50 protein-coding genes, 1 tRNA gene and 2 pseudogenes (1 of these 53 running past the window's edge) are annotated in these 56807 nt (G+C 68.6%); 14 read left to right on the top strand and 39 right to left on the bottom strand.

The annotated features are described in order from the left end of the window. The 13 genes from ACIO3R_RS37785 to ACIO3R_RS37725 all read right to left on the bottom strand — a co-directional run. On the bottom strand, window positions 1-39 hold the 5' portion of the coding sequence (locus tag ACIO3R_RS37785) for a histidine phosphatase family protein (RefSeq protein ID WP_402111568.1). 618 nt of this gene lie to the left of the window's left edge; 39 of the gene's 657 nt are visible here — the first part of the coding sequence; its start codon is at window positions 37-39; the stop codon falls past the left edge of the window. Further along, window positions 36-794 (bottom strand): phosphotransferase, encoded by a 759-nt coding sequence (locus tag ACIO3R_RS37780; protein WP_402111566.1) that lies wholly within the window; start codon window positions 792-794, stop codon window positions 36-38. Before ACIO3R_RS37780 ends, ACIO3R_RS37785 begins: the two co-directional genes overlap by 4 nt. Further along, entirely contained in the window at window positions 791-1639 is an 849-nt protein-coding gene (locus tag ACIO3R_RS37775; RefSeq protein WP_356439122.1) for a class I SAM-dependent methyltransferase, read from the bottom strand. The genes ACIO3R_RS37780 and ACIO3R_RS37775 overlap by 4 nt, the downstream gene beginning before the upstream one ends. 31 nt (window positions 1640-1670) lie before the next feature. Next, window positions 1671-2180: a topology modulation protein gene (locus ACIO3R_RS37770; protein ID WP_027737775.1), complete on the bottom strand. Its 510-nt coding sequence runs from the start codon at window positions 2178-2180 to the stop codon at window positions 1671-1673. Window positions 2181-2276: 96 nt separating this feature from the next. Continuing rightward, window positions 2277-3329 (bottom strand): hypothetical protein, encoded by a 1053-nt coding sequence (locus tag ACIO3R_RS37765; RefSeq protein ID WP_402111564.1) that lies wholly within the window; start codon window positions 3327-3329, stop codon window positions 2277-2279. Continuing rightward, window positions 3326-5044, bottom strand: a complete 1719-nt coding sequence (locus ACIO3R_RS37760; protein WP_402111562.1) for a carbamoyltransferase — start codon at window positions 5042-5044, stop codon at window positions 3326-3328. The genes ACIO3R_RS37765 and ACIO3R_RS37760 overlap by 4 nt, the downstream gene beginning before the upstream one ends. A gap of 8 nt (window positions 5045-5052) precedes the next feature. Beyond that, window positions 5053-6003, bottom strand: coding sequence for a thymidylate synthase (locus ACIO3R_RS37755; RefSeq protein ID WP_402111561.1), 951 nt, complete (start codon window positions 6001-6003; stop codon window positions 5053-5055). Continuing rightward, window positions 6000-7847: a hypothetical protein gene (locus ACIO3R_RS37750; protein WP_402111559.1), complete on the bottom strand. Its 1848-nt coding sequence runs from the start codon at window positions 7845-7847 to the stop codon at window positions 6000-6002. Before ACIO3R_RS37750 ends, ACIO3R_RS37755 begins: the two co-directional genes overlap by 4 nt. Continuing rightward, on the bottom strand, window positions 7844-8536 hold the full coding sequence (locus ACIO3R_RS37745) for an HAD family hydrolase (RefSeq protein ID WP_402111557.1): 693 nt from the start codon (window positions 8534-8536) through the stop codon (window positions 7844-7846). The genes ACIO3R_RS37750 and ACIO3R_RS37745 overlap by 4 nt, the downstream gene beginning before the upstream one ends. A gap of 31 nt (window positions 8537-8567) precedes the next feature. Further along, window positions 8568-9050: a DUF6082 family protein gene (locus ACIO3R_RS37740; protein WP_033949326.1), complete on the bottom strand. Its 483-nt coding sequence runs from the start codon at window positions 9048-9050 to the stop codon at window positions 8568-8570. Window positions 9051-9144: 94 nt separating this feature from the next. Continuing rightward, window positions 9145-9399: a hypothetical protein gene (locus ACIO3R_RS37735; protein ID WP_033949325.1), complete on the bottom strand. Its 255-nt coding sequence runs from the start codon at window positions 9397-9399 to the stop codon at window positions 9145-9147. Between the two features lie 130 nt (window positions 9400-9529). Next, window positions 9530-9961: a hypothetical protein gene (locus ACIO3R_RS37730; RefSeq protein ID WP_224354190.1), complete on the bottom strand. Its 432-nt coding sequence runs from the start codon at window positions 9959-9961 to the stop codon at window positions 9530-9532. A 134-nt stretch (window positions 9962-10095) separates the two neighbouring features. Then, on the bottom strand, window positions 10096-10497 hold the full coding sequence (locus ACIO3R_RS37725; protein ID WP_402111625.1) for an ATP-binding protein: 402 nt from the start codon (window positions 10495-10497) through the stop codon (window positions 10096-10098). A gap of 248 nt (window positions 10498-10745) precedes the next feature. Between ACIO3R_RS37725 and ACIO3R_RS37720 the strand changes: the two genes are divergently transcribed. Continuing rightward, window positions 10746-11993, top strand: coding sequence for a helix-turn-helix domain-containing protein (locus tag ACIO3R_RS37720; RefSeq protein ID WP_402111555.1), 1248 nt, complete (start codon window positions 10746-10748; stop codon window positions 11991-11993). Between the two features lie 51 nt (window positions 11994-12044). On the opposite strand, the gene cutA is transcribed toward ACIO3R_RS37720, so the two are convergent. Both cutA and ACIO3R_RS37710 read right to left on the bottom strand, forming a co-directional pair. Continuing rightward, on the bottom strand, window positions 12045-12371 hold the full coding sequence (gene cutA, locus ACIO3R_RS37715) for a divalent-cation tolerance protein CutA (protein WP_004921029.1): 327 nt from the start codon (window positions 12369-12371) through the stop codon (window positions 12045-12047). A gap of 154 nt (window positions 12372-12525) precedes the next feature. Then, a complete protein-coding gene (locus tag ACIO3R_RS37710; RefSeq protein WP_402111553.1) occupies window positions 12526-12711 on the bottom strand; it encodes a hypothetical protein in 186 nt (61 codons plus the stop codon). Between the two features lie 193 nt (window positions 12712-12904). On the opposite strand from ACIO3R_RS37710, the gene ACIO3R_RS37705 reads away from it, so the two are divergent. Both ACIO3R_RS37705 and ACIO3R_RS37700 read left to right on the top strand, forming a co-directional pair. Further along, window positions 12905-13564 (top strand): helix-turn-helix domain-containing protein, encoded by a 660-nt coding sequence (locus ACIO3R_RS37705; protein WP_402111552.1) that lies wholly within the window; start codon window positions 12905-12907, stop codon window positions 13562-13564. Further along, window positions 13561-15177 carry a tyrosine-type recombinase/integrase gene (locus tag ACIO3R_RS37700; protein WP_402111550.1) on the top strand — a complete coding sequence of 539 codons (1617 nt, stop codon included), beginning with the start codon at window positions 13561-13563 and terminating at the stop codon, window positions 15175-15177. Before ACIO3R_RS37705 ends, ACIO3R_RS37700 begins: the two co-directional genes overlap by 4 nt. 62 nt (window positions 15178-15239) lie before the next feature. Here the strand turns inward: ACIO3R_RS37700 and ACIO3R_RS37695 are convergent, their stop codons facing one another. The 17 genes from ACIO3R_RS37695 to ACIO3R_RS37615 all read right to left on the bottom strand — a co-directional run bounded on the left by ACIO3R_RS37695 (window position 15240) and on the right by ACIO3R_RS37615 (window position 43679). Further along, window positions 15240-16610 carry a helix-turn-helix domain-containing protein gene (locus tag ACIO3R_RS37695; RefSeq protein ID WP_402111547.1) on the bottom strand — a complete coding sequence of 457 codons (1371 nt, stop codon included), beginning with the start codon at window positions 16608-16610 and terminating at the stop codon, window positions 15240-15242. 34 nt (window positions 16611-16644) lie between these two features. Further along, entirely contained in the window at window positions 16645-17472 is an 828-nt protein-coding gene (locus ACIO3R_RS37690; RefSeq protein ID WP_402111546.1) for a hypothetical protein, read from the bottom strand. A gap of 107 nt (window positions 17473-17579) precedes the next feature. Then, window positions 17580-18302: a M48 family metallopeptidase gene (locus ACIO3R_RS37685; protein WP_402111545.1), complete on the bottom strand. Its 723-nt coding sequence runs from the start codon at window positions 18300-18302 to the stop codon at window positions 17580-17582. 6 nt (window positions 18303-18308) lie between these two features. Then, the gene (locus ACIO3R_RS37680; RefSeq protein ID WP_402111544.1) at window positions 18309-21665 is read right to left on the bottom strand and encodes a type I restriction endonuclease subunit R; all 3357 of its coding nucleotides are present in this window, start codon (window positions 21663-21665) and stop codon (window positions 18309-18311) included. A gap of 67 nt (window positions 21666-21732) precedes the next feature. Then, entirely contained in the window at window positions 21733-22917 is a 1185-nt protein-coding gene (locus ACIO3R_RS37675; RefSeq protein WP_402111541.1) for a restriction endonuclease subunit S, read from the bottom strand. Further along, the gene (locus tag ACIO3R_RS37670; protein ID WP_402111539.1) at window positions 22910-25390 is read right to left on the bottom strand and encodes an N-6 DNA methylase; all 2481 of its coding nucleotides are present in this window, start codon (window positions 25388-25390) and stop codon (window positions 22910-22912) included. The genes ACIO3R_RS37675 and ACIO3R_RS37670 overlap by 8 nt, the downstream gene beginning before the upstream one ends. Window positions 25391-25824: 434 nt before the next feature. Further along, window positions 25825-25898: transfer RNA gene (locus tag ACIO3R_RS37665), tRNA-Thr, on the bottom strand. A 119-nt stretch (window positions 25899-26017) separates the two neighbouring features. Further along, on the bottom strand, window positions 26018-27562 hold the full coding sequence (locus tag ACIO3R_RS37660) for an alpha/beta hydrolase (protein ID WP_385030061.1): 1545 nt from the start codon (window positions 27560-27562) through the stop codon (window positions 26018-26020). A gap of 101 nt (window positions 27563-27663) precedes the next feature. Further along, a complete protein-coding gene (locus tag ACIO3R_RS37655; RefSeq protein ID WP_363031012.1) occupies window positions 27664-28869 on the bottom strand; it encodes a DNA polymerase III subunit delta' in 1206 nt (401 codons plus the stop codon). A gap of 321 nt (window positions 28870-29190) precedes the next feature. Next, window positions 29191-32451 (bottom strand): dTMP kinase, encoded by a 3261-nt coding sequence (gene tmk, locus ACIO3R_RS37650; RefSeq protein WP_402111537.1) that lies wholly within the window; start codon window positions 32449-32451, stop codon window positions 29191-29193. A 435-nt stretch (window positions 32452-32886) separates the two neighbouring features. Then, window positions 32887-35775: a type I DNA topoisomerase gene (gene topA, locus ACIO3R_RS37645; RefSeq protein ID WP_385040590.1), complete on the bottom strand. Its 2889-nt coding sequence runs from the start codon at window positions 35773-35775 to the stop codon at window positions 32887-32889. 468 nt (window positions 35776-36243) lie between these two features. Next, window positions 36244-36441: a hypothetical protein gene (locus ACIO3R_RS37640; RefSeq protein ID WP_385349978.1), complete on the bottom strand. Its 198-nt coding sequence runs from the start codon at window positions 36439-36441 to the stop codon at window positions 36244-36246. A gap of 541 nt (window positions 36442-36982) precedes the next feature. Then, the gene (locus ACIO3R_RS37635) at window positions 36983-38518 is read right to left on the bottom strand and encodes a methyltransferase (protein ID WP_385040596.1); all 1536 of its coding nucleotides are present in this window, start codon (window positions 38516-38518) and stop codon (window positions 36983-36985) included. 143 nt (window positions 38519-38661) lie between these two features. Beyond that, the gene (locus tag ACIO3R_RS37630) at window positions 38662-39330 is read right to left on the bottom strand and encodes a small secreted protein (protein WP_385349973.1); all 669 of its coding nucleotides are present in this window, start codon (window positions 39328-39330) and stop codon (window positions 38662-38664) included. A 364-nt stretch (window positions 39331-39694) separates the two neighbouring features. Beyond that, window positions 39695-42130 carry a sodium-translocating pyrophosphatase gene (locus ACIO3R_RS37625; protein WP_385040602.1) on the bottom strand — a complete coding sequence of 812 codons (2436 nt, stop codon included), beginning with the start codon at window positions 42128-42130 and terminating at the stop codon, window positions 39695-39697. A 281-nt stretch (window positions 42131-42411) separates the two neighbouring features. After that, entirely contained in the window at window positions 42412-42885 is a 474-nt protein-coding gene (locus ACIO3R_RS37620) for an ATP-binding protein (protein WP_385040605.1), read from the bottom strand. A gap of 440 nt (window positions 42886-43325) precedes the next feature. Continuing rightward, entirely contained in the window at window positions 43326-43679 is a 354-nt protein-coding gene (locus tag ACIO3R_RS37615) for an STAS domain-containing protein (protein ID WP_003967428.1), read from the bottom strand. A 78-nt stretch (window positions 43680-43757) separates the two neighbouring features. Here ACIO3R_RS37615 and ACIO3R_RS37610 point away from each other — a divergent pair, with 78 nt between their 5' ends. After that, complete coding sequence (locus ACIO3R_RS37610; RefSeq protein ID WP_402111534.1) at window positions 43758-46328, top strand: DEAD/DEAH box helicase; 2571 nt, start codon at window positions 43758-43760, stop codon at window positions 46326-46328. 79 nt (window positions 46329-46407) lie between these two features. On the opposite strand, the pseudogene ACIO3R_RS37605 reads toward ACIO3R_RS37610, so the two are convergent. From ACIO3R_RS37605 to ACIO3R_RS37580, 6 genes and pseudogenes are all read right to left on the bottom strand, one after another. Beyond that, window positions 46408-46752, bottom strand: a pseudogene (locus ACIO3R_RS37605) (Rv3654c family TadE-like protein); the annotation flags it as partial. After that, entirely contained in the window at window positions 46752-47081 is a 330-nt protein-coding gene (locus ACIO3R_RS37600) for a TadE family type IV pilus minor pilin (protein WP_385349964.1), read from the bottom strand. The pseudogene ACIO3R_RS37605 and the gene ACIO3R_RS37600, both read right to left, overlap by 1 nt. Before the next feature lie 97 nt (window positions 47082-47178). Beyond that, the gene (locus ACIO3R_RS37595; protein ID WP_385034639.1) at window positions 47179-47379 is read right to left on the bottom strand and encodes a DUF4244 domain-containing protein; all 201 of its coding nucleotides are present in this window, start codon (window positions 47377-47379) and stop codon (window positions 47179-47181) included. A gap of 66 nt (window positions 47380-47445) precedes the next feature. After that, window positions 47446-48291 (bottom strand): type II secretion system F family protein, encoded by an 846-nt coding sequence (locus tag ACIO3R_RS37590; RefSeq protein WP_402111532.1) that lies wholly within the window; start codon window positions 48289-48291, stop codon window positions 47446-47448. Then, window positions 48288-49172 carry a type II secretion system F family protein gene (locus ACIO3R_RS37585; protein WP_402111531.1) on the bottom strand — a complete coding sequence of 295 codons (885 nt, stop codon included), beginning with the start codon at window positions 49170-49172 and terminating at the stop codon, window positions 48288-48290. Before ACIO3R_RS37585 ends, ACIO3R_RS37590 begins: the two co-directional genes overlap by 4 nt. Continuing rightward, a pseudogene (locus ACIO3R_RS37580) lies at window positions 49169-49741 on the bottom strand (ATPase, T2SS/T4P/T4SS family); the annotation flags it as partial. The gene ACIO3R_RS37585 and the pseudogene ACIO3R_RS37580, both read right to left, overlap by 4 nt. Before the next feature lie 93 nt (window positions 49742-49834). On the opposite strand from ACIO3R_RS37580, the gene ACIO3R_RS37575 reads away from it, so the two are divergent. Beyond that, window positions 49835-51268, top strand: coding sequence for a recombinase family protein (locus ACIO3R_RS37575; protein ID WP_402111530.1), 1434 nt, complete (start codon window positions 49835-49837; stop codon window positions 51266-51268). Between the two features lie 52 nt (window positions 51269-51320). On the opposite strand, the gene ACIO3R_RS37570 is transcribed toward ACIO3R_RS37575, so the two are convergent. Beyond that, the gene (locus tag ACIO3R_RS37570) at window positions 51321-52175 is read right to left on the bottom strand and encodes a helix-turn-helix domain-containing protein (protein ID WP_402111528.1); all 855 of its coding nucleotides are present in this window, start codon (window positions 52173-52175) and stop codon (window positions 51321-51323) included. A 120-nt stretch (window positions 52176-52295) separates the two neighbouring features. Here ACIO3R_RS37570 and ACIO3R_RS37565 point away from each other — a divergent pair, with 120 nt between their 5' ends. The 9 genes from ACIO3R_RS37565 (at window position 52296) to ACIO3R_RS37525 (ending at window position 56718) form a co-directional block, all read left to right on the top strand. After that, window positions 52296-52556, top strand: a complete 261-nt coding sequence (locus tag ACIO3R_RS37565) for a DNA-binding protein (RefSeq protein WP_402111526.1) — start codon at window positions 52296-52298, stop codon at window positions 52554-52556. A gap of 23 nt (window positions 52557-52579) precedes the next feature. After that, entirely contained in the window at window positions 52580-52912 is a 333-nt protein-coding gene (locus tag ACIO3R_RS37560) for a hypothetical protein (RefSeq protein ID WP_402111525.1), read from the top strand. Next, a complete protein-coding gene (locus tag ACIO3R_RS37555) occupies window positions 52909-53082 on the top strand; it encodes a hypothetical protein (protein ID WP_402111523.1) in 174 nt (57 codons plus the stop codon). The genes ACIO3R_RS37560 and ACIO3R_RS37555 overlap by 4 nt, the downstream gene beginning before the upstream one ends. After that, window positions 53079-53330 carry a hypothetical protein gene (locus tag ACIO3R_RS37550; protein WP_402111522.1) on the top strand — a complete coding sequence of 84 codons (252 nt, stop codon included), beginning with the start codon at window positions 53079-53081 and terminating at the stop codon, window positions 53328-53330. Before ACIO3R_RS37555 ends, ACIO3R_RS37550 begins: the two co-directional genes overlap by 4 nt. A 77-nt stretch (window positions 53331-53407) precedes the next feature. Next, on the top strand, window positions 53408-54319 hold the full coding sequence (locus tag ACIO3R_RS37545) for a bifunctional DNA primase/polymerase (protein ID WP_402111520.1): 912 nt from the start codon (window positions 53408-53410) through the stop codon (window positions 54317-54319). Next, window positions 54316-55527 carry an AAA family ATPase gene (locus tag ACIO3R_RS37540; RefSeq protein WP_207318412.1) on the top strand — a complete coding sequence of 404 codons (1212 nt, stop codon included), beginning with the start codon at window positions 54316-54318 and terminating at the stop codon, window positions 55525-55527. The genes ACIO3R_RS37545 and ACIO3R_RS37540 overlap by 4 nt, the downstream gene beginning before the upstream one ends. 220 nt (window positions 55528-55747) lie before the next feature. After that, complete coding sequence (locus ACIO3R_RS37535; protein ID WP_402111517.1) at window positions 55748-55957, top strand: hypothetical protein; 210 nt, start codon at window positions 55748-55750, stop codon at window positions 55955-55957. Next, window positions 55957-56484 carry a single-stranded DNA-binding protein gene (locus tag ACIO3R_RS37530; RefSeq protein ID WP_402111515.1) on the top strand — a complete coding sequence of 176 codons (528 nt, stop codon included), beginning with the start codon at window positions 55957-55959 and terminating at the stop codon, window positions 56482-56484. The genes ACIO3R_RS37535 and ACIO3R_RS37530 overlap by 1 nt, the downstream gene beginning before the upstream one ends. A gap of 15 nt (window positions 56485-56499) precedes the next feature. Continuing rightward, window positions 56500-56718 (top strand): hypothetical protein, encoded by a 219-nt coding sequence (locus ACIO3R_RS37525; protein WP_402111513.1) that lies wholly within the window; start codon window positions 56500-56502, stop codon window positions 56716-56718. Window positions 56719-56807 lie beyond the last annotated feature (89 nt).

The raw sequence follows: 56807 nt of genomic DNA, 5'->3' as shown, positions 1-56807 counted from the left end.
CTGGCCGTGCCGGACGAAGACGAGTTCGGTGGTGATCATGAGGCTCCTCGGTGGCTGAAACGGAGGGGCAGGCTGTAGTGGTAGCCGTTGCGACCGATGTACGGGGCGGTGAGCACGGCGTGCAGGGCCAGAGAGCTGTCGAGCTGGTTTCGGTCCGTCGTTCCCAGCCGGGCGTCGTGTCGTAGAGCTGCCTCGTTGTACGCGAGCAGGGCGTTGGTGACGGCTTGGTCCGGGAGCGGCCCGTAGGTCAGGTGGAGCGTCGCGATGAGCTTGGCGAGGTCGTAGCCCATCGGGGCCAGGGACAGGTCGTCGGTGTCGACGGCGACGATGTCCCTGCTCGTAACGATGAAGTTCCGGGGGTTGCTGTCCTTGTAGAAGGCACAGGGCCCTTGGGCCGTCGTTTCCAGCAGGCCGAACATCGCGTGCAGCGCGGCCTTGTTCGGCAGGTAGCCCTGTTCGTGGCGTCGCCGCAGGGCGCGATTCCGGGGGCCGAGGTAGTCGTCGAACCTGGTCCCGTCTCGGAAGTGGTGCGGGGTGTCCAGCGACGCGGACCGCAGATCGCTGGCCCAGGCGGCACCGTGGGCGTGACCCAGCAGTGCCGCGACGCGCGGGAGGTCGTCCGGGCGCACCGCGCGACCTTCGATCCGTTCGAACGTCAGGCTGTTCGCTCGGACGGTGAGGAGCGCCGGCTGCCGCAGTGGCTTGGCGTGCTCGGTGAGCCACTGGTAGTGGCGCACCGCCCCCGCCGCACGCTCCGGTTCCGTGTAGGGCTTGGTGAAGGGCGCGAGGGTCATGCCATCCGCCCATCGTTCGGCTGGGCGACGACGAAGGTGATCCGGGACCGGGTGGTCAGCGGCTCGTCGGGAAGGAACTCGTGCAGGGTCGCCGCCAGGGCACCGGGGTTGCCGTACAAGCCGGGTGCCAGGTCGTACTTGGGGTTGGTGGCCAGGTACTGCGCCGAGTGGTCGTGGCCGTCGAAGGTGAAGACGTGCTCCTCGTCCAGGACGGCGATCACGTCGAGCGAGGAGGCGGCGATGTCGGCCAGGTTGTCGCTGTGAGCTGCGGTGTACAGGCTTTCGTGCTGGGCGGCACGCGGATCGAGACCCGCGCAGGCGACCAGCTGGTCCATCTCCCGGTAGCTGTCGAGGCCCTTGGTGACAAGTACGGCCACACCGCCGGGGGCGAGGACCCTGGCGATCTGTCCGACGACGTCCTGGGGGCGCGGCGAGTGGTAGAGGCAGAACGCGGCGACGACGACATCGCTCGACCTGTCGGGCAGAGGGAGGTCGTGGAAGTCGCCTTCGACGAACTCCACCGTGCTCTCGGGCAGGTTCTTGACGCGCTCGCGCGCCTGTGCGAGCAGGGCGGGGGCGGCGTCCAGGCCCACGACGCGCTCGGGCCGGAGCTGCTCGGCGAGGATGAGGCTGCTCGTGCCGCGACCGCATCCGATGTCGAGCACCGCGCCGAGCCGGTCCGGCCGGGCGTGATGGGTCTGCACCAGGCTGACGATGGTCTCGGGCACCGGGTGTCCGGCGGTCTTGGCCCGCATTAGGGCGCTGGTCCGCCCGGCCAGCCGTGAGGCGTGTCCGTACAGCTCCGGCTGCCGGACGGGGTCCAGGAACGGGTTGGACTCGTTCATGCCGCACCCCCTGACCGGGGGCGCTGGCGGGTCAGGACTGCTCGGCGGCGACCCTCCGCAGCCAGCGGCGCGTCTGGCGCCGGTTGGCCAGCAGCACCACATCGGCGCGGGAGCCGAACTCCTCGATCTTCGCCATCACGCGGGGCCGCATCTTGCGCCGGTACGTGGCGACGTACTTGATCACGCCCCAGTGGATGCGGTTGTGCACCCCGTTGCCCTTGTGCCCCGCGCCGTGCCGGATCTGCCGGGAGAAGATCCCGTACAGCGCCGCCACGGTCGACACGTCCATCAGGACCACGGTGTCGCAGGCTTCGAGCCGCACCTGCAGCGTCGAGTTGTAGTTGCCGTCGATCACCCACCGCGGCTGCGCGACCAGCTCGCGCTGCACGTCGGTGAACTTGTCCATCGGCAACGCGTTCCACTCGTCGTCGTAGAACGCGGCGTCCAGGTGTGTCACCGGGGCGTCGAGGATCCTGCCCAGTTCGCGGGCCACGTGGGATTTGCCGCTGCCTCCGCAGCCGACGATGGCGACCTTCTTCATGGTGCTCCAGCGTAGAGAGGTTCGGGTGTCCGGCGGACCCATCCTCCGGGACGCGCCCGGAGGATCCGCGCGCCGTGGTCGATCGAGCGGTCTGCATCAGGCAGCTCCCCGCTCGGTCGCGGTGGCCTGGAGGAGGCCGTGCAGGACGGACTCCAGGGTGTTGACCTGCTTGCACAGGCCGAACAGGCGCAGCCGGTCCACACATGCGGCGATCAGGGCAACGTGCTGTTCGGTGCCGGCGATCTCGCGCAGGTAGGAGAGGCGTTCGAGCACGTCGTCGCCTGAGCGCACGACCAGCTCCTTCGGGACGAACCGGTCGGCGAAACGGATGTCCGCCGGGACCAGCGGCAGGCATCCGGCGAGCACGGCCTCGAAGATGCGCTGGGTCATCTGCCCAACCGCGGCGTACCGCTCGGGCAGCATGAGCACCGTGGCCAGGGACCGGCCGTAGACGTCGGCGGCATCCTCGAACGGGATCCGGCCCGCGAAGCGGACGTGCGGCCAGCGGCCGGTTTTCGTCCACTTCCCGGCGACCAGGTGCTCGACGCGGGCGGCGGCCGGGGCGAAGAAGCGGTCGAAGGGCTCGTCCCGGTCGTACTGGTTGCCCACATAGCCGAGCGCGAGATCCCGAGGCCGCGCCGCGAGGGAGAGGGGATCGGTCTGGGCGAGGAGGCCCTCGGCGACGGGGAAGAGTAGCGAGTGCGCGCCGGGGGTCGGGGTGAGCGCGGCCTCGCAGACACGGGTGTGGGCCGTGCGGCGCCACACGCTCTCGGCGCGCAGGGTGCGGTCCTTGTCCCAGATGACGGTGGGTGTCCGGTGCCGGGCCGTGTAGTGGTTGATGAGCCGGGCCTGCCGATGGAGGTCGCAGGTGTGCCCCTCGCTGCCGCACGCGGTGGTGTTGCGGCCGGGGATCGCCCAGCGCCACTCCAGGAACAGGGCGTCGATGCCGGGCAGGCCGTCGTCGAAGGTGTACGCATCGCCGAGGTCGTCACCGGCTTCGAGGCGGTCGCGGTCGGGTTGGAGGAAGACGATCTCGTGACCGCGGGCAAGCAGGGCGTCGATGAAGGGGCGGCGGTGGCTGCGGCCTCCGTCGGGGGTGTCGGTGATGCCGTTGCCGAGGAAGCCCCAGAAGCTGTATCCGATCTTCATTTGGTGATCCACCGCCCTTCGAGGAGCAGGGCGTCGAGGCCGGAGTTGGCCAGGCAGTCCAGGGCCATCTCGGGTGTACCGCAGATCGGCTTGCCCTTGACGTTGAGGGAGGTGTTGATCAGCACGGGGATGCCGGTCCGGCGGCCGAAGGCGGTCAGCACCGCGTGCATGAACGGGTTCTGCGACCGGGTGACGGTCTGCAGGCGGGAGGTGTCGTTGGCGTGCACGATGGCCGGCACCCGCTCGCGCGTCAGGTCAGTCACCCCGGAGGCCATGGACATGTACGGGGCCGGCTGGCCGAGGGTGAAGAACTCGGCGGCGCGCTCGGCGGGAACCATGGGGGCGAAGGGCCGGAACGGCTCGCGGAACTTCACGGTGGCGTTGAGCCGCTCGACGACGCCGGGCTCCAGCGGGGAGGCGAGGATCGAGCGGTTGCCCAGGGCGCGCGGCCCGGCTTCGACACCACCCTGGAAGAGTCCGGCGATCATGCCGTGAGCGAGCTGGTCGGCGAGAAACTCGGCGGTCTCGATGCCGAGGGTCTTCTGGTGGAGGCCGGGCCAGGGGGTCAGGTCGAGCGGCTGGTCCTCGTAAGAGGGGCCGAGGTAACAGTGGCGGGCGATGCCGGCGACCGGGCGAGGGCTGCGTCCATCGACGTGCACGGCGAGGGCGGCCCCGATGGCAGTTCCGGCGTCTCCGGGTGCCGGCGGGACGAACACCTCGTCGAAGATGCCAGCCTCGATGATCTTTCCGATGCTGACGCAGTTCGTGGCGACGCCGCCGCCTACGCACAGACGCCGGGAGCCGGTGAGCGCACGGGCACGGCGGGCAAGGTGGACCATCACCTGCTCGGTCCGCTCCTGGAGGGCAGCCGCCAGGTCTCGATGGACGTCGGTGAGCGGCTCGCTCGGGTGCCGCTCGGGGCAGGTCTCGGCGACGAACCGCCGGGACGTCCTCGGATATCCCGAGGTGAGGGTGCGCGTCGGGAAGTAGCCGGGGTGGATGCGGAAGCCCGTGGTCGTTGTGCGGACCGCCGTAGTGAACAGGTGCCGGAAGCGGGCGGGGTCGCCGAGAGCGGCCAGCGCCATGACGGTGCCTTCCTCGTCGCCACGCCTCCAGCCCAGGTGCTCGGTGACGGCGCCGTACACGTATCCGAGGGAGGCCGGGTCGTTGATCGCTTCCATGGGCTGGAGGCGAGGGCGCTGGATGCCGTGGCCGTGGGCGATAGTGGTGGTCTGCCGCTCGCCGAGGCTGTCGACCACGAGGACGGCGGCTTCCTCCCAGCCGGAGGCGGCGAAGGCCGTGAGCTGGTGGGCTCGGTGGTGCAGGATCGGTGTGACGCGGGCCGAGGGGAACTGGCTGCCTAGGACGCGCAGCCGACGCCGGGTTCGCAGGGCGACCTTGGCGAACCCGTGGGCGCGGGCCAGGCTCCGGTCGCGTGTCATCGGCGAGAGCGCCATGCGCAGGGCGGCGGGCGACTCGGCGAGGTAGCGGACCGGCTGGAAGTTGTAGGCGACGGCGTTCACGTCGCCGACGCTCAGCTTGGCCTGGTCGAGGAGCCATCCCACGGCGCGGTCCGGGTAGAGCTTGGTGTGCTTCTGCTCGGAGAGGCGTTCCTCCTCAACGAAGCCGACGAGTTCACCGTCTACGAGAAGGGCGGCCGACGAATCGTGGGTGTACGAGCACAGGCCGAGGATCACGGAGGGGGTGCGCTTCATGGCGGCGGTCACCTTGCCCCGGCCGTGGCGGCGCGATTGGTCGAGCGCCGTTCCAGCTCTCCGTACCAGGCGGTGAGGGCTTGGCCGAGGGGCCCGTCGATCGTCTCGGCCGCCCGCCACGCCTGCTCGCGCTTGCCGTCCTTCCACAGCCGGTAGCTGCGCAGGGTCTCGGCCATCGCGCCCCAGCCGGGGTGACCGGTCACGTCACGGGCCTCGACCTGGTCGAGCAGGCCGTCGAAGCCGTTCCAGGGTGTTCGCAGGTCGGGCATGGTCGCGCTCGCCGGGAGCAAGGTGAGCGTGTCGGCCTGCTCGATGTGCTCGTCGTAGATGTGCAGCGAGCCGATATGCAGGTGGAACTCGCCGAGTTCCGCGTCGAGCCATCCGGCGACCAGCTCGTGCAGCACGGTGTAGAAGAACACGTCGTACGGCATGCCGATCCATACGTCCTGGCCGCGCATCGTGGTCGCCATGTGCAGGCGGCCGGCACGCAGGTGGAACCGGAATCCGAGGGTGCAGGGCACGTCCTTGTGCCCTGCGGCGTCCTGGGCCGGGTCGTAGAGCTGGATCAGGGCTCGCCGGGAGTCGGGGTCGGCCTGGAGGATTTCGACGACGCGGGAGAGCTGGTCGACCTTGCCGGCCCAGTTCCGCATCCTGGGGCCGTACGCCCCCAGGAGGACGCCTTCGTCGGCGAACTGCCGCAGTCGGTTGTTGTAGTCGAAGATCCACGGCGCGTCGGATCCGGAGAGGTGCCAGACCGTCTCGGCGACGGCGAAGGCTGGATTCACGATGCGGGCGGGCGGGGCGTAGAGCAGGCGGGCGCGCGGCTGGGTGAGCAGCAGGTGCACGTCGCGGACTTCGTGGGTGGCCATGCCCCGGGGGCTGATCTTCTCGCCGGACTTGGCCAGCGTGACGGCTCCGGAGAACAGCTCGGCGATGCTGTCGGCCGTGAGGGATGTCATCGGGCGGATGCTCCTTCGTCCTTGGGCGACGCAGCGGCGCCCGGGTGGTGGTGGGTAGAGCTGTTGGCCCTCGGGCCGGAGGTGGCGCGGTCGGTAATGAGCCGGGCGATCCGAGCGGCGCTGTCTCCGCGCCACCGGCAGACGGCGTCCAGGGCCGCCCGCGGGATCGGCGCGGGGCCCCCGCTCACGCCGGAGAGCGCTTCGGCGATGTCCCCGGTGGCCTCGCACCGGGTCGCGAGTCCGTGACCGGCCAGGCCCAGGGTGCGTTCGCCCGGCGGGCCGATTTCGAGGACCGGGATGCCGAGCAGCGCGGCTTCAATTCCGCACGTCGAGTACGCGCTCGCTACTGCGTCAGCACCAGCAAGGGAGCCCCGCGCTCCGACCCGGAGGTCGGCCACCGCGACGGGCGGCCCGCCGTCCCGCTTCACCAGAGCGGTGAAGGCGTCGGTGCCCTGTGCCGGGTGTGGAGCGATGACGAGCCCCCAGTCACCGTCCGCCTCGGCAAGCCCGTCCAGGAGGAGGTCCGCGTGGGACTTGAGGTGACCGGGGTTGAAGGGCTGGCATGCCCACACCGCGATCCGGGTCGGCCCACGTCGGCCCCCCGAAGCGAGCAGCTTCTCCAGGTACCGCCGCTGTGCCTGGCGGCTCAGACCGGCGAGGACGTCGAAGCGGGGCTGCCCGAGTACGTGCACCTCGGCCTCGGGATGGCGTGCCCACCCTCGGCCCAGGGCGAGGTCCCGCTCGCCCATGACGATGATGTCGCGGCTGTGCAGGGCCGGCCAGGCGACCGATTCCGCCGTCCACGCCCCGTGCTGGACGTGCACCGAGTGCGCTCCGTGCCGCTCGGCGGCGTGCGCGGCCAGCACCCCCAGGGGGCTGGTGTCGTTGCTCAGCAGGACGGTGTGCGGCCGAGTGGTCGACAGGATGTCGTCGAGCCAGCTCTCCGCCCGCACCACCGTCCGCCACGACGGCTGGGTGCAGCCCCCGCTGGTCTCCAAGAGCACGGACAAGAGCCTTACGAGCCGGGCAAGTTGGACGCCATGGCCTCCCACCTGGACGACGTGCTCGTCGTCAGGACGGTGGAGGCCCTCGGCGGTGCCGGAGACGGTGAAGAGGTCGCTCGGAACCGAGCGCAGTTCGATACCCGTTGCCGGTCCCACGCTGCACCGCTCGGCGGCATCAGTGGCGAGATCGAGCAGGAGGCTCCTCTGCCCGTCGCGCGTCAGTTCGGCGAGAACCGGGATCAGCGTGGCGGCGTGGCGGGAGGTCCACGACAGCGCCAGAACGTCCTGCCGTCCGAGGTCCGAGGGGAGCGGACTCGGCTCCGTGTTCGCCGTGCTCGTCCGGGTCCGGTTCCGGAGCTGGGCGGAGCGGGTCGGGTTGTGCGGTGCCGCAGCACCGAGCACATACGCGACGCCGGACCACGTCACGGTGTAGGCCAGGTACTCCCGCGAGCTGCTCGAACGCAGGCCCACGAGTCCCTCGTAGGGGGCCAGGGTCAGGGGCCCTGGGGCGGAGGCGAACGGTGCCCAGGAGTTCAGGGCCAGGAGCTTGCGCACGATCTCGCCGACGAAGCGTCGCACGGGGACGTGCTGGACGTGGAGCCAGTCGGCTCCGCCTGGGGTGGTGGCCAACTTGGTGCTGTAGCGGTCGACGGCCTCCACGACGTCCTCGACGCCGGAGCGCAGTAACTGCTTGTCAACGGTCGTCGCTTCCAGGTCCGTGGTGTGGATGTGGTCGGTCCGCGCGTGCGCCAGGGCGCCGGTTCCGACGAGAGTCCACATCGGCTTTCCGGCGTTGGAGGAGCGGACCAGGCCGAGGCCACCAGTCGTGTGGGGGCTCACACCGTGCTCCCCTCGACGAGCTGCTTGGCGGGAAGCAGGCTCAGCAGTTCCTTGGGGGACGTGACCGTCTCGGGGTCGGGGGCCGTCGGCTGCCCGTAGCCCCATCCGGCGTGTATGTACGGGACGCCGGCGCGGGCGGCCGACTCCTGGTCGACCGCCATGTCACCCACGTAGACAGCGGAGGCGGGGTCGACCCCCAGGTCGACCAGTGCCAGGAGGAGCGGGTCCGGGGCCGGCTTCGTTCGGCCCGCGCCGGCGGGCGTGCGGATGGTCGCGAAGGGACACCCGAGGCGCGCGAGGAGCGGGGCCGCCCGGTCGACGTGCTTGGACGTCACGACGCCCAGCCGCCAGTCGGCGGCCACGAAGGCGTGGAGCGTCTCGACGATGCCGGCGAACTCCTCCGCGAGGTGCGCGGTGGCCACGGACTCCGCCTCGTACGTCCTACGGACCGCCTCGGCATCGGTCACGCCCAGGCGCTCCATGATGTCCCCGAACTCGCGACCCAGGTGGCGCTCGTAGTCACGGAACGGGAGCGCGACGCCATGGACCTCCTGGACCCTCTGCCACGCCCTCCGCATCACGGGACGCGTGTCGAGGAGGACCCCGTCGAGGTCGAGGAGAAGAGCGCGCGACCCGTGGTCGCTCGGCGCGGCCGGGGCGGGTGGCGATCCGCAAGCGGGAACGGTCATGATCATCCTCTCGTCAGGGTGTCGTCGTGCCTCAGAGGGCCGAAGCCGGGGCAAGTTCCAACTCGGGGTACTGGGACGGACCGCCGGCCTCCTCGAACGCCGCGTCGAGCAGCGCCACGTGCAAGCGGTCCCATCGCCCTCGGGACTGCAGAGCACGCCCGTGGCGGGTCAAGGCCCACGCCTTGAGGGCCGTCGGGTCCTGCATGAAGTTCCGCGCGTTCTGCCGCAGGATGGCGGGGGTGAACACCCTGAGATTGAGGCCGGTGCGCCAGAACTCAAGCCACCACTGGCACATCAGGAGCGGACCCGATTCGTCGTCCTTGACGTGGTCGGGGTGGTTGCGCACCCAGATCGGGTCCAAGTCCGGGTGTGTGGTGGCGACTTCGAGCATGCGGCCGTGGGCCTGGTGCACTGCCAACTCCAGGGACTGGCGGTGCTGCTGGCGACGCTGGGCGATGTGCACCGCGGACGCGAGGGCGATGGTGGTGGCCAGAGCGAGAACGGGACGGTTCATCTGCGACCTTTACTCGGGGATGGATGGGGCGGTGCGGCAACCGGCGGCGGCATCCGGGGCAGTGGTGGTCGCCGTCGTGCTCGCTTGAGGAGAGTCAGGCCGCGTCCGGCGGGCCCTCAGCCGACGGCGAGGTCAATCCGTCCGGCACGGCCGGCAGGCGCGCGAGCCGGTGAAAGCGCGAGAGGTCGAAGCCACGCCCCTGAACCTCACCAGCGGGCACGGCGAAAAGGTCGATCCCCTCTTCGCTGGGTGCCGAAGGGGCGGCCTCCCTGATGGCGAGGAGCGCTTCGCCCTGCTCGCGGTGCGGCAGGAGGCGCGGCGCACGATCGATGTGTCCCTCGAAAGTCATGGTCAGCCCTCGGTCAGGTGTATTTGAAGGTGAAGACGAGCACGACGCTCACGGTGACGATCAGGGCGATCTGGGCGCTGATCTGCCGCCAGCCCCAGCCCTTCCTGTCCATCCAGCGCAGCGGACGCCTTCAAGTCGGCGCGACGGGCTCCTCGGAGATCACGAGGTGGAGAAACGCCCGGCAGTGCTCGCCCAGGTGTTTGATCACGGCGTGGTACTCGTCGTCATCGGAGCTGATGTTGTGCCGGTCGAGGACGAGCACGCCGTCGGCCAAGCCCTCTCGGAGCTGTCGCTCGGCTTCCCGCCAACCAGGTCGATCCCAAGGCGGCGTGTAGACGCCCTGGCTCGCACTGGATGCCGGGAGGTACGTCGTGGTCACCGGGACCGCCACATCGTGGAGCCGGGCGGTGATCGCGTAACCGAGCTGGTCGGCCTCAGCCTGTAGCGTCCCCCAGTCCTCGTCAGGTCGGGCCCTCGGACTCGGTACCAGGCTGTACGCCAGCACGCGCAGCGGCTGATCGGCCTGCGCGCCGACGGTCTGACGGTAGAAGTGCTGGCGCAAGTCTCGGAGTTGGCCAGCTCGGGACCGGCGCTTCACCTGGGCAGAGGTGCGAGGCCAGCTCGGGTAGTCACGGCCAGCGGTCGGCGCCCCACCGCCCGTGTGCTTCTCTCGCCCCCGATCAAAGGCGACGAGGCTCAACACGTCGGCTCCGTGCTTGACTGTGTTGTGCGGCGACATGGGGGTGCCTCCGTGAGAGTGGGGATGACCGCGTACGTCGTCCGGCCGCCGTCCGCGACGCCCCACCGAAGCGACAAGCAGGCGACGAGGTGCAGCCCTCGACCGCCGAGGCCGGCGGCACTCGCACGTCGCCGCCTCGCCGGTGCCGTGCTGTCGTCGGTGACTCGGATTCGAAGCTGGTGCTCGTCGTGTCGCAGTCGCAGTCGGACGTCCCCGGAACCGTGAATGATCGCGTTGGACACCAACTCCGAGACGACGAGCCGGGCGTCCTCTGCCGGCGTCTCCGGCAACGACCAGTGCTTCAACACGGTGGCCGTCGTTCTTCGCGCTTGAGCGACGTGCGCATCTACCGGCTCCATGGCCATCTCGAAGACGTGAGAGGCCAGCGGACACCGAGCGGTCGAGGCGCCGACGGCGTGGGCGCCACCGTCGTCGCCCCGAGGTCGGGGCGGCGTTGCTGTCCGGTGCGTGGTCATGAGCACATCGCACCGTGGCTGCGCGATCCGGGACAGGGGAAACCGGAGGGGGGAAATCTTTGTCAAGGGGGGAAAATCAGGGGGGAGTTAAGGGGAGTATTGGCTTTCTCCCACGGATAGGGGTCAGACTCATGGCGGTGGATCCATTTGCCGAGTTGCTCCGTCACCTGCGGCGTAACGCGAATCGGACGCAGGACGAGCAGGCCGGTGCGATCAACGCCGCCTCCGGCCGGGCAACGGTGACCCGCCGGGAGGTGAACCGGTACGAGAACGGTGCGAACGTTCCGACGGACCACACCCTGGGGAACATCGCTTTGGCCTGTGGCGTCCCGCTGGAGCCGCTACTGCGCGAGGCGAAAGCCGCCCGCGCCAGGCGGCGAGAGAAGAACAAGGCCGAGGCGGAGGACCTGGACGACGTGAAACGCCGAACGCTGCTGGGAGGCGCAGTCATCAGTGCGGCTGCGGCTGCCGAGCCGTGGGGTCGGCTGGCCTACGCACTCAGCAAGGGTTCCAAGATCGACCCTGAGTCAGCCGGGGTGCTTATTGATCATGCCGCCCGGTTGCACGTGGACGAGCTGAACGAGAGCGCACTCAGTCTGCAGGCTCGGGTCGAGGCGCACCTGGACGCGATCACCGCAGCCCTCCCCCGCGCCGGAACCCACGAGCGAGCCCTGACCATCGCGGCGGGAGAGACCGCTGCTCTTGCCGGATGGGTTGCCTGGGATCTCGGCGAGCACGACAAGGCCACTTCCTATTACGGAGTGACCTCGGAGTGCGCGAAGAAGGCTGGACACCCCCCGCTGCGCGCTCTCGCTCTGGGCTACGCGAGCTACGGTGCCCCCAGCCCCGCGAAGGCCCTGGAGATGCTTTCGCAGGCAGCTCAAGACGTACGCGGACGTGGCAATGCAACCGCCGCAGCGTGGGCCCTGGGCCGGTACGCAGAGGAGGCCGCTCAATCCGGCGATGACGCCGGCGCCCTTCGTGCTCTCGACCAGGCCAAGTTCGCCTATGACTTCGCCGACCATACGAGCGAGCAGGCGTGGGTCCGCTTCGTGACGCCGTACCGGATGGACTCCTTGGCCCTCTCGGTCTACGGCGAACTCAAGCGTCAGGAGCTGACGGCCACCGCCGACTCCGCAGTCGAGCGCCTCGGCGGTGAACTACCCGAGTCCGGTGTGGTCGTCCTGGGTGACCTGGCGTCCGCCCTTCTGCGCGGCGGCGACGTAGATCGCGGGGCCTACGTCGCGCACCAGTTCGCCGCAGCGGCGGAGTCGAAGCCCAACACCATGGGCCGGCAGCGGGCCCAGGCCATCGCTGCCGGGCTCCCCGACACTGAGCATGACCTGGCCAGCCACCTGCTGACGTTCGCGACGCTGTGAAGCGTCGAAGCGCACAGGCTCGGTGAGAGCGAGGCGCTGTAGTGGAGACCTCTACCCCGGGCGCGTCTCGTCGACGACCCAGGACAGGTACGCCTCCGACCCTCCGGTCACAGGCAGCGTGACCCACTGGGGGACGTCGTACGGGTGCCTCTCGTGCAGCCATGCTTCTAGCGCGGGGAGGCGATCCGACGACGTCATGTAGGAGATCCGCCACTCCTGAGCCGCCTCGACCTTCCCCTGCCACCAGTAGAAGGCGGTAATGGGCGCATCAATGTGGACGCCCGCCGCCAGTTTGCTCTCAACAGCGCCTCTGGCGAGGGTCTTCGCCTGCTCCTCGTCGTCACTCGTCGTCTGCGCGATCACGATCTCGGGGTCCATGCGGCTACCTCTCCAGCTCGGGTACCGCGACCCTACCCAGAGGGTTGACGCAGCCGACAAGCGCTGGTCGCCAGGATTCGGGCCGAACGCACCCTCCGGACTCTTCGGCTCATTGGACTACGCAGCTCGTTCCCGAGGGGTTTGCAGAGCACCCCTAGGCGGCAAGGTCGTGCCGCTCGCTGCCGTCAGACTCCCGACCGCGGGCAGACTGCTGGCGCTCAAGGCCCAGCAACTTCAGCAGGTCTGCCGTGACCACCCGGTAGGCGTTCCCGAGGCGCAGCACCTTGACCGGGTACTCCCCCTGCTTGGCGAGTCCGTACCCGGTAGACCGTCCGATCATCAGCGCCTTATTCGAGGTGTCTAGATCGATCACCGCCGGAAGAGCGAGCAGCTCGTCGCCCCTCAAGCCCCGCGCCGCCCCTGACACCCTCGGTGCCGCCATGATGCTCTCCTAACGCTTACACGTGCCGTAGTGACGCGAAAGATGTATCACGGAGTTGCGGCAGCACCTTTCCGCTTCTTAGGGTGTCACCATGACACCTGATCAATGGTCGACAGCGTTCACCGGTCGGATCGCTCAGCGCCTACGGGACTCGCGCCGGGCCGTCGGCCTCACGATGGCCGAGGTCGCGCAGGGGTGCGCGGCCCGCGGCATGCCGGAACTCACCGAGCACTCCATCAAGAACCTGGAGTCCGGACGCAAGACGAGCGTCAGCGTGGCGGACGTCGTCATGCTTGCCGACGTACTGGGCGTCCCGCCGGTCACCCTGCTGTTCCCGCTCGGTTCTTCGGCCGCGGTCGAAGTTCTGCCGGGCCGCGAGCTGTCTACCTGGGATGCGGTCGCGTGGTTCACCGGTGAGACACCTCTGGATGATGCGGCCCCCGAGGGCTCCCCCCGGGACGTTCTCGACGCCTTCCGACACCATGGCGACCTCGTTGCCGCGTCGATGTCGTCGTACGACTTGGCGCAGGAGCGGCGACGGGTGGCCAGCACCACTCTGGACCGCAGTCGTCGAACCACGCTTCTTCAGCGGGCCGAGGGATACGAGGCGCACGCCTTCGAGGACGCCCAAGAGCTGCGCGCGTACCGAGAGCGGATGCGCCAGCGCGGCCTTACCCCTCCGGCACTTCCTGACCGACTCGCCTTTGTCGACGAGACCGACATACACCCCGAGGCCGAGGAGCGTGAATGAAGAACGGCACCATCACGCGACGGTGCCGGTGCACTGACCCCGAGACCGGCAAGGACCTCGGGGCGTCGTGCCCGAAGCTCCAGTCGCGACGGCACGGGACCTTCGGGGTGTTCCAGGAGCTGGACCCCGCCCAGGACGGCCGCCGACGACGGTTTCGTCGTGGTGGCTTCGAGACCTCCACCAAGGCCCAGGAGGAGCTGGGCAAGGTCCGGGCCCTCATGGCGATTCCCGAAGAGGACGACGCCTGGGGCAGGACGCAGATCAGCGACCTGCTGGAGGACTGCGTCAAGGAGAAGACCCCTCTGCCGGACTACGACGAGACCCGTCGCCGGTTCCAGACGGGTCAGTCGCTTAACTCGAAGACCACCGTCGGGGAGTGGCTCGACAGCTGGCTGGCGGGGCGGAAACGTCTGCGCCGTGGCGGCGCGTCGCGCTACGAGTGCGATATCCGCGTCCATCTCAAGCCGCACCTCGGGCACCTTCGCCTCGACAAGCTCCGGGTCCACCACATCGACAAGATGTTCGACGCCATCAACGAGCGGAACATCGAGATCCAGGAGCAGAACGCCCAGCGTCGTGCAGTCGCCGATGAGCTGAAGGCCACCCCGAACAAGGGGGCCGAGAATCGAGCACGCCGGAAGTGGTTCCGCGCCCAGCTCGACGCGATGCCCCCGTTCCGTCGCGTCACCGGGCTGAACACCCAGCCCCACATTCGCGACACACTCCGGGCCGCCCTGAATGTCGCTATCGCCCAGCAGGTCATGCCTGCCTTCAACCCGGCCGCTCACGTCGAGCTGCTCCCGGGAACAAAGCCGAAGGCCCTGGTCTGGACCGAGGAGCGCATCGCCAGCTGGCAGGAGACCGGCAAGAAGCCGTCGCCGGTCATGGTCTGGACCCCGGAGCAGACCGCCGTCTTCCTCGACTTCGTCGCGGGAGACCGGCTGTACTTGCTCTGGCGGCTCATCGCCTTTCGAGGCACCCGCCGAGGAGAAGCCTGCGGTGTCCGCTGGGAGGACTACTCGGCGAAACACAGCTCCCTGGCCATCGCCACGCAACTCGTCCAAGACGGCTGGGAGGTCCACGAGGGCGCGCCCAAGACCGACAGCGGCCTCCGGCTGATCGCTCTCGACGGCGAGACAAGCGAGGGCTTCCTCACGCACAAGGCTCGCCAGCAGCGGGATCGCGGGGCGTGGGGCGAGGGCTGGCAGAACACCGGTCGCATCTTCACCCAGGAGGACGGCTCCCTTCTCCACCCGGGAAAGGTCAGCGATCTGTTCGAGCGTCTCACCGAGGCGGCCGGCCTTCCGCCCATCCGCCTTCACGATCTCCGGCACGTCGCCGCGACGCTGATGCTCTCTGCCGGCGTCGACATCAAGGTCGTCTCAGAGACCCTCGGCCACTCGGACACACGGATCACGCGAGACATCTACCAGTCCGTCCTCGACGACCTGGCTCGCGACGCCGCCGAGAAGGTCGTGCAGCTCGTCCCCCATGCTCGTAAGGCGCTGGCGGCTGTTCCCGACGTCGTGTCGCAGGCAGACCCGGCGTCTCGGCTGCCGAGGATGGCGCCGCCGCGCAAGGGCGACACATCACAGCAGGATCGCTCTGCCTGACGGCTCAACGGAAATGGAACCCCGGTCAGAGGGAAGCTGACCGGGGCTCGGCCCTATTTTCGTCACAGCAGACCGCGCTGTTGTGCCCACTGGGTAATGGCTCCGGAGGTGCGCTGTGAGAAGCCTGCGGGGTTGAGTTCCCCGGCGCGGCTGATGAGTCCGGTCTCGGGATAGCCGTAGGTCTGCAGGAGTTCGTCGGCGAGAGCAGCCGTGGCTTGCAGAAGACCGCGCTCACGGTCGGCAAGGTCGTCAAGAAGGACGCCCGCTTCTGCCGTAGCGTGCGGATAGTACTCAGCGGTCAGTGGCCTCGGCCGCCCTGTCCCGGGATCGACCCGGTCGACACGGAAAGGCACAATGTCTGGCCGGTGGAGATCGATAACCCTGGCCTGTGTCGGATGTGCAGCCATGTCAGCCACCAGCGTGACGCTGGCTTGTGCGAGTCCGCTTGCGGCTGCCCGGTCGCGTGCGTGGGCCGCCAGGAAAGGCAAGGCGCACAGCAGCGGGTACACGACATCTCCAGGTTCTGCGGTGTGGAGTTGGGCTTCCTCGTAGTCATTCACATGGATTCGTCCGTTCAAGGGCAGGGCGATGGTGGCGCTGCCGTCGCGATGCAGCTCGGCACGCGCGGAGTACCGGCCGCCCCCATCCGTCACGATCAGCCGCCGCGGACCGACGCTCACGCGACCGAAGTTGCTGACGGGCTGCCCGAGGTAGAGCTGAGTGCCAAGGAGCTCTTCCTGGTAGCGGGTGAAGCGCGCGGAATCGATCACCATGTCGCCAGGCTGCTCGGGAACCACGGTGACGATCACATGCGGTGTGGTGCGAGCCGCCAGGGCGTCGACCAGCTCCTCCTCGATATCGGCGAGGCGCTGACCGCGCTCGGCGGCTGCGGTGAACCGTGCCCGGTAGGCGGTGGCAACGTCAGTTTCAGTCAGCCACTCGGTTCTGCTGCCGCCGCGCCTGGGGTAGCGCAGAACGTCTCTGGACGGCCTGCTCACCTGGGCTGTCACGGCGTGCGGACCAGCGGGGCTGCGCGGCACGGCCAACAGCAGGAAGCCGGTGCCCGGTGCGTCGGGATTATGGACAGGGAAGGCTTCGTAGGGAACGGGCGGCGCCGTATTGGCCACGGTGACCTGCCGGATGTGGCGTAGTCGGGCATCGTCCAAGTCGACGTCGAATACCTTGCTGGGCACGCCCTTGCTCTCCGCCATTCCGATGACGAGGAGTCCGCCTGTGTGATTGGCGAAAGCAGCGATGTCCTTTGCCAGTTCCTCGCGACCCCGCTCGTCCTGGCTGTAGTGCGCCCGCTTGTAGTCGAGATCTTCGCCCTCGGCTGCTTCAGGAGTGCCCACCAGCTCGGCGATGCTTCGGTAGTCCAGTTCATCGAGCCGCCGGCCCAGCAGGGCTTCGATCCTGCCCAGTCGCGTCACCATGTACAGACCCTACTGTTGCCCCAAGTCCAGCGACTCAGACGGGCTGGTCCACCACCGTCAGCAGCGCGGCAGCGATGGCGATCAGCGCGTTGGCCTCGTCCCGGTTGTACGTGAACGTCTTCGTGACCTCGTCCTCATGGACCGATCCACTGGTCTGGTCCTCCACGGCTACACGGATCGCCGCCCACCGCTCGTCCTTGCCACGCTGGCGGGGATCTTTATGAAGAGGCCAGGTCCATCCGCTGTGAAGCCGGATCCACTCCAGGGTTCGGCGAGCTTCAAGAATCGCGCCGTCGATGTCGTCCTCCAGGAGCCGACGCTGCGCGGCACGCAGACGCTGGGCCGGGTCGGCGCGGGGGTCGTCCTCAAGAGGGAATGGGACCTGCATCTCGAAGGCGACGGAGGGGCCGAGAGCGTTGACCTGATCGGTCCAGCGGCTCTTGGCGACGCTAAAGTGCAGCACTTCTGTCGTGCTCCCGGGGTAGCCGGGGGCCTGGGGAAGCGTGCCGGTGACCTCCAGCTCCATCCGTAGGTCTCCACCAAGGCGAGCCTCATTGATGGCGTGAAGCTGGGCCGAGGTGAGGAGAAATTTCAGGACGGTGCTCGCAACCCCGATCTTGGGGCTGAACGGAAGCATCTCCGTCGCCCGCCCGATGAGCGTCCGCTGGTACGACTGCCCGAGGCCGTAAAGGTCGGCCTGCAACGCCAAGAGCCTGCCGGCCTCCGTGTTGGCATCCGACGCCTTCGCTTTGAGGCCCATTTGGAGGCAGATCGTGCCCATGCCACGCAGGAGCTGCACGCTCTCATCCTGGATGTCGAGGGCGAAGTCCCCGGCGCCCGCGTCGAAGCGCATCACGTTCAAGACTGGTTCCTCCGTAGCGATGTCCCGGCCAGCCGATCTCCATCAGATGTCGGCCGACAGGTTTGTGGGCTCCAAGAGCTCGAACTGCCCGCCCCGTTAGCTCAAGATCACACATCCTCGTCAGGCAGCCACACTCCGGCTCCCCAACCCTCCAACCTCTGCCGCCGATTTTCGTAGTCGGGAAGAGCTCGGGCCACCATCCGCCAGAAGTTCGGTGAGTGATTCGGCTCATGCAGGTGGGCCAGCTCGTGCACCAGCACATAGTCAACGAGTGCGGCGGGAAGCTGCATAACCGCCCAGTGGATGTTAAGGGCGCCCCGATCTGAGCAGGACCCCCAGCGGTAACCGAGGGGGCGGACGACTAGGTCAGCGGGCGGAGCTTCGAGGCAGTCTGCCCAAGGGTTCAGACGCTGGGGAAGCCATTGCCTACCCCGCTCCGCGTACCAGGCCACCAATGCGTCGCCGGCTGAGCCCTCATGGCCACGTCGCAACCTGAGCCTGCCTTCCGCCAGGGCCACCGGGCGGGGAGCTTTATCAACGGTCTTGAGCCGGTAGCTGCGCCCCAAGTAGTAGAAACCCTCCCCATCGACGAACCGGCGGCGCGGGCGCTGCTCTACATCCACCTCACGGTCGCGAACATTGGCGTAGAGCCAGGGCAGACGGGTGCGGATCAGACCTTCGAGGGCATCGCGATCCGCGCCGGGCGGCACAGCCGCGACGATGCGGGCGTCGCGTTCCACCGTGACCCGGACACTCGTACGTCCGGGTACTGGGTGGACATTGATGACCAGCCCCCCCACTTCCAGCGGTTCAGCCACGGCGTCATGCATGAAGGGTTACAAGTCCTTCTTGTTGTGCTGGATGATCTCCCGCACCGCAGGCGCGAGGCTGTCGACAGCGGGATGCGTACGGTCGTTCACGGCGAGAAGCATCCAGATGTCGCTCTGGAGATCGTGGAGCGCGGCCGTGTTGTAGAACAAGTCCTTGCGGGCGCTGTGCCGCACTGCAACAGCGCGGACTTCGCGCGTCAGCCCGATCAGGTCCAGCCGCGCCTCGTCGGTAATGACCCCGTCTGTGACGACAGCGGTCAGCTGCTGATACACGGCCTGTTCTAGCTTGCTGAGACTACGCACGTCCTCCGGTAGGCCCGAATCACGCCCCTCGGCGACATCCTGCGTCTCCTGGGAGAGGTTCTCGAAGGCTTCGAGCTGCTGGGCCCAGTCCTCCGCGTACTTCTTGAGAATTTCTTCCAGGCGTTCACGGAGCCTGTTGTAGGCAACAGGATTCTCCTGAAAGTGGAGTTCGATGTGGTTACGGACGGCGTGGGCCATCATCGACGCCTTAGCGCGGGAGCTCGGCAGTTGCTCGACCTTCGTGCGGAAATCATCGGAGGTGAGCCGGGTGGGTTCTATCGCGCGTTCCACGCCCAGGGCCTTGACGTGCTCGTTGATCAGCTCGGCGACTCGCTCACCGTACGCGGCCGGGTCGAAGCCGTCATCCTCCTCGCTGAACCGTTGTTTTGCCACCTGGGCGATGAACCCAAAGAGCTTGGCTGGCCGCTGATAGCGGCGGGTGGCTTCGCGTGGCAGGAGGAGGTCAAAGGTGTTCAGGAAGGCCCGAAGGAGCTTGCGGTAGGTGATCCGCCGTTCCTCATCCTCCAGAGTGTCCACCAGCCGGTGCACGGCGACGGTGTCAGCAGGGTCGATCAGTTCCCGCGTGAGGCCGAGATGGTGGCGGAGCGCGTCGTACTGGTGCTCAAGCTTGTTCTCCTCGACCTCGATTTTGACGGTACCGCCCTCCGCCTCGTCGGAGGCGTAAGCGGCCATCGCGTCGAGGAGGGCTCTTGAGACGCCCGCGTAATCGACGACGAAGCCGGCCTGCTTCTTCTCCCCGTAGGTGCGGTTCACCCGGGCGACGGCTTGGAGAAGTTCGGCCTCACGCATCCGGCGATCCAGGTACATGACCTGTTCGATGGGGGCGTCAAAGCCGGTGAGCAGCATGGTGCGGACGATGAGGATGGCCACCGGCTTGGAGGATTCCGCGGTGAGGTCGGCGGGGTTGGGGAAGGGGCTACGGAACGCCGTGATGGCGTTCTCCTGAGCATTCCCGTCAGACCAGGATGCCCACGCCGGGTCGTCCTCGGAGTCGGGGGAGATCACCGGCACGAAGTCGATGACCTTCAGCAGCGCAAGCTGCTTGTGGACGGATACGAGAAGTCGCTGCTTAGGGGTACGGTCCTCCGCCGGCAGGTCCTGGGCCTTGCCGAGAGTGCGGGCCGGGGACTTGGCAGCCTTCTCTACTTCGGCGACCAGTTCGTCACGTGCGTCGCACAGAGCTTCCCGGTAACGCACCGCGATGCCACGTGAATGGGCGACGACCTGTGCCTTGAAGCCTTCCTTCATGGCCCCTTCGACGTAGTGGCGCAGCATATGGCGCGCCTTACGCCGGATCATGTCGTCAGCGTTGAGGACAGTCGAGGACTTGGCATACCTCTTCTGGAGTTCGTCGTACTGGTCGTCGGTAAGTTCTTCGAACTCTTCCTCGAACGCCTCATCCAAGGTCTCGCCCTCGTTGACCGCGCCCTTGGCGATGTGGCCTTCGTAGTAGATGGGCACGATGGCGCCATCGTCCTCGGCGTCCTTAAGGCGGTAGGTGTCGATGAACTCGCCGAACGTCGTCGTGGTGAGCTTGCGGCGGTTCATGATGATCGGGGTACCGGTGAAGCCGATCCGGGCTGCGTTGGGCAGCGACTCCATGAGGTTCTGGTGGAGGGCAGAACCGTGGGAGCGGTGTGCCTCGTCGACCAGGATGAGGATGCCGTCCCGGTTGTTGATCAAGCCCCAGCCAGGAGTGCCTTCGTGGGCAAGGGAGTCCGCGGCGTTCTGCCGGGCCTTCTCCGCGTCCTGCTGCTTCTGGATCATGACGAAGACTAGGCCTGCGTTCTCCAGAGCAAGGACCTTCGGCACCTCGGACGCGCGAGTGATGACGTCCGGCTTCTCGCCTGCAAGCTCCGCTGTTTCGGCGAGCTGCTTCTGGAGCTGCCTTCGGTCGGTGACAATAACGATCTTGAAATGGCCCAGGCCAGGAGTGGAACGGAGCTTGCGTACCAGGAACACCATGGTCAGCGACTTACCCGAGCCCTGGGTGTGCCAGACGATGCCACCGCGCTGGTCATCCTTGCCGTGGACCTGTTTGGTCTCGCCCGTTAGCAACCGCTCCACCGCCTTATGGACGGCTCGATACTGCTGGTAGCGCGGACCAATCTTCACCCGGGCAGTTCGCCCTTCGGATACCTCGACATCCTTGAAGACAACGAAGTTTCGCACGATGTCAAGCAAGCGGTGCGGGTGAAGCACCCCTGCCGCGAGAACCTTTTGGGCGCCGGCAAAGGCGTCATGCTTGTGGAACGTCGTTCCTGCTACTCGCTCCGCGTCGAGAGGATGCGCATCCCGCCAGACCACGTAGTCCTGAGGGCGAGAGGTGAACGTGCCCAGCAGAGCGGTGTCCCCAGTCGTTGCGATAGTCAACTGCACTGTACGGAAAAGCTGTTCGCTACCTTCGGGCACGAACGAATCACGCCTCTGATTGGCGTATCGGCGCAACTGCTGGATCGCCTTGTGCGCATCGCCCTGCCCGGCTTTGAGCTTCTTACACTCGATAACGACCAGCGGGATGCCGTTGACGAACAGCACAAGATCGGCAATGAGTTTCCTCGGCTTGCCGTGGTCGTCCCGCGCACCCGGGATCGTCATCGGGAATTGAGAGACGACAAGGAAGTCGTTGTTCTCCGGTGTCTCCCAATCGACGAACCGAACCTTCTGCGCCCTACCTCCGTCCCAGCCGTCGACGCCAGGGACGGCGACGCCTTCGATCAGAGCTTGGGTTGATGCCTCATTAGCCGCTATGAGCCCGCCGCCGGGTGCACCGCCCTTGCTGAGCGCAGAGATCGCGACGGCCACGCGGGCGTCGTCCAGCCACGCCGTCCCGTTTGGCGTTCGGTTCAGCCGGCCCAATTGACGCCGGAGGATTCCGGTGAGCAGCGCGCTGTCCGCCCCTTGGCGGATGTACGGATCTGCGCCTGGCGCTTGCAACTCCGCGCCCTGGATCCCCACTACGTGCCGCCAACCCATGGTGCGGTGGGTGAGCTGAGCGATCAGTGGGGCTTCTACGTACTTGTACTCGGGGCCGGACATCGGGGGTGCGGTCTCCTTGGGTGTGCGGTACGTGGGGAGATGGGCACGGACGGCGGCGCAGGTGGGGCTACGCAGGGACAGGGACGCAAATCTTGCCAGTGAGCAGATCGTCCATCAGCGCGCTTCGAAGTAGACGCAGTTTGTCGATATCTTTATCTGCATTTGCCAATTGACTCTTCCACTCAGCCACAGAAGAAACAACACGTTCTTGCTCAACCAGGGGAACAATCGGCACTGGCGCCTTTTTGACCTGTGACGAGTTAATGCTTGCCAGGTTAGTGGTCTGCTTCGCAACGCTAAGGAAGTAACTCTTTCCCCGCGGGGAAGCAAGATACGAAGCCAGAAAGTCAGGACGGTAGACTGCAGTTTGGCATCGGACCTTGAAGACATGATTTTGGTGCAGGCAGGGGTCGATACGACCGTCCCACACACCACCACGCCCGAGCTTATCGAGGTCACCGCCTTCCGTGAGGAGCACATCCCCTTTCGCTAGACGAAACCGTTCCACATCGGAAATACGTACAGTCACGGACTTGATATCCGCAGTGTCGATGTGACCTTCCTGTACATTCGCAACGCGAAGGTAAGGCAAACTCACCGCGCCATCACCAGATTCGTCATTGCCGAGCGTTACACCCGCCGAAATATCGGCCACTTTCTCCAGAACCGTCCACTCGACACCAGTGGCCTCTGAAGTGGAACGCATCAGTTCGGCGGTCGCCGCAGCGGCCACCACCGCCATCTTTCCCCTCCTAGCGAGTGCCCGCTGGACCTGCGCGTCGACCTCGTCGAGAACCTCAGCCATTAGTCGCTGCGTCGACAAGGGCGGAAGGTCGATCTCAATCTTCTTGAATTCACTATATTTCAGATTCCATGTGTCGCTAACGAGCCCTTGGGAACGGTTCAGAAACTTCACCACGAGCTTCGGATCCTGCAGAAGCCATCCGAGGAATCTATCGCTCACCTCTCCTACCGGTTCGCACACCGTGTACGCGGGACTGACGATTCCTTCCTCACCCGCGATGCCGGAAACGCCCTGCCACATACGCATGGTGTTGTATACGACATCGCCGGAATGGACATCCCAGTACAGCGACTTGTCTGCACTCGACGAATCCCGCCGACCGCTCTCACTCTGTCGAATCACACCTCGATCAGCAGTCACCGACAGCAGAGTTGTCACCGAGTGCCTACGCTCGGATCGCAGTCGGAGGACATCGCCCAAGGCGACCCTCTCCCAACCATCACGCATAGCCCAACGCCTCCAGGTATGCCCGAAGGCGCTTGGCCGACGCTTCGCGTTCCTGGTCCAGGTGCTCCATGGTCACAGCGTATTTCTCGCCCCACTTACGGAAGGCGATTACTAGGGCCCGAAGGTCGGCAGTGACGAAGCGGGTCATGCGGGCGTACAGGTCAGCGTTCAGGAATCTGAGAACTACTTCCTGCGCCTGGGCGGGGGTCAAATCTTTCGCCGCTTCGCTGAGTTCGGTCACGAACGACGCCTTGATCAAAGCGAGTTCGAGCTTTGACTCCCGCTGCCGCTTCTTCAGCGCGGCCAGTTGCTTGGGGGGCAGGACCTGGGACAGGTCGAGATCTTCCTCGTCCTCGTCTCCTTCGTCTCCTTGGCCTGCCTTGGCCGTCTTCTTCGGCGGGGAGCCCGCCTTCACCTCTGCGTCCAGCTTCGCGACCAGTGCTTCCGCTGTCTCCAGCTGCTTCACATACGCCGGGATCAACTCTGGGACCAACCGGTGCTCGCGCGCCTTGCGCATCGCGGCCCGATAGCGGGCCTTCGTCTTAGCATCGGCCTTGGCCGAGGGCTCCTCGAACGCCGAGGCAATACTGCGGACCCAGCCATCAATCAGACCCTTGAAATTTTTCGCCATCAGCACGTCAAGGTCGTTCTTCGCGTCAAACCACCAAGCGGCAGCTGCTCCCGCCAACTGATTGCTGTCCAGCACGCCCACGGGCTTTAGGGCCGCCACGAAGGTAGTAAGTAGTTCCTTGCGCGTCTGCGACTTTTGCCGATGCACGGGCAGCTTCGCGAGCTGCTCGCGATGTTCACGCCACCACGTGTGAAACGCTCGCCCGAGAACAACTTCCCGTTCCTGCGCGAGTCCTGGAATCCGCGCCGCTGTTGCCTCGTACCCCTCACTCAAGAAGTCGACGTACTCGGGATCGCCATCCCGCAGCCGGAAGAGCGCCCCTTCGGGATCGATTCCGAATGCATCGAACTGCGCTTTGCGCGCTGCGATCTCACTCCTCGGCACGCCCCCGTACAGATGCGCTCGCACGTCCTGCGGCTCTGGCGCGGGCGTGTTGTCCACATAGCGACGAATGTTGAGATTGTAGTCATTCTGTGCTAGCTCAGGAACCTTCACGACGCGAGCGAACCCGTTGATTTCGGTCCAGCCCTCGTACGCGGAGACGATCTTCTCCGCATGCTGGGCCTCTAGCAGGTTCTGTGTGCGCCCGGCCGTGACCTCTCGATCCGCGTTGATGAAGAGCACGCCTTCGCGCCGACCTTCAGGCGCGCCATCACGGCCTCGCAGGACAAGGATGCATGCCGGGATCCCCGTCCCGTAGAAGACATTGGGGCCGATGCCAATGACGGCTTCGAGCCGACCTTCCTCGATGATCTGCCTGCGAATCTTCTGCTCTTCACCGCCCCGGAACAAAACCCCGTGCGGCATGACGGAAGCCGCGATGCCATCCGCCTCCAGCACTGCCAGCACGTGCTGGATGAACATGAGGTCGGCCTTCTTGCCCGACTCGGGCGTCCAGCCGTACCCCATCCGCTCGGCGAACTTCATGCCCGCCCGCCGGTAGTTCTGCGCGAACGGCGGGTTGGTAAGAATGCGGTCGAAGCGCTGGAGCTGCCCGCCTTGCACATGCTGTGGATCGGCGAGGGTGTCGCCGTGGTGGATGACGCCGTCGGCTACGCCATGCATTAGCAGATTCATCCGGGCCATCGCCCAGGCGCTGCCGTTGTCTTCCTGTCCGTACACCGACAGGTGAGACTCGTCGCCGCCGTGGTCCTGCACATACTCCTTGGCGAGGATCAGCATGCCGGCCGAACCGCAGCACGGGTCGTAGACAGACATGCCTGACTGCGGCTTGACCAACTGGTTCATCATTCGAATGACCGAGCGCGGAGTGTAGAACTGGCCACCCTTTTTGCCGCCCTCGTCGGCGAACTCGCCGATCAGGTACTCGTAGGCGTATCCAAGGAGATCGGGGAACTCAAAATCTTCGTTGCTGAGCCGGTACTCGCTGAAGTGGTCGATGAGCTGCTGGATGACCGGCTTAGTCAGCTTGGTGTTGCCACCGCGGGACTCTGTGAAGCTGATGTACGAGAGCACCCCGTCGAGCGCCTGGTGGTTGTGATTCTCCAGCTGAGCAAGCGCCACGTTCAGGGCCTCGGCCGGCTCAGTCCGGGACTTGCCGACGATCGTGGACCAGCGGGACTCCTGCGGGACGTAGAACTCATGGGCCTTGTAGGCACCTCGAGCCTCGGAGATCCGTTCCGCCTGCTCCTGGCTTTTCCCCTCCGCGACGAGCTTCTTAACCAGCGCCACCTGCGCCACGTCGAACTGGTCAGAGGCGCGCTTCAGGAACAGCATTCCGAAGATGTAGTCCTGGTACTGCGCCGCGTCCATCTTGCCGCGCAAGATATCTGCGGCGGCGTACAGATGCCGCTCCAGCTGCGGCAACGTGAGCTGTGCCACTCTCGTTTCTCCTCTTACTGCACGTCCCACAAGACATGCGTCCCGTGACAACCAACCCACCCTAGGGCCTGGCTGTGACATCCGACCTACAAAGCGAGTTTCGGGCCCCTCCTACATGCAGCGCACCGGTCGGCAGTGAGGCGGGCGCACCCGAGACTCGTCCTCTTGTGAGTGCGCCGCTTGTGGGAACCACCCAACTGCCACGCCGTCGGCGGGCCAAAGTGCACCGTCCTCCAGCCCTATCTTCACCGACTCGATGGCCCCCTTCCCGCGCGCTCGCCCATCCACCGTCCCGCACACCCACCGCACGCGTGTCCACCGATTGTCCACCGGCGACCTCAGCCACGGTTCTCGTACTGAACCGCCACTGCAGCACAAGGCAAAGGAAAAGAAAAAACCCCAGGTCACGGCGAGTGAGTCCTGGGGTTAATCCGAGCCGCCTTCGGGATTCGAACCCGAGACCTACGCATTACGAGTGCGTTGCTCTGGCCAACTGAGCTAAGGCGGCACGCCCTGTCACACCATGGTGCGATCAGCAGCGGGCCCAAGTCTACACAGTTTCCGAGGGTGCTCCGTACCGGCCTGTCGCCGCGGTGTAGTCGCAGGTCAGCGGCGGGGTGGGTGGGGTCAGGAGCACTTCTTGCCGTCGCCCGGCGGGGTGCCCTCCAGGAGGTACGTGTTGATCGCCGTGTCGATGCAGTCGCTGCCGCGGCCGTACGCCGTGTGGCCGTCGCCCTGGTACGTGAGGAGGGTGCCGGAGGAGAGCTGGCCGGCCAGGGACTTGGCCCACTTGTACGGGGTGGCCGGGTCCCGGGTGGTGCCGACCACCACGATCGGGGCGGCGCCCTCCGCCGTGATGCGGTGCGGGGTGCCGGTGGCGCGGACCGGCCAGTAGGCGCAGTTCAGGGAGGCCCAGGCGAAGCCCTTGCCGAAGACCGGGGAGGCCTTCTCGAAGGTGGGGAGTGCCTCGGTGACGGCCTTGGAGGTGGTGAACGCGGGCGGGAGGTCGATGCAGTTCACGGCCGCGTTGGCGTACATCAGGTTCGCGTACGAGCCATTGGGCTCGCGCTCGTAGTAGCTGTCCGCCAGGGAGAGCAGGCCGGAACCGTCGCCCTTCTCGGCGGCGGTGAGCGCCTCGCGGAGCTGGGGCCAGGCCGTCTCGTCGTACATGGCGGCGATGACGCCCGTGGTGGCGAGGGACTCGCCGAGCTTGCGGGGGTCACCCGTGGCGATCGGTTTGGCGTCGAGGTCGGCGAAGAGCTGCTTCAGCCGGTTCGCGGCCTCGGACGTGGACGTGGTGCCGAGCGGGCAGTCCGCCTTCTTCACGCAGTCACCGGCGAAGGACTGGAACGCCGTCTCGAACCCCGCGGTCTGGTCGCGGTTCATCTCGACCGAGGGAAGCGACGGGTCCATCGCGCCGTCGAGGACGAGCCGCCCGGCCCGTGCGGGGAAGAGTTCGGCGTACGTCGCGCCCAGGAACGTGCCGTACGAGGCCCCGACGTAGTTCAGCCGGTCGTCACCGAGCAGCGCGCGCAGGATGTCCATGTCACGCGCCGTCTCCACGGTGGAGACATGCGGCAGGATCTCCCCCGAGCGCTGCTCGCAGCCCGTGGCGAACTTCTTGAACGCACCGCTCAGCGCGGTGACCTCGCCCGCGTCGTCCGGCGTCTGGTCGACCTGGGTGTAGGCGTCCATCTGCGGACCGGTGAGACAGGTGACGGGTTCGCTGCGCGCCACCCCGCGCGGATCGATGGCAACCATGTCGTAACGGGCCCGCACCTGGGCGGGGTAGCCGATCGCGGCGTAGCCCTGGAGATAGCCGATGGCCGATCCGCCGGGGCCGCCCGGATTCACCAGCAGGGAGCCGATCCGCTTGCCGGGCCCGGTGGCCTTCTTGCGGGACACCGCCAGCTTGATCTCGCCGCCCTCCGGTTTCGCGTAGTCGAGCGGCGCCTTCATCGTGGTGCACTGGAATCCGGTGACACCGCAGTCCCGCCAGCTGAGGTGCTGCGCGTAGAACGTCTTCAGCGCCGCGGGGACGGGGGAGGCGGTGGCCGCAGGCGCGGGCGAGGAGGCGCTCGTCGTCGAACTCCCGCTGGTGCAGCCGGAGATGAGGAGGCCGGCAGTGCCGAGCGCGAGGGCGAGAGTGCGGAGCGGGCGCCTGGTGTCCATGTCCGGAGCGTAGCCGCCGGGTGACGACTCGCCCGATTCCCTGCTCATTCGGGTGATTCGGTGCCGGTCGGTGGACCGCGACGGCCACCGCACTCGTTACGTCACCCCGCCCGCAGCGCCATCGTCATCGCCTCCACCGCGAGCAGCGGGGCCACGTTGCGGTCCAGCGCCCGGCGGCAGGCGATCACCGCCTCGATCCGGCGCAGGGTCCGCTCGGGGGTGGACGAGCGGACGATGCGGTCGAGGGAGTCCTGCGCGTCGGTGTTGGCGATGGCGATCCGCGAGCCCATCTGAAGAGCGAGCACATCGCGGTAGAAGCCGGTCAGTTCGGTGAGCGCCAGATCGAGGCTGTCGCGCTGCGTACGGGTCTTGCGGCGCTTCTGCCTTTCCTCCAGCTCCTTCATCACCCCGGCTGTGCCCCGCGGCATCCGGCCCCCGGCGGACGCGCCGAGCGCGGCCTTCATGTCTTCCGTCTCCTTGACGTCCACGTCCTCCGCGACCTGTTTCGCGTCGTCGGTGGCGGTGTCGATCAGCTCCTGCGCGGCCTTGAGACAGCCGCCGATGTCCTCGACACGCAGCGGCAGTTTGAGGACCGCCGCCCGGCGGGAACGGGCCCGCTCGTCCGTGGCGAGGCGGCGCGCCCTGCCGATGTGGCCCTGGGTGGCGCGGGCGGCGGACGCGGCCCGCTCCGGGTCGACACCGTCGCGCCGCACCAGGACGTCGGCGACCGCTTCGACCGACGGGGTGCCCAGCGTGAGGTGACGGCAGCGGGAACGGATCGTCGGCAGCACGTCTTCGAGTGAGGGCGCGCAGAGCAGCCACACCGTGCGGGGCGCGGGCTCCTCGATCGCCTTCAGCAGAACATTGCCCGCGCCTTCGGTGAGGCGGTCGGCGTCCTCCATGACGATGACCTGCCAGCGTCCGACGGCCGGGGAGAGCTGGGCGCGGCGGACCAGCTCACGGGTCTCCTTCACACCGATGGAGAGCAGGTCGGTGCGGATCACGTCGACATCGGCGTGCGTACCGATGAGGCTGGTGTGACAGCCGTCGCAGAAACCGCAGCCCGGCGCCCCGCCCAGGGCGCGGTCCGGACTGGTGCACTGGAGAGCGGCGGCGAAGGCGCGGGCGGCGGTGGACCGTCCTGAACCCGGCGGGCCGGTGAACAGCCAGGCATGGGTCATCCGCGAGCCGGGCGGCACCGGCTCTCCCGCGGAGATGGCGGAGACCAGCACGTCGGCGTCCCGGGCGGCGGCGCCGAGCTGCTCCTGCACCCGGTCCTGGCCGACCAGGTCGTCCCATACGGACATGGGTCACCGCCCTTCCGGTGGTGTGCGGCCTGCCCTCCGTGTGAACGGCGGCACGGCCCTGTGTGGCTCGTCGTGGATCTCGTCCCGGCCCTTGCCGTGGATCTCTCCCCGGCCCGTGCCGCGGCTCTCGTCGGTCCGGCACCGGCCAGGCGTCGATCCGGCTTCCCATTGTGGGGGACGGGTCTGACAATGCCGGCAGGCGGACGACGGAGTGACCTGAATCCGGGCGACCTGGATGACCCGGCTGACCGGCAAACACCCGGGGAACGCGTACGGGAGCCCCGGGCACCGCCAGGCACCCGGGGCTCCCGTACGTACCGGTCAGCGGCGCGGGCGACGTCCCCGGCCCGGGGATGCCGGGCCCTCGTCGTCGTGGTCGCCGAGCAGTTCGTCCGCCAGCGTCGGCAGATCGTCCAGCGGGGTCTCCTCCGCCCAGTCGGGACGGGGCCGCCGGGACGGCCGGCCGGAGCGCTCCTGCTGGTCCCCGGCCGGCTGCTGGGGCGCGTGCGGGTCGGTGACCTGCGGGAGCTCGCGGGTGCGCTCGTTCTCTCGCTCCGGTACGGAGCCGGCCGGGTGCTCGTCCCGGAAGATGCCCCGCGGTACCCGGTCGGCCGGATCGGCGTCCCGTACCGGCGGGAGCACCGTCGTCTCGTCCATCGAACCTGCCGCGTCCCGCCCACCGGAGCGCTCGTCCGGGTCGGTGACCTTCGGGATCATCGTCGTCTCGGCCTCGTCGGAGGGCCAGGTGGCGGACGAGGAACGCGAACGGGTCGAACCGGACGACGGCTCCACCGGGGAAGGAACCGGCTGAGTGATCTCGTTCGGGTTGACGATCGGGGTCGGCACCGTCAGCTCGTTGTCCGGCACGGACGGCCCGGAGGACCTGGAGGACCCGGAGGACCCGGACTCCCGGGAGGCCCGCGCAGCCGTCTCGGCCTCCGCCGCGGCCTCCGCCGCTTCCCGCTCGGCGGCGGCCGCTTCCGCACGCGCGGTCTCGGCCGCGGCAGCCGCGTCGGCCTCGGCCTGACGGCGTGCCGCCTCGGCCCTCAGCAGTGACTCCTCGGCCTTGCGCTGCTTCTCAAGACGCCGTGCCTCGGCCTCCTGACGCAGCCGCGCCTCCTCCTCGGCCTGGCGGCGCAGCCGCGCCTGTTCGACCTCGCGGGCCGCTTCCTCGGCCTCCAGCCGGGCTCGCTGCTCCTCCGCGATCCGGCGGGCCTCCTCGGCGCGCTGCCGGGCCTCCTCCGCCTGGCGTTCGGCCTCGCGGCGGCGCGCTTCCTCCAGCTCCTGGCGCTTGCGCTCCTCCTCCTCGGCACGGAGCCTGGCGAGCTGTTCCTGCCGCTCGCGCTCCAGGCGCTCCTCCTCGGCCTTGCGCGCCGCCTCTTCCTCGGCGAGGCGCCTGGCCTCTTCCTCGGCGGCCTTGCGTGCCTCTTCCAGGGCCTTGACCTCGGCCTCGGAGAGCGGAAGGAGCTGGTCGAGCCGGTGCCGTACGACCGTGGTGATCGACTCCGGGTCCTGGCCGGCGTCCACCACGAGATAGCGCGTCGGGTCGGCCGCGGCCAGCGTCAGGAAGCCGGAGCGCACGCGGGCGTGGAACTCGGGCGGCTCGGACTCCAGCCGGTCGGGCGCCTCGGTGAACCGTTCGCGCGCCGTCTCCGGGTCCACGTCCAGGAGCACCGTCAGATGCGGTACGAGCCCACTCGTCGCCCACCGCGAGATGCGGGCGATCTCGGTCGGCGCGAGATCGCGGCCCGCGCCCTGGTAGGCGACGGACGAGTCGATGTAGCGGTCGGAGATGACGATCGCGCCGCGCTCCAGCGCCGGACGCACGACCGAGTCGACGTGCTCGGCGCGGTCGGCGGCGTACAGCAGCGCCTCAGCACGGTTGGAGAGCCCGGCCGAGGACACGTCGAGCAGGATCGACCGCAGCCGCTTGCCGACCGGTGTGGCCCCGGGCTCCCGGGTGACGACGACCTCGTGGCCCTTGGCCCGGATCCACTCGGCGAGCGCCTCCACCTGGGTGGACTTGCCCGCTCCGTCACCGCCCTCCAGGGCGAGGAAGAATCCGGTCGCGGCGGGTGCGACGGCCGGCTCGCCGCCGCGCAGCGCCTCGCGCAGATCACGGCGCAGCGGCACTCCGGAACGGTCGTCCGTCTTCGCGAGCACGATCGCGGCGACCGGCAGCAGCAGGGCGCCGATCAGCATCAGGGTGAAAGCGGCACCGCCGTGCGCGAAGACGAAGTCACCGGCCGTCAGCCGGTGCGTGCCGATCGCGGCGGCCAGCAGCGGGCCCCCGACCGCGCCGAGCGCGATCAGGACCCGGACGACGGCCTGGAGGTGTTCGGTGGTCCTGGCCCGGCGGAACTCCTCGGTCTCCTGGTCGACGAGGACATGACCGGTGTTCGCGGCGACGCCCGCCGCGTATCCGGCGAGCACCGCGATCAGGACGACGGTCGCTGTGTCCGGCACCAGGCCCATCACCAGGAGCGCGACGCCGGTGACGGCGGTGGCCAGGGAGAGCAGCCGTCGCCGCGACAGCGTAGGCAGCACCTTGCCGGCGGTGCGGATACCGGCCCCCGTACCGCCGGTGAGGGCGAGGATCAGCAGCGCGAGGGTGGCGGGGCCGCCGCCCAGGTCGGTGGCGTGCAGTACGGCGGCGGCGCCCGCGGCCGCGATCGCTCCGGCGACAGCGGCACAGGTCGCGATGATCAGCGGGACGGCACCGGTGCGGCCCTTGTCGGGTCCGTCGCCGCCGGACGGCCGGCGCAGCCCCTCCAGGGGGGAGCGCGGCCGGGGCGTGGGCGTACCGGGCAGTTGCAGGAAGTACAGGATGGAGATGGAGGAGGAGAACAGCCCGGCCGCGACGTACGAGCCGAGGGCCGCCTGGTGGAAGGAGAACCAGTCCAGGCCCGAGCCCAGCAGATTCCCGATCAGCGTGGCCACCAGCAGCACGGCCGCGGCGACGGGGACGGCGGCGAAGTCGGTGCGCAGGGAGAGCCGGCGCAGCGCGCCGAGGTGGTCCGGCAGCGGGCGGACCGCGGCGCCCTCGATGGGCGGGGCGGGCAGCAGCGCGGGAGCGGCGCTCTCCTTGGCGACCCGCCACAGGCGTTCACCGACGCCGGTGACGAAGACCGTGATCAGGACCATCATGAGTGCCCGGTCGGGCATCCAGTCGATCCAGAGCGGTGCGACGACGAGCAGCGCGAGCCGCAGCCCGTCCGCCCCGATCATCAGCCATCGCCGGTCGATCGGCCCGCCCGGCGCCGTCAGGGTCGTCAACGGCCCCAGAAGTACGGCTCCGAAGAGCAAGGTGGAAATAATCCGGGCACCGAACACGGCGGCGACGGCGAAGGCCGCCCCGCGGTATCCGGATCCGAATGAGCCCTCAAGGACCGCCGCTTGCAGCGACAGCAACACCAGCACGAGAAGGGCGAGTGCATCGCCGATACCGCCGACGAGCTGGGCGCTCCACAACCGCTTCAGCGGGGGAATACGCAACAGGGCTCGTACGGCGCGCTCGCGTGAGTCTGCGGCAAGTGTGTCGGAGGTGGGGCTCACGACCGTTGGCTGCTCGGCTCGCGTCATCCGCCCAGCCTATCGGGAGCAGACCGGTGCCCGGGGCCCGCGTCCGAACATACGACCATCAGACACTCACCCCACCCGATTCCGTCCCGCCCTTTCAGCCCGCCGCCGTTTGATCCGACCGCCGAGCACCGCCCCACTCCCCGTTCAACCCGCCTTCAGCGCCTCCAGCGTTTGATCCGACCACCAGACACCCACCCCACCCCCGTTCCACCCGCCCCGCCCCGTTCCACCTGCCCTCAGCCCCTCCGGCGTTTGAGGAGCGGGGTCCGGGGCAGCGCCCCGGTTACGGGAAGGGGCGGGGAGGGGCAAAGCCCGCCGCAGGCACCCCACCACACCCATCGCACCGCACCGCACCGCACCGCAGAACAGCACAAACGCCGGACGGGCCGGGGAGAGACACCCCCAGCCCGTCCGGCGTTCAGAAACCCCGCGAGGTCACTCCTCCGTCGACGCCGACGCCGACGCCGCAGAAGAAGCAGACGCGGACTTCTTCGCCGTCGCAGTCGTCTTCTTCGCCGCGGTCTTCTTCGCCGCCGTCGCAGTCGTCTTCTTCGCGGTCGTCTTCTTCGCCGCAGTCGCCTTCTTCGCCGGCGCCTTCTTCGCGGTCGCCTTCTTGGCCGGGGCCTTCTTCGCCGTCTTCTTCTTGGCGGGCCCCTTGGCCCGCTTCTCGGCAAGCAGCTCGTACCCGCGCTCCGGCGTGATCTCCTCGACGCTGTCGTCGGACCGCAGCGTCGCGTTCGTCTCGCCGTCGGTGACGTACGCGCCGAAGCGGCCGTCCTTCACGACCACCGGCGCCCCGCTCACCGGGTCCGTGCCCAGTTCCTTCAGCGGCGGCTTGGCCGCGGCCCGGCCGCGCTGCTTCGGCTGGGCGTAGATCGCCAGCGCCTCGTCGAGCGTGATGTCGAAGAGCTGGTCCTCTGAGGTCAGCGACCGCGAGTCCGTGCCCTTCTTCAGGTACGGGCCGTAGCGGCCGTTCTGCGCGGTGATCTCGACACCCTCGGCGTCCTCACCGACGACGCGCGGCAGCGACATCAGCTTCAGCGCGTCGTCCAGCGTCACCGTGTCCAGCGACATCGACTTGAAGAGCGAGGCGGTCCGCGGCTTCACCGCGTTCTTGCCGGTCTTCGGGGTGCCCTCGGGCAGCACCTCGGTGACGTACGGGCCGTAGCGCCCGTCCTTGGCGATGATCTGGTTCCCGCTGACCGGGTCCGCACCGAGTTCGAAGTCGCCGCTCGGCTTGGCCAGCAGCTCCTCCGCGTACTCGACGGACAGTTCGTCGGGCGCCAGCTCCTCGGGGACGTCCGCGCGCTGGTGACCCTCGGAGTCCTTCTCGCCGCGCTCGATGTACGGGCCGTACCGGCCGACCCGGAGCTTGATGTCGTTGCCGACGGGGAACGAGGAGATCTCCCGGGCGTCGATGGCACCGAGGTCGGTGACGAGCTCCTTGAGCCCGCCGAGGTGGTCGCCGTCGCCGTTGCCCGCGTCGGAGGCCTTTCCGGCACCGGCCGCCTCGTCCCCGGCGGTCGCGCCGAAGTAGAAACGCCTCAGCCACGGCACGGACTGGGCCTCACCGCGTGCGATGCGGTCGAGGTCGTCCTCCATGCGGGCCGTGAAGTCGTAGTCGACGAGCCGGCCGAAGTGCTTCTCCAGCAGGTTGACCACGGCGAACGAGAGGAACGACGGCACGAGTGCCGTGCCCTTCTTGAACACGTATCCGCGGTCGAGAATCGTCCCGATGATCGAGGCGTACGTCGACGGGCGGCCGATCTCTCGCTCTTCGAGCTCCTTGACCAGCGAGGCCTCGGTGTACCGGGCCGGCGGCTTCGTCGCGTGGCCGTCGACGGAGATCTCGTCCGAGGTCAGCGCGTCGCCCTCGTTGACCTGCGGCAGCCGGCGCTCACGGTCGTCGAGCTCGGCGTTCGGGTCGTCGGCGCCTTCGACGTACGCCTTCATGAAGCCGTGGAAGGTGATCGTCTTGCCGGACGCGGAGAACTCGGCGTCCCGGCCGTCGCTCGCCCGGCCGGCGATCTTGACGGTGACGGAGTTACCGACCGCGTCCTTCATCTGGGAGGCGACGGTCCGCTTCCAGATCAGCTCGTAGAGCCGGAACTGGTCGCCGGTGAGGCCGGTCTCGGCAGGGGTGCGGAAGCGGTCGCCGGAGGGGCGGATCGCCTCGTGCGCCTCCTGCGCGTTCTTGACCTTGCCGGCGTACGTGCGCGGCTTGTCCGGCAGGTAATTGGCCCCGTACAACTGCGTGACCTGGGCTCGGGCCGCGGAGATCGCGGTGTCCGAGAGAGTCGTGGAGTCGGTACGCATATAGGTGATGAAGCCGTTCTCGTACAGCTTCTGCGCGACCTGCATGGTGGCCTTCGCCCCGAAGCCCAGCTTCCGGCTCGCCTCCTGCTGGAGGGTCGTCGTACGGAAGGGTGCGTACGGGGAACGGCGGTACGGCTTCGACTCGACGGACCGTACGGCGAACGCGGAGTCGGCGAGCGCGGCGGCCAGCGCGTTCGCGTTCGTCTCGTCCAGGTGGAGCGTCTGGCCGGAGCCGGACTTGAGCTGCCCGTCCGGACCGAAGTCGCGGCCCTGGGCGATACGGCGCCCGTCGACCGCGCTGAGGCGGGCGGTGAGCGTCGAGGGATCGGAGGCGTCACCGGTGCGGCCGGTGGCGAACGTGCTGGTCAGGTCCCAGTACTCGGCGGAACGGAAGGCAATGCGCTCGCGCTCCCGCTCGACGACGAGGCGGGTGGCGACGGACTGGACACGGCCCGCAGAGAGCCGCGGCATGACCTTCTTCCACAGGACCGGCGAGACCTCGTAGCCGTAGAGGCGGTCGAGGATCCGGCGGGTTTCCTGGGCGTCGACCATGCGCTGGTTGAGCTCGCGCGGGTTGGCGACGGCTGCCCGGATCGCTTCCTTGGTGATCTCGTGGAAGACCATCCGGTGGACCGGGACCTTGGGCTTGAGCACTTCCTGCAGGTGCCACGCGATGGCTTCGCCCTCGCGGTCCTCATCGGTGGCGAGGAAGAGTTCGTCCGACTCGGCCAGTAGCTGCTTGAGCTTCCTGACCTGGGCCTTCTTGTCGGCATTGACGACATAGATGGGCTGGAAGTCGTTATCGACGTCGACGCCGAGCCGACGCACCTCGCCGGTGTACTCGTCCGGCACCTCCGCGGCGCCGTTCGGGAGGTCGCGGATGTGCCCGACGCTCGCCTCGACGACGTATCCGGGGCCGAGATAGCCCTTGATCGTCTTCGCCTTGGCAGGCGACTCGACGATGACGAGTCGGCGGCCGCCCTGTGCGGTCTCGCTGGTCGGGGACAACTTCGCTCTTCTCTCCGGTCGACGCTCGGTGGGCATCCGGGCAGCGCGATCGCGCTGCCGACAGTGCTGTCGCTGCGGAGTGTGACGGTACAACCCGCCCCCGTGTCAAACGGCAAAAGCCCGCAACGGCCACTCGAACGGTAACCCGACTTCCGCCTTTCCTGCCGCCCGGCCCGCTCGGTCCACCGCTCACAGGGCCGCTGCCTGCGGGTTTCGGAGGCGCTCTGGCCGCCCTGAGGATGCCGGGGGCGAGGTGCGGGGCGTCCGGGCGTGTTCCGGGCCCGGTCAGGGCGGCGAGCGGTTCACGGCAGATTCGGACGCGTGTTCAAACCGGTGTTTCAGACACACGTTTCAGACGCCTGTCTCACACTCACGTCTCCCACTCGCGTCTCAGATACCCGTCTCAGTTGCCCGTCTCAGACACGTGCTTCACACGCGTGTCTCAGACGCGTGTCTCAGACGCGTGTCTCAGACGCGTGTGAAGCACCACACGCCGAGGACGAGGAAAGCGACGCCGAACGCAGTGGCCAGTGCGGCGGAGGCAACGGGGCTCACCCGGTGCGCCACCGGCGCGCGGTGCAGCACGCACGCCCCTGTCCACAGCAGCAGCGCGGCGCCGAACAGCGCGAATACCGTTCCGGCGAAGATCGCAGGTCCGCTCTCCATGTCCGTACGCCTCTCTGTCCCCCCGGCGCGGACCGGGGTGGGTACCCGCGGTCACACCGCGCCGTACGGCTTCGTGTCGCACCGTTTCGGGGGAGGCTCGCACCACGGAACGTCGGCGACGCGAACCCCGGGTGAACAGCGGGTCCGGGCTGTGAACACGTCATCCGTACGTGCGGCCGACGACGGACAACTCGCGTGCTGTTCCGACCGCGTGCGCCTGCGGCGGTACGGAACCGTGGGCCCCCGGCTCCAGGCCGAACACCGCGCACCCCGTCACAGCGGCGAGCCGAACCGCGGCCGGCCTGGGCGGAGCGCGAACCGGAATCCGCAGACCGAGCAGCAGGCATGCGGCTCAGAGCGTGAAGACGCTGATGACAAGGCCGTTCAGTACATGCGGCAGCACACGGCCGAACCGGAGCGGAGCCCGGTTTCGAGGGCTACGCGGCCCCGCGCCGAACCACCCCCGGGCAGGAGGCGGCCCACAACGGGCTGATCACGATCCGCGTCGCGCCGGGCTCTGGCGCGACCGGCACGATCCGGGTCATCCGGCTGTCCGGCCGACCGGCGGCACCGGCTCCAGGAAGCCCTCCTCGACCAGCAGCCGGATGGCCTGCGGGGTGCGGTCGCGCAGCAGCACCGGGTCCTCGTTCATCAGCTGGGCGATGGCGTCGAGGATCCGGCCCGCGGGCAGCGAGCCGTCGCACACACCGGCGAATCCGGCACCGACCGCGTCGACCTTCGTCGCGCGCCGCATACCGCGGTTCTGACGGAGCACCACATGCTCGGGATCCTCCGCGCCCGGCAGCCCGACCTGCTCCTGCATGACCTCGGAGGCAAGGGTGAAGTACCCGGCCAGGAGTGCGGCGTCGTCCTGGTCGCGCAGGTAGTCCTGGCGGGCGAAGTGCGTCTCGATGGCCGGTCCGAGCGGCTGCTCCACCGCGTGCGGCCACTCCTCGATCACGATCGACGGGTTCCCGGCGGCGGCCGCGGCGGACTTCCGCAGCGTGATCCAGCCGAAGCCGATGCCCTTGGTCCCGCCGGCCTCGAACTCGTCCAGCCAGGCGTCGTACCGCGCGGCGTACTCCGCGGGGTCCGTGCGGTGGTCGCCGCTGTCGCGCAGCCACAGCTCCGCGTACTGCGTGATGTCCTGGACCTCGCGCTGCACGACCCAGGCGTCACAGCCGTGCGGCACCCAGGAACGCAGCCGGTCCTGCCACTCCTCGTCCTCGGTGTGCTGCCAGTTGGCCAGGAAGTGGGCGTATCCGCCCTCGTTCAGCCGGTCGCCGGTCTGCCGCACCAGGGTCCGGCACAGGTCGTCGCCCGCCATGCCGCCGTCGCGGTAGGTGAGCCGGGCACCGGGCGAGATGACGAAGGGCGGGTTGGAGACGATCAGGTCGTACGTCTCGCCGGCGACGGGTTCGTAGAGGGAACCCTCGCGCAGATCGGCCGGGGCGGCGCCGGACAGGGCGAGCGTGAGCCGGGTGAAGCCGAGGGCGCGCGGATTGAGGTCGGTGGCGGTGACCCTGGTGGCGTGCTGCGAGGCATGCAGCGCCTGGATGCCGGAGCCCGTACCGATGTCGAGCGCGGAGGCGACAGGCCTGCGGACGGTGATCCCGGCGAGGGTGGTGGACGCGCCGCCGATACCGAGGACGACGCCCTCCTCGTGCGAGCCGATGCCGCCCGCGCCGCCGACGGCGCAGCCCAGGTCGGAGACGATGAACCAGTCCTGGTCGTCCGGCCCGCTGTACGGCCGCACGTCGACGGACGCGCGCACCTCGCCGTCCGACTCGGTCAGCCAGCCGTCCGCCACGCATTCCGGCAGCGGCAGCACGGCAGCCGCCCGCCCGGCCGGAACCGGGCGCTGGAGGAGGAAGAGCCGCACCAGCGTGTCGAGCGGCGCGTCCCCCCGGGTGGCCCGGAGCGCCGGAACGGTCTCGCTGCGGGCGAGCGCGGCGTAGGCGGGCGCACCGAGCAGGTCGAGGAGCCCGTCGGCGGTGAAGGCGGCGGCGAGCAGGGCTTCGCGGAGCCGGGTCGCATGGTCGGGTGCGGGAAGGCTGGTCTTACTCACGTGACCCATTGTGGCGGCTCCCACTGACAACGGCAGCGGCCCGCCGGCCCGTCAGGGGCCGCCGGGCCGGTCGTACGGCCACCGGACGGCGGTCGTACAGCTGCTCGTTCGGGGTATTTCGGGGTGTGCGACCGCGGCCGGGAGCTGCCCGGTTACGACTTCTCGCTGGGCGAGGCGGCAGAAGACGCCTCCTTCGAGTCCTTCGGTTCCCCGGAGTTCTTCGAGTCCTTCGACGGCGAAGCCGACTTCGAGGAGCCGGCCGACGGCGATGCCGAGGCCGTCGGCTTCTGGCAGCCCTCCTGCTTGGCCATCGCGGTGCCGACCTTGCCGGACTGGAGCTCCTTCAGCGCCTGGTCACCGTTGGTGCTGATCTTGTTCAGCTCGTCAGCGATGCCCTTGAGGCCGTCGGCGAACTTCGCCTGGTCCTTCGTGTCGAGGTCATCGACCTTCTTCTGCAGATCCGCGTACGCCACGGAGGAGGCGTTGAGCTCCTTCACGGCCTCCTTCTGCGTGGTCTCACCGTCGTCGACCGGCGGCGGGCCCGCCGAGTCGACCGCCGAGCCCAGCGCCTTGTAGGCCTGGGAGATCTGCTGGAAGGCGGCCGAGTCGGTCTCCTGGACGTCGGCGGGCTTGCTGTTGTCGGCGGTCTGCTGCTGGATGGAGGCGTTGGCGTTCGCGATCTTCTGCAGCTGGGGCTGGACCTGGTCACAGACCTTCTTGGCCCAGTCGTTCACCTTGTTGTCGCTGTCGTCGCTGCAGCCCGACAGCGTAAGTACCAGTACCGCACCGCCGGACAGTGCGGCCGCAAGCTTCTTGTTCACCGGATTGGTCCCTTCCAAGGCTCTCGGCCCCGGAACTTACACGTCGAGCGCCCTGCATCCGGGCGCCCGGCGTCCTATGGGTGACCTTTTGAAGCCATTTGCACCAAGCAAAACAAGGGAGATACAACTCACCCACACGGCCCTCACGCACGGGAACGCCTGAACGAACAAGCACTCGTTCGGGCAGTCCAACGGGCGGACGACGCATCAGAATGCCTCGCCCGCCCGCTCATTCATCGGTTTGTCCGTCCGCCGATTCGTCCGCCGATTCGTCAGTCGATCCGCTGGTCCGTCGGCTGACTTCACCTCGTCCGGCTGGGGCGGCCCGGAGTGTTGTCGGTGCCGACTTCCTCGGACAACCGGCTCACTGCACAGCCGCCGGACCGGCTGTCCTGGCCGAGCTGCCTCCGTCCTCGCCGCCGGAACCGCCCTCGTCCCCCACGGCGATCCCGCGCCGCTTGGAGACGTAGACCGCACCGATGATGACCGCGATGGCGAGCGCGGCCACCACCGCGCGCACCCCGGCGCTCGCGTCCTCGCCGTAGCTGAACTTCACCACCGCGGGCGCGATGAGCAGCGCCACCAGGTTCATCACCTTGAGCAAGGGGTTGATCGCCGGCCCGGCCGTGTCCTTGAACGGGTCGCCGACCGTGTCACCGATGACGGTCGCGGCATGGGCCTCGCTCCCCTTGCCGCCGTGATGCCCGTCCTCGACGAGCTTCTTGGCGTTGTCCCACGCGCCACCGGAGTTGGCGAGGAAGACCGCCATCAGCGTCCCGGTGCCGATCGCACCGGCGAGATACGAACCGAGCGCCCCGACCCCGAAGCTGAAGCCGACCGCGATCGGTGCCAGCACGGCCAGCAGACCGGGCGTGGCCAGCTCGCGCAGCGCGTCCTTGGTGCAGATGTCGACGACGCGCCCGTACTCCGGCTTCTCGGTGTAGTCCATGATCCCGGGGTGCTCGCGGAACTGCCGCCGCACCTCGTAGACCACGGCTCCGGCGGACCGGGACACCGCATTGATGGCCAGTCCGGAGAAGAGGAAGACGACCGCGGAGCCGACGATCAGACCCACCAGGTTGTTGGGCTGCGAGATGTCCAGGCTCAGCCCCATCTCCCCGGCCGAGGCGCCTACGTCGTCGACCGCGGTGGCGATCGCGTCACGGTAGGAACCGAAGAGCGCCGCAGCCGCCAGAACGGCGGTGGCGATGGCGATGCCCTTGGTGATGGCCTTGGTGGTGTTGCCGACGGCATCCAGGTCGGTGAGGACCTGGGCACCGGCGCCGGTGACGTCGCCGGACATCTCGGCGATGCCCTGAGCGTTGTCGGAGACCGGACCGAAGGTGTCCATGGCGACGATGACCCCGACGGTGGTGAGCAGTCCGGTCCCGGCCAGCGCCACCGCGAAGAGCGCCAGCATGATCGACGTACCGCCGAGCAGGAACGCCCCGTAGACCCCGAGCCCGATCAGCAGCGCGGTGTAGACGGCGGACTCCAGACCGATGGAGATGCCGGCGAGTACGACGGTGGCCGCTCCGGTCAGCGAGGACTTTCCGATGTCCCTGACGGGACGCCGGTTGGTCTCGGTGAAGTACCCCGTCAACTGCTGGATCAGGGCCGCGAGCACGATACCGATGGCGACGGCGACCAGGGCGAAGAGCCGTGGATCCCCGCCGTGGGAGGTGATCGACGTATCGGTGACCCCGTCCAGATCCGCGTACGAGGACGGCAGGTAGACGAAGACCGCGACCGCCACCAGGACGAGCGAGATGACCGCCGAGATGAAGAACCCGCGGTTGATGGCGGTCATCCCACTGCGGTCGCTGCGCCGCGGGGCGACCGCGAAGACGCCGATCATCGCGGTGATCACACCGATCGCCGGCACGATCAGGGGAAAGGCCAGCCCCGCGTCACCGAAGGCGGCCTTGCCGAGGATGAGCGCGGCGACCAGCGTCACGGCATACGACTCGAAGAGGTCGGCCGCCATGCCCGCGCAGTCCCCGACGTTGTCACCCACGTTGTCGGCGATCGTGGCTGCATTGCGCGGATCGTCCTCCGGAATGCCCTGCTCCACCTTGCCGACCAGGTCAGCACCGACATCGGCGGCCTTCGTGAAGATGCCGCCGCCGACCCTCATGAACATCGCGATCAGCGCCGCACCGAGCCCGAAGCCCTCCAGGACCTTGGGCGCGTCGGCCGCGTAGCCGAGCACCACGCAGGAAGCGCCGAGGAGGCCGAGGCCCACGGTGATCATGCCGACCACGCCCCCGGTACGAAATGCGATCTTCATTGCTTTGTGCGAAACAGCGGTGAGATCCTTTTCCGGTTCGCCTTCCGCGGGAGTCGCCTCACGCGCGGCGGCAGCCACCCGCACATTGCTCCGAACGGCGAGCCGCATCCCGATGTATCCGGTGGCCGCCGAGAAAAGCGCACCTACCAGGAAGAACACCGAACGGCCCGCTCGCTGCGACCAGTTGTCGGCCGGAAGCAGCAGAAGAAGGAAGAAGACCACGACGGCAAAGATGCCTACCGTGCGCAACTGCCGGGCCAGATAGGCATTCGCGCCTTCCTGGACGGCCCCGGCGATCTCCTTCATGCGGTCGGTGCCCTCACCGGCCGCCAGCACCTGACGTGCCAGCAGCTGGGCGACCAGCAGTGCCGCGACGGCGACGACCGCGACGACGATCACGATGACGCGGTTGTCATGGGTGAGTACCGCTGCCGCGAGAGTGGTGGGTGGGTCGGAAAGTGCGGAAAACTGCGTCAGTTCTACCAGTGGTGTGGTGCCGAACCCCGCCATACGTCCTCCTTGACGCTCAGCGCTCAAGACGTGGACGGATTGTAGGTAGCAGAACACGATCAAAACAGTGCGCGGTAAATGTAATTGACCTTCATCCACCGAACGGCAATTGATCACCTTCACCGAATGGACCGAATGCAGTAATGGGGCAGACGCATTGTCCGTAGATCACTGATCAAGCAGAAATGAAAAAAGGCCCTGCTCAGCAGGGCCTCGAAAAACTGATCAGGGGGACCACTCGCGCCACCGGGCCGGCCGAACCGCCCCGGGACGCGGCCCTCTCAGGACAGTACGGTCGCCGGCGTCTTCGGCCAGCTCATCCGGATGACTCCGCCGTCCGCGCCGGATCTGACTTCCACGTCGTCGACCAGGCCGCTGATGACCGCGAGGCCCATCTCGTCCTCGCCGTCGCCCTCCGGATCGGGTTCCGGCTCGTCCGGCCCCACACCGGGTACGGCGCCGCCACGTCCGGACATGCCGGGTACGGACCCGTCGCTGCCGGGGCCCGGCACCTCGTCGCCGACCTCGATGGAGAAGGACTTCTCCTCCTCGGTCAGGACGACCGTGACGGGAGCGGTGATGCCGTGGCTGCGGTGCAGCCCGACCGCACGGCTGCACGCCTCTCCCACGGCGAGTCTGACCTCGTCGAGCACGGCCTCGTCGACCCCGGCCCGGCGCGCCACGGCAGCCGCCACGAGGCGGGCCGTTCTGACGTGTTCGGGCTGGGCGCTGAAGCGGAGTTCAACGGTGGCCATGCGATCCCCCTCGAACGTACGTGTGTGCATCCCAGGAACCGGGCGAGTGACCCGGAGCCCCTGGCTCTTCTTTCCGGACACCGCCGGCCGGCGCGCCTGCCCGGCACCCGCCGGACACCGGCCCGACGGATGATGTCCGGGCAACATTCAGCCGCTGCCTGACGGCTGACGGCTGACGGCTGATCCGATCGTGTGAGCGACCGGCCGGCAAATGGACCGGCAAATAAATCAGCCGACGACCGCCGACCGGGTGACGGGCCGATGCCGGAGACCGGACGCACCGGTCACCGGATTCACCAGTCACCCGAGCACCCGGCCGCCGACGAACCGCCGCCATCACTCCGGCTGTCTTCGTCCGGAGCTGCCGACGGCACCGACTGCGGTGGCACCCGCTGCCGCCGGACCGGCCCTTGAGCCGATCCGGCCGCGCGGGCCGGCCGTCAGTCGGTTGCCGCGACGGCCTCGTCGACCGTGGTGTGAATCGGGAACACCTTGGTCAGACCGGTGATCCGGAAAATCTTGAGAATGCGCTCCTGGTTGCAGACCAGGCGCAACGAGCCCTCATGGGCCCGCACACGCTTCAAGCCGCCCACGAGCACGCCGAGGCCGGTGGAGTCGAGAAAGTCGACGCCTTCCATGTCGACAACCAAGTGGTAGCTGCCGTCATTCACCAACTCGACCAACTGCTCGCGCAGCTTGGGCGCGGTATACACATCAATCTCGCCACCGACCTCGACGACCGTACGGTCGCCACCAGGGCCGGACACATTGCGAGTCGACAAGGACAGGTCCACGGATCCTCCAGCACCTTGCTATCGAGCGGTCGCCCCTCGGTCTCCCCGGCGGAGCCAGGGGACGGATCGCCAGCCGCGATGGCATTCAATCACTTACCAGCTGCCATGCACGACGCCTTGGGACCATTGTCCGCCTCGCCAGTGACACACTCGGTGCCGATGGCCAAGAATCACCGCCCCAGTCGACCGCCCGAGAGCGGGGGCTCCCGCCCCTCTCCGGACATGGTCCTCGACCGGCTCGCCGCAGGGGCGAACCGGTCCGCGCGCATCACTCATACGGAGCACTTGCCCCCGCGTACGGGAACCCATGCCATCTGGCCCGATCGCATCCGTCCAGAAGTGATCGCCGCCATCCAGAAGTCCGGAATCGATCATCCCTGGGCCCATCAGGCGGCCGCGGCGGAGCACGCGCTGGACGGTGAGTCGGTCGTCATCGCCACCGGCACCGCCTCCGGCAAGTCGCTGGCGTACCTCGCCCCGGTCCTCAGCGCCCTCCTGGACGGCTCCGAGGCTCCCAACGGCCGTGGCGCGACCGCCCTCTACCTCGCCCCCACCAAGGCCCTGGCCGCGGACCAGAGACGCTCGGTGAAGGAACTCGCGGCCCCGCTGGGCAACGGGATCCGTCCCGCGGTCTACGACGGGGACACTCCCGTCGAGGAACGCGAATGGGTACGCCAGTACGCCAACTACGTCCTCACCAATCCCGACATGCTGCACCGCGGGATACTCCCGTCCCACCCCCGCTGGTCCTCCTTCCTGCGCGCCCTGCGCTATGTCGTCATCGACGAGTGCCACACCTACCGGGGTGTCTTCGGCTCCCACGTCGCCCAGGTGGTGCGCCGGCTACGCCGCCTGTGCGCCCGCTACGGCGCCGATCCGGTCTTCCTCCTGGCCTCCGCCACCGCGGCGGAGCCCTCGGCCGCCGCAGGCCGCCTCACCGGCCTCCCGGTCGTCGAGGTCGCCGACGACGCCTCTCCGCGCGGCGAACTGGTCTTCGCTCTGTGGGAGCCGCCCCTGACCGAGCTGCACGGCGAGAAGGGCGCCCCCGTGCGCCGCACCGCCACGGCGGAGACCGCGGACCTGCTCACCGATCTGACCGTGCAGGGCGTGCGCTCGGTCGCCTTCGTACGCTCCCGGCGGGGCGCGGAACTCATCTCCGTCATCGCCAAGGAACGCCTCGCGGCGATCGACCGCTCCCTGCCCGCGCGCGTCGCCGCCTACCGCGGGGGATATCTCCCCGAGGAACGCCGCGCCCTGGAACGCGCCCTGCACTCCGGCCAGCTGCTCGGCCTCGCCGCCACCACCGCCCTCGAACTCGGCATCGACGTCTCCGGCCTGGACGCCGTCGTCATAGCGGGCTACCCCGGTACGAGGGCTTCGCTGTGGCAACAGGCCGGTCGCGCGGGACGAGCGGGCCAGGGAGCCCTCGCCATCCTGGTGGCCCGTGACGACCCGCTGGACACCTTTCTCGTCCACCACCCCGAGGCGCTGTTCCAGCAGCCCGTGGAGTCGACCGTCCTCGATCCGGACAACCCGTACGTCCTGGCCCCCCACCTGTGTGCCGCCGCGGCGGAGCTGCCGCTCACCGAACCCGACCTGGAACTCTTCGGGCCCGCCGCGGCCGGACTGCTGCCGCAGCTGGAAGCCGCGAAGCTGCTCCGCAAACGGCCCTCGGGATGGCACTGGACCCGGCGTGAACGGGCCGCCGACCTCACCGACATCCGGGGCGAGGGCGGCCGCCCCGTCCAGATCGTCGAGGAGGGCACCGGGAGGCTGCTGGGCACCGTCGACGAGTCCGCCGCCCACACCGCCGTCCACGAGGGCGCCGTCCACCTCCACCAGGGCCGCACCTACCTGGTCCGGAAACTGGACCTGGAGGACTCGGCGGCGCTGGTCGAGAAGGCGAATCCGCCGTACTCGACGACCGCCCGCGACACCACCGCCATCTCGGTCCTGGAGACCGACACCGAGATCCCGTGGGGCGACGGGCGCCTCTGCTACGGCTCCGTGGAAGTCACCAACCAGGTCGTCTCCTTCCTCCGTCGCAAGCTGATCAGCGGCGAGGTGCTCGGCGAGACCAAGCTGGACCTTCCGCCCCGCACCCTGCGCACCCGTGCCGTGTGGTGGACGGTCACCCAGGACCAGCTCGACACCGCCCGGATCAATCCGGAGATCCTGGGCGGCGCGCTGCACGCCGCCGAACACGCGTCGATCGGGATGCTGCCGCTCTTCGCCACCTGTGACCGCTGGGACATCGGCGGCGTGTCCGTACCGCTGCATCCGGACACCCTGTTGCCAACCGTTTTCGTGTACGACGGCCATCCCGGAGGGGCAGGGTTCGCCGAACGGGCCTTCCACACCGCGCGCGGCTGGCTGACCGCCACGCGTCAGGCCATCGCCTCCTGCGAGTGCGATGCGGGCTGCCCGTCCTGCATCCAGTCCCCGAAGTGCGGCAACGGCAACGAACCGCTGCACAAACGCGGCGCCGTGCGCCTGCTCACCGAGCTCCTCCGATCCGCGCCTCCCGACCGGACGGAGCCGACGGCAACGAGCGCCCCAGATCGCTCGGCGGCACCGGCCCCATCAGCATCGCCAACCCCGCCTTCCCCGGACTCCCCGCCATCCCCGGACTCCCCGGCGGCCCAGTAGCCGCAGGAGCCGTCGTCGCCGGCCCCGCCCGGGACCTGACCTCCGGCGCGTACGGTCCGAGCCGCACCCGGGCCGCCACATCGGCGATCTCCCCCTGCACGGCGCACCGCACCACTTCCGCCCCCTGCGCCCCGGCAACCTGCCGTGCGGCCTCGCAGGCCGCGGCTGCTCCCTCCAAGGCCCGGTCGGCCGCTGCCAGGGCTGCCAGGTCGGCCGCGCCTCCGGCCCGGTGCCGAGCCACCACCACCTGCCCGAGCGCCAGCACCACCGCGAACACCGTGCACAGCGTCACCGTGGCCACCGCAGCCCACACGGTGGCCAACCCCCGGTCCCGCGGCCCGCAGCGCCCGTAGCGCCCGCAGAGCCCGCAGAGCCCGCAGAGCCGCTGTAGCCACGCGCACGGCGTTCGCCGGCCCGGCCGCATCACGGCGTCGCCCCCACCGTGTCCTCCGCCGACGCCACGGCCTCCGCTCTCAGCGTGACGGCCAGCGGCCCGGGGCCCGGAGTCGGTGCGGTCACCCTGACCCGCCACAGCGCCCCGGTCCGCCGCACCTCGACCCCTGCCCGGCCCGGTGCCGCCGAGAGAGCGGCCTCCCTCACCTGCGCCTCCGGCTCGGAGCGGGCCGCTGCCCGTGCACCGGCCCGTGCCGCGTCCACGCACCGGATCTGGGCCGACGCGGCCATCAGGGCCCACAGCAGGGCGAGGGTGAACACCACCAGCACCGGAATCGTCATGGCGGCCTCCGCCGTCACCGCGCCCCGGTCGCTCCCCCGCCCCGTCGGCCCGGCTTGCTGCCCAGCCCCTTCCCCGGATCGCTCGCCGGGATCCGGCGCCACCGCCACGCCGCACTCAGAACTTCGCATCGAGCGCGTCCTTGAGCAGTGATTGCAACTGCGCCATGACCGGTGCGCTGGTGACCACCTTGTAGAGCACCGCAGCGAACGCACAGGCGGCGATCGTCCCCACCGCGTATTCGGACGTCGTCATGCCCCTGTCCGCCCGAGCCCCGCCTACCAGACTCCGGACCCAATCCGTCATTTTCCGCATCATTTCAACCCCCGTGAGACAGTTTTCAATCGAAATTGACCTATTAATCTCATTGGCCTTTTTGGTGCGTCAGGGATTCAGCAATCCCGTCGCCAGACCGATCACCACGGGCGCCACCCCCACCGCGAGAAACGCGGGAAGGAAGCAGAGCCCGACAGGCGCGGTGATCAGTACGCCGGCCCTCTGCGCACGCGTCACCGCCGCGCTCGACCGCTCGGCGCGCATCGCTTCGGCCAGCCTGGAAACCGGCTCCGCCGCCGGAGCGCCGGTCGCGGCGGCCCGGTCCAGACAGCGGGCCAGCGCGGCAGCACCCGGTATCTCCCCGAACCTCCCCCAGGCGACGGCAGGATCCTCACCGAGCCGGATCTCCGCCGCCGTGCGCGCCAGCTGCTCACCGACCGGCCCGCCCAGCGACTCCCCCACCGCCTCCGCCGCCTCCCGCGGACCGGCCCCGACGGAGACACAGGCCGCCAACAGGTCGGCAGCCAGCGGGAGCTGACGTATGACCTCCGCAGCCCTTGCCGTCTCCTGGGCCGCGACATGCGGCGCCTTTCCCGGCCGAGCCCGCTGCCACCGCCAGGCGCCGTACCCCGCCGCAAGGCCAACCGCCCACCCCAGCAGGCCTCCCACCAGAATCCAGCCCGCCGGCACAACACCCAGCGCCACCGCCCACAGCCTGACCGGGGCACCGGCCACCAGTCGGCCGAGCCGCCGCCGAACCCGGCCGACCGGGCCGGCACGGCCACCGTGACGTACCGGGCCCAGCTCCTCGACCGCCAGAACCGCCGCTCCCCTGCGCCGCACCCGCCGCCCGGTCCGCCGCCGGGCCAAGGCGAGCGCCAACCAGGTGCACACGACCGCCGCCACACCGACGACCCCCGCCCCGTGGACTACCTCACCGAACGCGGCGCTCATACCGCCTCACCCGCCCGGACGATCCGGCCGGCCCAGAGCAGACCGGCCGCCTCCAGCAGAGCGCCCACCACCAGGCAGGCGAGTCCGGCTGAACTGTGCAGCAGCACCCTCAGCGGCTCCGCCCCGAGCGCCGCGCCAAGCCCCATGCCCAGGACGGGCAGCAGAGCCAGCACCACGACCGTCGACCACGCTCCGGCCAGTTGCGCCCGCAGTTCCTCCCGTCGACGCCGCTCGGCCCGCAGCGCGCCCTCCAGCCGGTCCAGCCCGGCCGCGAGTCCCGCTCCGCCGTCCACCGCCACCCGCCAGCAGGCGGCCACCCCGGCGAGCCCGTCCAGACCCGGTTCGCGCGCCGCCTGTCCCAGCGCCCCCGGGACATCGCCCCCGAACTGTGCTGCGGCCGACACCCCCGCCTCCGCCGCGCCCATCACCCCCGTTCCGCGGACCGCGACGAGCAGCGCCTGCCCCGGTTCGCGGCCGGCCCTCAGCTCACCGACCACCGCACCGCACAGGTCCACCACTCCGTCGGCCCGGCGCTCCCGGACCTTGCGCAACTCCCTTCTCCGCAACCACCCCCGCACCAGCGGCACCGCGGCCGCCCCCGCGACCATCGGCAGCACGGACTCACCAAGGACCCCCAGAACCAGAGCCACCGGCAGGCACAGCCACTCCGCCCGCCCCCTCAGCCACCCCTGGAGCTGCCTCCGACCGCTCTCCCATCGCTTCCCCAGGGGCGACCGCTCAGCCCCGTCGCCGAACAACAGCCCTGCTCTTCGGCCTCCTTGCCCCCGCGCGGACACCGCCAGCCAGGCAGCCGCTCCCGCACACAGCGTCGCCGCATGCACCGCCTCAGGCGTACCCACCCCTGCCGCACCACCGGTCACAGCTCACCCCCGATCAGCGACCGCAGCCGCTCCCAGCCCCGCTCCCGCTCGAAGCCGGCCGCACCCCAGCGCAGCGCCGGTACGGTCACCACCAGCCCCGCCGCATCCCGCTCCAGAACATGAACTTCGGCGATCCGCCGCCGCCCGGACCGGTCCCGCACGAGATGGACCACCACGGACAGCGCCGCCGCCAGCTGGCTGTGAAGGGCCGTCCGGTCCAGCCCCGCCGCCGTCCCCAACGCCTCCAGCCGAGCCGGGACATGCTCGGCCGCGTTTGCGTGAACCGTTCCTGACCCGCCCTCATGACCGGTATTCAGCGCAGCCAGCAGCTCGGTGACTTCCGCACCCCGCACCTCTCCGACCACCAGCCTGTCGGGCCGCATGCGCAGCGCCTGTCGCACCAGGTCCCGGAGCGTCACCCGCCCGGCACCCTCCTGATTGGCAGGACGCGACTCCAGCCGTACGACGTGCGGATGGTCCGGACGCAGCTCGGCGGAATCCTCGGCGAGCACAATCCGCTCCCGCTCCCCCACCGCACCCAGCAGGCTCGCGAGGAGCGTTGTCTTCCCGAACCTGTGACAAAGACACCCCTGTTGACGGACACTCGGAAGATGAAGACCAGCCGCACGCCCGCAGGGCAGCGAACACGCGCAGTTATCTACGTGCGTATCAGCCAGGACCGCACCGGCGCCCACCTCGGCGTCGACCGGCAGCGCGAGGACTGCGAAGCCCTCGCCCAGTCCCACGGCTGGGAAGTCGTCGAGGTGTACATCGACAACGACCTCTCCGCGTACTCGGGCAAGCTGCGCAAGGACTACCGCCGGATGCTCGCCGACCTCGAACTCGGCACTGCCACCTTCGTGATCGCCTGGCACACCGACCGGTTGCACCGCTCCCCCACCGAGTTGGAGGAGTACATCGACCTCAGCCAGCGGCGCGGCGTCGACACCCACACCTGCCAGGCCGGCGAGCTCGACCTCTCCACGTCGTCCGGTCGGATGACTGCCCGCATCCACGGCGCCGTCGCCCGGCACGAGTCCGAGCACAAGGCCGAGCGTGTCGCTCGTGCCCGCTTGCAGAAGGCGAAGGCCGGGAAGTGGGGCGGTGGCCTGCGCCCGTTCGGCTGGGGGGTCCCCACGGGCGAGACCAGGAAGAAGGCCGTGAAGGGCACCGACGAGGAGATCGACGTGCCCGTCCTCGACATGAACAAGCTGGTCCCAGAGGAAGCCGCGGCCCTGGACGTGGGCACGGATCAGATCCTGTCCGGCGGCTCGATCAAGGGCTGGGTGCGCTGGCTGGCCGACAAGGGCCTGGTGTCGACGCAGGGCAAGCCGATCGAGCACGGCACCGCGCGCGACCTGCTGATGCGGCCGAGGAACGCCGGAATCGCCGTGTACCGGGGCGAGGAGATCGGGGCCGGGGCCTGGGAACCTGCGATCGATGAGGGGCGCTTCAGGGCCGTCGTCGCGATCCTGACGGATCCGTCGCGGGTGACGACGCCCGGTCCAGCGGCAAAGTGGTTCGGCTCGATGATCTACCAGTGCGGGATCGGCGAGTGCACAAAGACGGTGATCTGCACCCTGGCCGGCGGCGGGAACTACCCGAGCTACCGGTGCCAGAACCAGTGTGGCGGCGGCCGGAAGGCCGATGTTCTGGACCGGTACATCCAGGACCTGCTGATCGAGCGCCTGTCACGCGACGACGCGGCCGACCTGCTGCAGCCCGCTGCGGACGGGGTCAACGTCGCCGCCCTGCAGCTGGAGAGCGAGCAGATCCGCCGCAGGCTCACCGACCTCGCCGCGATGTTCGGCGCGGGCACGGTCGACATGGCCCAGTTCACCGAGGGGTCGGACGTGGCGCGCGCCCAGCTCGAAGGTGTGACGCAGCAGCTGGCCCGAGCCGCGGTCAAGGACCCGCTCGTCGGCCTGGTCGGCATGCCCGATGTACGCAAGGCGTGGGAGGGACTCGACCTCGACCGGAAACGCACCGTCCTGCGAACACTGCTCAAGGTCACGCTGCGAAAGCCGCGGCCCGGCCGCATGCCCGACGGCGGGTACTTCGACTACGACGCCATCGGAGCGGAGTGGAAGCGCTAGGTGCGCGGACGTCACCGCCGGTCGGTGCCACTGGTGCGGCGAGGAGGAAATTTCAATTACCTTTCGGCGCTTTCCTGACTCGATGCGCCCGAAGGTTCTTGGCTCGATCGACAGCCGACTCAGGCTCCTTTAGAAGGTACTCCAGATCCGCACCTACGGCTGGAACTTTCCATCCATTCGCTCGAATCTCCTTGATGATGTCTCTGGCGTCAACTTCGTTCGCCTCAAGCTCTTCTTGAAGATCTTTCAATCGATATTTCGACGCCCCCGCTCGGTGCTTTAGATCAAGCAGTCTCTGCATATTATTGTATGCAGCACTCAATCGCGCAAAGTCCTCCGGCCCAGCAGGGGCACCATCTCGCCTTGCCGCCTCCATTTGATGGCTGGCCTTATGGTATTCATGCACGGAAGTCTCATACTCCGCCTCGATGCGCCGTAGCCCCTCCCCCTCCTCCGCAGCCTGCTGGCCTGCAATCTCAAGCTGCGCGTGAGTCTCCAGGATTGCTTGGCAGGATAGAACCAGGTAGCGACCAAGAGCCAGCGGCGTGGCGGAGTAGTTATCCTCGTGATCCACTGGGGCGTTTTCCCCTGACGCCCACATTGCAGCCATATATGGATCTGCGGACTCGTTGGGCAAATACTCGGTTGAAGTTTCATACCCAACCGGGAACAAAAGCACGACCGGGGGAACTTCCAGCACTGCAGCGAACATAAGCAGTTCGGCGACCCCAATCGACGTGCGGCGTCCATTTTCGAAGTTCGCAATAACCGATCTCTGAATAGGCATCCCCTGTTTGGCGCAGGCATCCGCCAACTGTTGCGCACTCAGGCCGCGCATTTCTCGATAACGACGCACCTCGCCGGCCACGACGGCCGCCACGCGATGCGCCCACTCCTGTTGTGTCATGAGAGCACAGTACGGCAGTAGTTGACACTCAGCAAGACAGCGGCGCATGCTGTGCGGCAACAGCGCAACTACTTGCCGAAGTGAGCCCTGATGACACAATCTGCCACTGAGCGGAACGCGATGACACGAGACGAACTTCTGTCCCTGCCCGCGAGCGTCGACATCGTGACGGCTGGCCGGGCGTTCGGCGTAGGGCGAACCACCGCGTACTCACTCGCACGCAGCGGCGAGTTCCCCTGCCAGGTCATCCGCGCCGGACGGGCGTACCGGGCAATCACCGCAGATCTGCTTCGGGTCCTGCAGGTCACCCCTGAAAACAGCGAAGCCGTTGCGGGTGCAACCGCAACGGCTTCGGACGAGCACCACACCCACACCGCGTGAACAGCAAGAGAGCGAGGCACTCAATGACGAGTGTAGACACCACCACCGACCGAGGCGTCACCGTCGAGGAACTCTTCACCACGCCCCTCGACCAGCTGCTCGCCCAGCTCAACGCCGAGATAGACGACGCGGACATCACCGCCCCCACCTTCTACGGTGCCGTCGTCGCCCGCCCCGGCCACCCGATCCTTCTCCTGATGGCCCCCGGCCGGCCCGCCTTCGAGCGCGACACCATCGCCCGCAAGCTCCTCGCCGACGCCATCGGCCTCAACCTCTCCCCGCTGCCCGCACCGTTCGAAACGCTCGTCCTGTCGGACTTCACCGACAAGGCCAACCGGGCGGCGGCCCGCCCGTGACCGGCCAGGACATCCCGGGGCGCCCGGCCGGGGCCGACCACGGCGACACCGCGTACTGGGCCCGCGTCCGGCGCATCGCCGCCCAGGCCCCGCCCCTCAACGACCTGCAGCGCGCACGACTCCGCGCCGCCTTCCACCAGCCGGCCGACCAGAAGGAGCGGGCAGCATGACCGATCGCGACCCCGGCGAGTGGCCGGTCGACAACCCCGTGGAACTGGAAGCGGCCGACGAGCAGGGCACCCGACACCTGGCGCTCACCGCCGAACAGGCCCGTTTCCACGTCACGTTGGGCGCCATCCGCGCCGACCTCGAAGCCCAGCCCAGCGAGATGTGCCTCCGTACCGCCGCACGCCGCTGGCAGCAGGCCATCACCCAGCTCGCCGACGAACTCGGCCAGCAGCTGAAGAACGCCGGGTGAGCCAGCCGGCCGGGGCGACCTGCACGCCCCGGCCCGCACGGACACCTCACCCCAGCTCGCAGAAGAGAGCCCAGTTCGTGAACGACGGCACGAAGATCCCGAAGAACCACCGCGACGCCGCCCTGGCCTACGCCGCCCTCGGCATCAAGGTCTTCAGGGTCCGCCGCAGCAAAGCGCCCTACGCCAACTGCGCCCGCTGCGACATGAAGAGCAGCATCTACATCAAGCACCGCCCAGAAGAATGCCAGTGCGGCGTGGCTACCTGCCACGGCTTCCACGCCGCCACCACCGACACCAACCTCATCCACAGGTGGTGGACGGAGGAGCCGGACGCGAACATCGGCGCGCCCTGCAAGCTCAACGGCTGGGCAGTCCTCGACGTCGACCCGCGCAACGACGGCCACACATCCCTGTGCGCCCTGGAGCAGCGCGTCGGCGTCCTGCCCGGCACCACCATGCAGATCACCGGCGGCGACGGCCTCCACATGCTGTACCTATCACCCGGGTTCGACCTGCCCGGCGAGCCGTTCCCCGGCATCGACTTCAAGCACAACGGGTACATCCTGCTGGCCCCGTCCGTGCACTCCTCGGGGTGCCGCTACCAGTGGCCCGGCACCGGCAACGTCTTCCACAAGCCGACCACCGGCTGGCCGAGCACGCTCCTGCCCCGCAAGGAGAAGCCGCGCACCCCCGGGCAGGCCCGCCGCCAGACGTCTCTGTCCGGGATCCGCCGGCCCGGGAAACACTGGACGGTCGAGACCCTGGTGCAGCACGTCATGGACGCGGGCGAGGGCAACCGCAACGCGAGCCTGTACTTCGCTGCATGCAGGGCGAACGAGAGCGCGGACCAGGGCGCCCTCGACCTGTACGAAGCCGAGAACGCACTCGTCTCTGCAGGGCAGGCGGTGGGACTTACCGACGGCGAGATCCTCGCGACCATTCAGAGCGCCGCCCGTCGCCCATCCGATAAGACCTGGGTGGCGGCATGACGACCACCGCGTTCGACGAAGCGGCCGCACGGTTCTTCGGTGATGAGGAACCGCCCGACGGCGAGGTGCTGACGGAGCAGGCGGCCGCGTCGCCGCGTCGCCTGGTCCTCACCCCTGCCTCGTCGATCCGTATCCGGCCCGTCCGGTGGCTGTGGGACACCACCCCGCAGGACGCGCCGCCTACCTCGCACGGCCGGATCCCGCTCAACTCGCTCGCCATCGCGGCGGGCGGGCCGGGGCTGGGCAAGTCTCAGTACGCCTGCTGGATCACCGCCCGGATCACAACCGGCACGCTCCCCGGTGAGCTGTACGGCAAGCCGCGGGGCGTCATCTACGCGGCGACCGAGGACTCCTGGTCCATGACGATCGCGCCGCGTCTCGTCGCTGCCGGGGCCGACATGGACCGGGTGTTCCGGGTGGACGTCAAGGACGACGAGGAGATGCACGCCCGCCTCACCCTGCCGAAGGACATCTCGCTCATGGGGAAGGCCGCCGAGGAGTACAGCGTCGCGCTGCTCGTCGCCGATCCGCTGCTTTCCATGATCGACGCCACCATCAACGACTACCGGGCAGCGGAAGTCCGGTCCGCGCTGGAGCCGCTGGTCGCCGCCGCGGACCGGCACGACTTCACCATCCTCGGCCTGGCCCACTTCACGAAAGCGGGTGGCGCCGATCCGCTCAGCCGCCTCGCTGGATCCGGCGCCTTCGGGCAGCTCATCCGATCGCTGATCGCGTTCGCCAAGGAAGAAGGAGAAGACGGAGTGGACGAGTTCGTCATGAGCCTGGAGAAGAACAACCTCGGCCGGCTCGGCCTGCCATCGCACGCGTACACGATTCAGGCGGCCACCGTCGACACCGACGAAGGCCCGTCCTACGTCTCCCGGTTCGTCCTCGGACCGGAGTCGACCACGTCGGTCCGCGAAGTCATGCGGGCAGAGAACAACGGCGAGAGCAGCGGGTCGACGAACGAGGTGGCCGAGTGGCTGGCCGGATTCCTTGCCGATCTCGGCGGCTCAGCAGAGGCGCGGGAGATCAAGAAGGTCGCCCGGCTGCAGGCGTTCAGCGACTCGTCGGTGGACCGGGCGAAGAAGAAGCTCGGGATCCGCTCCCGTCAGGAGGGGTTCGGGAAGGAGCGAACGTCCCATTGGTTCCTGCCCACCGCATGGGTCGAAGAGGGCACGAACACCAGCCCCCCACACACGCGCTGACGTACATGGTGCGATTGGTGAGATTGGCTCTGACCTGCGGTTTCTCTCACGCACTCACCTGACGAACATGGTGAACATGGTGACGAACATGGGGCTCCCATTCTCACCATGTTCGTCACTCCGACTTCCATGTTCGTCACCATTCTCGTCACTACAAAACAGCAGGTCAGATCCATTCTCACCAATCTCATCAATCAACTTTGTGTATGCGAGGAGAGCAGTGGACGTCAACGACATCGTCGCGGAGCAGGTCGCTGCTGCCCGCGTCCGTATCCAGGCGGCGAAGCGGCGGCGCGAGGAACTCTCCGCCGCCCGCCGCCGCGGCCTCGCCGCACGCCACGCCAACAAGCTCCGCAACCTGCGCGAGGCAGAAGCCCGCGCAGCTGTGAGCCAGCAGCCCACGAATGCCCCCGAGAAGGAGACCCCCTGATGTCCGGAGAGACCACCATCACGATCGTCGGCAACCTGGTCGACGACCCCGAGCTCCGCTTCACCCCGGCTGGCGCCGCCGTCGCGAAGTTCCGCGTCGCCTCGACCCCGCGCGTCTTCGACAAGCAGACCAACGAGTGGAAGGACGGCGAAGGCCTGTTCCTCACCTGCTCCGTGTGGCGGCAGCAGGCCGAGAACGCCGCCGAGACCCTCACCCGCGGCATGCGCGTCATCGTCCAGGGCCGCCTCAAGCAGCGGTCCTACGAGGACCGCGAGCAGGTGAAGCGCACCGTGTACGAGATCGACGTCGAGGAGGTCGGCCCGTCCCTGCTCCGCGCGTCGGCGAAGGTCACGAAGAACGCGCCCGGCGGCGGCCAGCAGCAGAGCGGCGCCCAGGCCGCCGATCCGTGGGCCGGGGCCAAGCCTGCCCAGCAGCAGCCCCCGCAGCAGGGTGGCGGCTGGGGCGGCGGTCAGCCCGCACCCGCCGCCGCGCCCGCACCCGGCTACTCCGACGAGCCCCCGTTCTGATCAAGGAGCCAGACCATGACGTCTCACGAAGTGCTGATCCTGGCGGCCGGCCTGTATCTCGGGTTCGTCATCACGGCCGCCGTCCACATGTTGTGGGCGGCGGACCAGGCGGCCCGAGCCGCACGGGCAGGGCAGGCGGCGGCAACTGCGGCCCTGAAACACGCGGTCGGCGACCGCTACCTGGCCGACTTCCAGCTGGACCGGCTGATCCACGGACGGAAGGAGCAAGCGTGAACAAGGACGACGAGGTGTACGCCCTAGACGGTGTTCCGGCCGGCCAGATCATCAGGGGCCCGGCAGTCGTGACCGAGACGGTCACGACC

The organism is Streptomyces sp. NPDC087428 (assembly GCF_044744085.1).
Lineage (GTDB): Bacteria > Actinomycetota > Actinomycetes > Streptomycetales > Streptomycetaceae > Streptomyces.
The sequence above is the reverse complement of the archived record's forward strand: the minus strand, read 5'-3'. Positions and strand labels throughout refer to the sequence as shown.

Excerpts from the sequence above, each read along its gene's own strand:
- ACIO3R_RS37565 (WP_402111526.1), top strand. The coding sequence starts at position 52,296 with ATGACACGAGACGAACTTCTGTCCCTGCCCGCGAGCGTCGACATCGTG.
- ACIO3R_RS37720 (WP_402111555.1), top strand. The coding sequence starts at position 10,746 with ATGGCGGTGGATCCATTTGCCGAGTTGCTCCGTCACCTGCGGCGTAAC.
- ACIO3R_RS37525 (WP_402111513.1), top strand. The coding sequence starts at position 56,500 with ATGACGTCTCACGAAGTGCTGATCCTGGCGGCCGGCCTGTATCTCGGG.
- ACIO3R_RS37635 (WP_385040596.1), bottom strand. The coding sequence starts at position 38,518 with ATGGGTCACGTGAGTAAGACCAGCCTTCCCGCACCCGACCATGCGACC.
- ACIO3R_RS37780 (WP_402111566.1), bottom strand. The coding sequence starts at position 794 with ATGACCCTCGCGCCCTTCACCAAGCCCTACACGGAACCGGAGCGTGCG.
- ACIO3R_RS37760 (WP_402111562.1), bottom strand. The coding sequence starts at position 5,044 with ATGAAGCGCACCCCCTCCGTGATCCTCGGCCTGTGCTCGTACACCCAC.
- ACIO3R_RS37705 (WP_402111552.1), top strand. The coding sequence starts at position 12,905 with ATGACACCTGATCAATGGTCGACAGCGTTCACCGGTCGGATCGCTCAG.
- ACIO3R_RS37685 (WP_402111545.1), bottom strand. The coding sequence starts at position 18,302 with ATGCATGACGCCGTGGCTGAACCGCTGGAAGTGGGGGGGCTGGTCATC.
- ACIO3R_RS37680 (WP_402111544.1), bottom strand. The coding sequence starts at position 21,665 with ATGTCCGGCCCCGAGTACAAGTACGTAGAAGCCCCACTGATCGCTCAG.
- cutA (WP_004921029.1), bottom strand. The coding sequence starts at position 12,371 with ATGGACCCCGAGATCGTGATCGCGCAGACGACGAGTGACGACGAGGAG.
- ACIO3R_RS37590 (WP_402111532.1), bottom strand. The coding sequence starts at position 48,291 with ATGAGCGCCGCGTTCGGTGAGGTAGTCCACGGGGCGGGGGTCGTCGGT.
- tmk (WP_402111537.1), bottom strand. The coding sequence starts at position 32,451 with ATGACGCGAGCCGAGCAGCCAACGGTCGTGAGCCCCACCTCCGACACA.
- ACIO3R_RS37570 (WP_402111528.1), bottom strand. The coding sequence starts at position 52,175 with ATGACACAACAGGAGTGGGCGCATCGCGTGGCGGCCGTCGTGGCCGGC.
- ACIO3R_RS37745 (WP_402111557.1), bottom strand. The coding sequence starts at position 8,536 with ATGACCGTTCCCGCTTGCGGATCGCCACCCGCCCCGGCCGCGCCGAGC.
- ACIO3R_RS37620 (WP_385040605.1), bottom strand. The coding sequence starts at position 42,885 with ATGGCCACCGTTGAACTCCGCTTCAGCGCCCAGCCCGAACACGTCAGA.
- ACIO3R_RS37625 (WP_385040602.1), bottom strand. The coding sequence starts at position 42,130 with ATGGCGGGGTTCGGCACCACACCACTGGTAGAACTGACGCAGTTTTCC.
- ACIO3R_RS37710 (WP_402111553.1), bottom strand. The coding sequence starts at position 12,711 with ATGATCGGACGGTCTACCGGGTACGGACTCGCCAAGCAGGGGGAGTAC.
- ACIO3R_RS37530 (WP_402111515.1), top strand. The coding sequence starts at position 55,957 with ATGTCCGGAGAGACCACCATCACGATCGTCGGCAACCTGGTCGACGAC.
- ACIO3R_RS37700 (WP_402111550.1), top strand. The coding sequence starts at position 13,561 with ATGAAGAACGGCACCATCACGCGACGGTGCCGGTGCACTGACCCCGAG.
- ACIO3R_RS37755 (WP_402111561.1), bottom strand. The coding sequence starts at position 6,003 with ATGACATCCCTCACGGCCGACAGCATCGCCGAGCTGTTCTCCGGAGCC.
- ACIO3R_RS37770 (WP_027737775.1), bottom strand. The coding sequence starts at position 2,180 with ATGAAGAAGGTCGCCATCGTCGGCTGCGGAGGCAGCGGCAAATCCCAC.
- ACIO3R_RS37735 (WP_033949325.1), bottom strand. The coding sequence starts at position 9,399 with ATGACTTTCGAGGGACACATCGATCGTGCGCCGCGCCTCCTGCCGCAC.
- ACIO3R_RS37610 (WP_402111534.1), top strand. The coding sequence starts at position 43,758 with ATGGCATTCAATCACTTACCAGCTGCCATGCACGACGCCTTGGGACCA.
- ACIO3R_RS37660 (WP_385030061.1), bottom strand. The coding sequence starts at position 27,562 with ATGGACACCAGGCGCCCGCTCCGCACTCTCGCCCTCGCGCTCGGCACT.
- ACIO3R_RS37640 (WP_385349978.1), bottom strand. The coding sequence starts at position 36,441 with ATGGAGAGCGGACCTGCGATCTTCGCCGGAACGGTATTCGCGCTGTTC.
- ACIO3R_RS37595 (WP_385034639.1), bottom strand. The coding sequence starts at position 47,379 with ATGATGCGGAAAATGACGGATTGGGTCCGGAGTCTGGTAGGCGGGGCT.
- ACIO3R_RS37740 (WP_033949326.1), bottom strand. The coding sequence starts at position 9,050 with ATGAACCGTCCCGTTCTCGCTCTGGCCACCACCATCGCCCTCGCGTCC.
- ACIO3R_RS37560 (WP_402111525.1), top strand. The coding sequence starts at position 52,580 with ATGACGAGTGTAGACACCACCACCGACCGAGGCGTCACCGTCGAGGAA.
- ACIO3R_RS37765 (WP_402111564.1), bottom strand. The coding sequence starts at position 3,329 with ATGAAGATCGGATACAGCTTCTGGGGCTTCCTCGGCAACGGCATCACC.
- ACIO3R_RS37540 (WP_207318412.1), top strand. The coding sequence starts at position 54,316 with ATGACGACCACCGCGTTCGACGAAGCGGCCGCACGGTTCTTCGGTGAT.
- ACIO3R_RS37695 (WP_402111547.1), bottom strand. The coding sequence starts at position 16,610 with ATGGTGACGCGACTGGGCAGGATCGAAGCCCTGCTGGGCCGGCGGCTC.
- ACIO3R_RS37655 (WP_363031012.1), bottom strand. The coding sequence starts at position 28,869 with ATGTCCGTATGGGACGACCTGGTCGGCCAGGACCGGGTGCAGGAGCAG.
- ACIO3R_RS37775 (WP_356439122.1), bottom strand. The coding sequence starts at position 1,639 with ATGAACGAGTCCAACCCGTTCCTGGACCCCGTCCGGCAGCCGGAGCTG.
- ACIO3R_RS37675 (WP_402111541.1), bottom strand. The coding sequence starts at position 22,917 with ATGCGTGATGGTTGGGAGAGGGTCGCCTTGGGCGATGTCCTCCGACTG.
- ACIO3R_RS37725 (WP_402111625.1), bottom strand. The coding sequence starts at position 10,497 with ATGGAGCCGGTAGATGCGCACGTCGCTCAAGCGCGAAGAACGACGGCC.
- ACIO3R_RS37550 (WP_402111522.1), top strand. The coding sequence starts at position 53,079 with ATGACCGATCGCGACCCCGGCGAGTGGCCGGTCGACAACCCCGTGGAA.